Genomic DNA, 56,471 nt, shown 5'->3' with positions numbered 1-56,471 from the left:
GCGGATCAGGCGATTGTGGCAGCGGTCACTCAGCTCATTGTGGAGTATTGCTCCACGCGGAGGGCTTGACAGTCATTCACGAAAGGCCGCTATCGACCCAGGCTGTGTGAAAACGCCAGTGATTGTCTAACCTTTTGATCGTCGAGATCTGATCGGGAGCGATCATGAAGCGATTCATTGAAGGTGAGACTCGGACGCAGGTGACGCTGCTGCCGGAGTGCCTGGACGATTACGTAGCTGAAGAAAATCCAGTCCGAGTGGTCGACGTTTCCGTCGATGAACTCGACCTCGGTGCACGTGGGGTTGAAGGTGTTGATCCTGCTGCAACGGGTCGTCCGGCCTACCATCCAGCGATCAGCTTTGTGGGGACAGTTCAATTTATGTGGACACCATTTTTAGCCTCACAAGCGGATCGTCATGCGCCAACGAACCACCGCCCATCCAACCACTAAAATCATTCACTTCGCTCGCAGGGTCTGCTCGATGATTTCGACAAATGCCTTGACCAGCGGGCTGCGCTCGCGTTTGCGCGTCAATACCAGTAAGGGGGCGGTGGCCCCGGGTTCGGCCAAGGGCCGATAGGTCACACCGCGCTTGACCAGGGTCTGGGTGCACTGGGGCACCACGGCGACGCCACGGCCTGCGGCGACCAGGGCGATGATCGAGGTGATCTGCTTGCCCTTCGGCGCGGGCACGGGTGTCAGCGCCTGGCGCCGATATAGCGCCTCGATGATCTCGTTCAATCCGGAACCGTAGTCGGTCGGGAAGGCGATCAACGGGTAGGCGCTCAGCTCGGCAAGTGTCACCTGTTCTTGCCGGGCGAGCGGGCTGTCACTGGCAATGGCCGCGACCAGCGGCTCGTTGTCCAGGCAGATGGCTTGAATCTCGGCATCTTCGGCGGGCGGCTGCATACGACTCATGCCGATATCCAGACGTCCCTCGATGAGCTGCGACCATTGGGTGCTGGACGCGCCTTCTTCCACGGTCAATTGCACATCCGGATACGCCGAGCAGAAGGCCTGAATGGTCTGGCTGAAGATGTCCGACAGCGCAATCGAACTGGCGTAGCCCACCGCCAGATGACCAGCGGAACCCGCCGCCAGCTTGCTGGTAATGCTCGCCGTCAGATCGACTTGCTCCAGTACAGCCCGGGCGTAGGGCAGAAAGTGCCGACCCTCGGAGGTGAGCGTGACGTTGCGGGTGCTGCGATCGAACAGGCGAAAGCCCAGTTCCGCCTCCAGTGCCGAAATCTGCCGCGTCAGTGGCGGCTGGGCAATGTGCAGGCGTGCCGCGGCACGGCCAAAGTGCAACTCGTCGCTGACGATCAGGAAGTAGCGCAGACGGCGGAGGTCAATCATCGTCATCCTTGAGGTATCAATCGGTCAGAAATAGGTATTGGATCAATTCGACGGCCTATCTTATAAAATTGTTAAAAAATATTACAAATAATCTTGGGAATCATCGCGTGAGTTGTCCTCGAGTTGCTTTGTTTCTGGCTGGGTGCGCCGCTTTTATCAACCTTTATGCCACTCAAGGGCTGCTCAACGAGTTGGCCTCGGCGTTTCACATTTCCGCCAGGCAAGCGAGCTGGAGCATCACCGTCACCACCCTGGCCGTGGCAATCACCGCCCCCTTTGTCGGCCGGTTGACTGCGCGGGTCGAGCAGCACCGGGTCATCGCCGTGGCCGCGATATCGCTGGCACTGCCTGCGGTGATGGCGGCCTGCTCGGGCAGTTTCAGCGAGCTGCTGCTCTGGCGAGCGGTGCAAGGCATGCTGATTCCGGTGGTGTTTGCCACCAGCGTTGCCTACATCGGCGTGCGCTGGAGCGGCGGGGCCGTGACGGAAATGACCAGCCTATATATCGCCGGCACGGTTCTGGGCGGCTTTAGCGGACGCTTTTTGACCGGCCTGGTGACCGAGTTCGATGATTGGCGCCTGGCGCTGGCAGTGCTGGCCGGCTTGAATCTGATCATCGGTCTGGGGATTTTCCTGCTGTTGCCGCGCAACCTTCGGTCCCCCGTACAAACGCCTGCCGATCGCCAGGCAATGCGCAGCGAATTGCTAAGCAGGCCGTTGCTGGCCACCTGCGCCGTGGGTTTCTGCGTGCTGTTCGCCCAGGTCGCGATGTTTACCTATGTCGGCTTACACCTGAGTCGGGCGCCGTTTGCGCTGGGCACCGCTGCGCTCGGTTCGATTTATGCGGTGTTCCTGCTGGCACTGGTGGTGGTGCCGATCGCCGGGCGCATGAGCAAGGCCCGGCCTCGCAGTGAATTGGTGAGGGTGGCGGCATGGCTGGGCGTCAGCGGCTCGGTGCTGACCCTGTGGTCATCGTTGTGGCTGATCGTTGTCGGTCTGGCACTCAGTTGCACCGGCGTGTTCCTCGCCCAGTCCGCGGCCAATGCCTTTATCACCGCCCATGCCCGGCAAGACAAGGCCGGCGCCGTGGGCGTGTATCTGACCTGCTACTACCTGGGCGGCAGCTTCGGCGCGTTTGTGCCTGGCGTGCTGTGGGAGCAATGGGGCTGGCCTGGCTGTATCGCGTTGATCGCGGTTTTTCAGTTGCTGCCGCTGCTGATCGTGCGGGGTGGTTGGAAGTATTCCGCATTGCCATCATCGCCGCTCCCGCGCCCGTGAATGTGCCTGAAATCATCATCCAACAAGGAAAAAAGTGAGATGACCGTGAGTAACCTGCTGACGCTGCAAAGCCAGTTGTTGAACGTGATAGAGCCGGTACTGGAGCTGATGCCGGCCGGGGTTCTGAAGCAAGCGTTGGTGGATGCGTTTCGCAGCCAGGAATCGGAACTGCTGGACATCGAAAGTACGTTCCAGACGCTCACCTCGCGCCGCCATGCTGCGCCGCAGTTGCGCAAGTTCTTTGGCAGTTGGTCGAAAACCAACAACTCGGCCGCCAGTGTGTCCGGCCTGGCCAACCGCATCACGCTGCTGGCGCGCTCCGAGCAGTGGGGCGAAGCCGCGCAACGGCTCTACCGGGTCTGCGGCAGCCTGCAACGGATCACCGACGAGGACCTCGGCGCACTGAGCAATACGCTGCATTCAGAGCTTTTTTACAACATGGCAACGCCGATATGCGGTGACGATCAGTGGCTGTTGAAAGACAACTGCCTGCCGTCGGCGCAGGCCTTCAAGGACTGGACGGACGCGCGACGCCTGCGTGACCGCGACCTGTTGCAGGGGCTGTTGGTCACCCTGGTTCACGAGGTCTACACCCACGGTGAAGTGGAGTTCATCCATCCGCTGTTCAAGCAATGGTTCGAACGCGACATGGGCGTGCCGCCCGCGAAGGTACGGGCCACTGTTGCCTGGGTCACCGTGCACACCGGTGGCACCGAAAGCAATCACTTCGCCCACGCTGTTGCAGCGGTCGAGGAGTTCGTCGATGTCATGGGCATCGCGGTGGTCAAGTCCGCCGCCCAGGAAATCTTCGGCCAATACCTGCAGCGCAAGGCTGCGGTGATGCGTGAGTGCGGCGAATACCTGGGCTGACAGACAACGACCTGAACAGCGCTTAGGAAAGTATCAATAACGACGGATTCGGTATTGGTCTGTACTTCAGGTTTTTATCAAGATACTGAAGCTCCGGATCCGGCGTGGATTTGATGTGCCTGGGGTTGGAGATTAACAAACTATGGAAGATTGTAAGGAAAGCCGTATGCAGCTCATTGTTTTTTGTCCGCCGAAAATTCTTCTCCAGCACTCTGCCGCGAGCTGGTCTGCCGCGCTTGGCCTGGGAGGCATGCTGTTGAGCTGCGCCTCGCGATCTCAAGAGATTGCGGCGCATCTGGGCCATACCGTCCGCTACCAGCTCTTCGACAACTTTAACGACAGCGCGCTGGTCGAGATCGACGTCTATGAGCTTGCACGGGAGCTCCATGCGCCGCTGTGCGTGGCGCTGGCCGAGATCGATGTGCTGCGGGTGGCGCGCCTCAATGATCGGCTCGGGATTACGCTGGGTGCCGAGGATCGCGCCTTGTTTTACCGGGACAAGTTCCTGATGAAGCAACGCGCCAGGGACTGCGGGTTTGCCATCGCCGAAATGGCATCGATCAGCAATGCCACGGAAGCGGTTCGCTTCAGCGAGCGCTTCGGTTTCCCGGTGGTCATCAAGCCTCGCGATGGTCGCGGCTCGAACGGCGTGGAGGTGCTCGACGACGCGCAGCAGCTGCGGGAATGGCTGGCCGGGCGCACTTCAAGCACGTTTCACAACCTGATGATCGAGAGCTATGTGCGTGGCAGCCATTACATCGTCAATGGCCTGTACATCGATGGCCGTCCGATCCTGGTTTCACCAGTTCGGGTCATGACCTCGGCGCTGGATTTCCTCGGCGGAAAATCACATGACCTGCACATGCTCGACGCCGACAACCCAATGCGCGACAGGCTGGTTCGCTATGCGCGTTCGCTGGTCGAAGATGTGCTGCCATCCGATCCGACCATGCTGTTTCATCTCGAACTTTTCGTGGATGGAAATGACGAGATCGTCCTCTGCGAAATCGCCTCGCGGTTGGGCGGGGTGTTCTTCAATCAGGAGCTGATACACGCCTGGGGCATTGATCCGCGGATGAGCTTCCTGCGCGCGCTGCATGATCCGTTCTACCGCCCTGAGCCAATGGCCGCGCCGCTGCGGATGGTCGGGCATATCAGCATCCCGCCGCGGGTCGGTCTGCTGCGTGAAGTCCCGCAAACCTGCCCGCTCGACGGTGTTCTGGAGTACCGAATTTCCGCCAGGAAGATGACCTCCTATGGCGGCATGGAATTCACCAACTCGGAAATCCTCAACGCCATCGTGGCAGGCCAGGATGAGGCCGAGTTGCGCGACAAGCTGCATCAGGTCGAAGCCTGGTTTCACGAGAGTTGCGACTGGTCGGGCAGCGAAATCGCCGCCGCGGTATAGACCTTACCGCACACCCTTTCGACATTAATTGAGCTGACCTTCCTGAGCTGGACGGAATCGTCACGCCTGCAGAAAAGTGGATATCCAATGAAGACTGTGTTCGAAAGCCTTATCCCGATTCCCGTGGCGGCCCTAGGCGCATGGCTCGGTTACATGACCGGGCTTCCGCTTGGTGAGCTGATCGGCGCGATCTGCCTGGTCACGGCGCTCAGCAAAATGGGTGTGCGCATGCGCATGCCGTATCCGTTCGTGGCCACCGTGCAGTTGCTGCTCGGGGTCAGTGTCGGTTCCATCGTCACCGCCTCGATGATGCGTGAGCTGACGGATTTCAGCATTCTGGTCGGTCTGCTCATCTGCATGACCACGCAGATTTTCGTCGGCTACAACTGGCTGCGGCGCATGGAGCGCTGGGGGCATATAGAAAGCCTGCTCGGCTCCATTCCCGGCGCAATGGCGGCGGTGATGACGGTCTCGGGAGAGGAGGGGCCGGCCTCCGGGCGCATCGCGTTCGTGCACATTGTCCGTTTGCTCGCGCTGTTGCTGGTGGTGACGATCATTGCCGGTGGGCACGCCGAAAGCGCGGCGCCGATGCTGGGCTCGTTTGATGATTACCTTGGCGTGATCCCTCCGGCGATCGCGGCTGTGGTCGTCGGTTATCTGCTGGAGCGCTTCGATGTTCCCGCGCCTTACATGTTGACCGGGCTGATTTGCACCGCCGCGGTCAACGTCGGTTTTCCTCAAGCCCATCTGCATGTTCCCGATCCGCTGGCGATCGTTGCGCTGATCCTGCTCGGCGGCCTGATCGGCATTCGCCTCAAGGACATCACGTTCAAGGATTTCGTGCGCTACATCCGCGCCGGTCTGGTGGTCACCGCCCTGACGTTCTGCACGACACTGCTGGTTGCCTTCGCGTTCAGCAAGCTGACCGGCAAGCCGTTCCTTTCGCTGTTCATGTCGTGGGTTCCTGGCGGTGTTGAGGTGATGACTGCAGCGGCTTTGCTGCTCAAGCTCGATCCTGCCTTCGTGATGCTCAATCACGTGGTGCGGATGTCGATCATCCATATTTCGCCGGCGTTCCTGCCCAAACGGCTGCTGCAGGAAAACCCTCAGCCTGAACAGTAATTGCTGCAAAAAACTTCGAATGACAAGGATTTGATCTCGATGAGTATTGCTATTCACGACCCAACGCTGCGTGACGGAAATCATGCTGTCTCCCATTCGCTGAGCCTGGAGGATATTGCCTCCTACTGCCGCGCTGTCGATGGCTGCGGCCTCAGCGTTGTAGAAGTCGGCCACGGAAATGGCCTGGGTGCGTCCTCCCTGCAACTCGGACTTGCGCGCTACAAAGACAGCGAGATGCTCGAAACGGCGCGAGCCAACCTGACGCATTCCAGACTCGGCATCCACATGATTCCCGGGTTTGCCAGGCTGAGCGACATCGATACCGCACTGCAGATCGGCGTCGACGTGCTGCGCATCGCGTCCCATTGCACCGAGGCCAACCTGACCGAGAGCTACATCGATCATGCGCGGTCCAAGGGCGCGTACGTCCAGGGCGTACTGATGATGACCCACATGGCCAGCCCCGAGACGCTGCTCGAAGAAGCAATGAAGCAGCAGGGCTATGGCGCCAATGCCCTGGTTCTGATGGATTCGGCGGGGCACTTTGACCCGGACAGCACCCGCGAAAAGATCGGCCTGCTGGTCAGGGAGCTCGCCATTCCCGTGGGTTTCCATGGCCACAACAATCTTGGCTTGGCGGTCGCCAACTCGCTGGCTGCTGCCCAGGCCGGGGCGACCATCATTGACGGCTGCATGCGCGGATTCGGCGCGGGTGCCGGCAATACCCAGCTGGAGGTGCTGTGCGCGGTGCTCGAGCGCTACACGTTCGAGACCGGGGTGAAGGTCTTTGACCTTTGCCGCGCCGTCGAGAGCCTTGAGGATTTCGCGCCGGTCAGGACTCCCACGGTGGTGAAGACTGCCAATCTGATCAGCGGCCTCTACGGCGTTTGCAGCGGGTTCGAGAAGCACGTCGCGCGCGCGGCGGCGGAATTTCGCGTCGAGCCGCGAAAAATCTATGAAGAGCTTGCGCGATGCAACGCCGTGGCCGGCCAGGAAGACCTGATCATCTCGGTGGCCAGCCGCCTTTCTCAACCCGTCGTCGCCTGACTCTGGAGCTGAAAAAATGACTTTGAAAACCGCCATCATCGGCAGTGGCAATATCGGCTGCGACATCCTGTGCAAGGTGCTCGCCCATCCGGATCTGGATTGCACGCTGGTTGCCGGTCGCTCCCTGCACTCATCCGGCCTTGCGTTCGCCCGTGAGCGCGGGGTCGCCACCACCGCGGACGGCATCGACGGCCTTTTTGCCCGGATCAACGAATTTGATCTGGTGTTCGATGCCACCTCGGCGGCCGACCATGAAGCCCACGCACCGCGCCTGATCGAGGCCGGGAAAGCGATCATCAACCTGACCCCGGCCTCTCTGGGCGCGTTGTGCGTGCCATCCCTCAACGGCGTGGAGCTGACCGAGGCGAGCAATATCAACATGATCACCTGTGGTGGCCAGGCTTCCATCCCGCTTGCGGCCGCGATCGCCCGGGCTAATCCGGGCGCGCACTACATCGAAGTGGTGTCCTCGATCAGCGCCGAAAGCGCCGGCCCGGCCACTCGGCGAAACCTGAGCAACTACATCACTACCACCGAGAATGCGCTGAGCCATTTCACCGGCTGCAAGGACGTCAAGGCGATCCTCAACATCAATCCGGCCAAGCCGAATGTCTTTATGCAGACCGCGGTTTCGGCGCTGATAGAGACGGTTGATCTGGCCGCCACCCGCCGTGAAGTGGAACGTGCCGTGACCCAGGTGCAGTCTGCCGTGCCTGGGTATCAGGTGATCGTCGATCTGCATTACAGCGAGGGACGCTTGTTCACCATGGTGCGCGTTGAAGGGGCAGGGGACTTTCTCGATCCAAGCGCCGGCAACCTCGACATCATCACTGCGACCGCAACCCACATGGCCGCGCTCATGGCCCGAGGCCGCGTGATCAAACGCGCAGCCTGACTCAGCGTAACGGAGAGACTTTTATGCCTACTCTTTCGCCAGATCTCGAATTTGCACGGTTTTGCCCGATCCTGGGTGTCGTTCAGAAGGTCAGGGAAACGCTGCATCCAGTGATCGATCTCGGTGTCGGTGTGCCGGGTTTTCTTCCGGCGCCGCATATTGTCGAGGCGGCCGTCAAGGCTGCCTGCGAACACACCGGCGGGTATGGCTCGAGCCGCGGAGATGAAGCGCTGCTGGCGGCGTATCTGGGTTACCTGCACGGACAGGGGTTCACCCACTATCGCGAGCAGAATCTGGTGGCCGGCCTCGGCGCCAAGCACCTGTTGTTCAGTGTGCTACGCGCGATCATCCGCCCCGGCGACGAGATCCTCGTGTCCACCCCTTGCTGGCCGACCTATTTCGACATTGCCGATCTGGTCGGAGCTGGCGTGGTCAACGTCACCTGCTCGGCGCAAACCGATTTCAAGATGACGGCGCAAGCCCTTGAAGATGCCTTGTCCGACAACGTGCGGGTGGTCATGCTGAACTCGCCGGGCAACCCTACCGGCGCCGTGTATTCCGCCGAGGAATTCGCGGCGTTGGCAGAGGTGCTGCGTAAAAAGGATGTCTGGATCATTTCGGATGACGTCTATCAGCGATTCGTCTACGACATAGATAGCTGCCCCAGTCTGCTTTCGGTCGCACCGGATCTGAGCGACCGCATCATCAAGATCGACAGCGTATCCAAGCTCTATGGGATGCCGGGCTGGCGGGTCGGGCTGTTGGCGGCCAATGAACGGATTGCCGCGGCAGTCACCACGCTCAATTCTAACTCGATCTCGAACATCCCACCGATCCCGGCGGCTGCGGCAGCGGCGGCCTTCAGCGGTGACCAGACGTTCTCCTACGCAGCAAGAAACCGCTTGTACAACCAGCGCCAGGCATTGCTCGCCGACTTGCAGGGGGCGCCACACCTGAGGTTCTGCCAACCAGCGGGGGCGTTTTATCTGCTCATGGATATCAGCCAGACCCTGGGCAAATCCCTGCATGGCAGATTGATCGCCGATGACGAGGCATTTTGCGCCTTGCTGCTGGAGGAATATGGCGTCGCGCTGATTCCCGGCAGCTTTTTTGGCGCACCGGGTCATGCGCGATTGTCGTACTCCGGCGATGCCGAGCAGGTCAGGGCCGGGGCCGCGCGCTTGAGAGAGTTCCTGTCTGCCATTTCGTGACTACCGGTCTGGCAGGGGCGAGGTTTGGCGACGCTGAAGTGTCCTGATTCGGCTAACCGCGAGCTGTTCTGCGTTCCTCTGGAACGGGGAGTGGCTGGCTACGCCACGTCTGCTGCCGGGCAGAAACACACGTAAGGGAAGCGGTTTAATATAAGGAAATACCTTGATGAAAAATGCCTTTGCAATCGTCGGCTGCGGCGCGACGGCTATCGCATTCCTGCAACGTCACCTGGATCGCGTCGCTGCATGCAATACACCGGCCGGGACCATTTACCTCTTCGAAAAACGCGAAGACTTCGGGCGCGGCGCGGCTTATGAGGCTGATCTGCAGAGCAACATCCTCAATACCAAGACCGGTTTCATTACGCCCTATCCGCATCTCCCTGGTCATTTCCAGCGCTGGTTGGAGGACCATCCCGGGGCGTGGCGGCATGCCTTTCCCGAGTTTCGTCCGACCCCGGAGAGCTTTGCTCCGCGGGCTTTGTTCGGCGTTTACCTGCAGGACCAGATCAAGAAGATCGTATTGCGTGGCGCCTCGCTCGGCTGCCTATTGGTGCTGATGAATGCCGAGGTCTGCGCTATCGATCTGATTGACGGAATGGAGACCGTACGAACGCGATGCGGGCTGAGTATCGCCACGCACAAGGTCTTGCTGTTCTGCGGGCCGTTGGCCAAGAAAGTTGATCCCGACAAGTACGACGAGCGCGTCCTGGCGACACCCTATCCGGTTGCGCGCCTGCTGAAGACAATTTCCCCGGACGAGCGGGTGGCCGTAATCGGTGCGCGGTTGAGCGCCATCGACACGGTGATCGCGCTGATCGAAGGCGGGCATCGCGAGTTGATTCGCATGCATTCGCGTAGCGGCTATTTCCCCGTGGTTCGCGGAACCCAGGAGCGCGTCGAGCTCAAGCACCTGACCCGCGAGGGTGTTCGCGCGCTGGTCGCGCAAAACGGGCCGTTGCAGATCAGTGATCTGGTCGCACTATTTCGCAAGGAGCTGGCCGCCCATGACCCGGCCTCGACAAGTGCCGTGATCCCTCTGCCGGCACCGCCGGCCGACGTCATCAGCTTCATCGAGAACGAGATCAATGTCTCGCAAGCTCCGCGTATCTGGCAGGCCATCCTCTATGCAACCAACGGCTTCATCGAACACCTTTGGCAGGCGCTGGACGACACTGCACAAGCCAGGTTCATGAGAGAGTATTTCAGCTTCTTCATGGCTTACCGCGTCTCCATCCCGGCGGAAAACGCGCGCAAGATCCTCGGTTACCTGCGAAGCGGCCAGCTGGAGTTCGTCCCCGGTGCGTTCGCCGCGCCCGAGCCAGTTGATGTGCCAGGACTGAGCATTCGCGGGGCTGGCTGGGAGCATGTCTATGATCGGGTGATCTACGCAACTGGCTTTCCTCGAGATGCAAACCTCATTGAGTCGACCTTGCTGGGCTCGCTGATCAAGAACGGCACGGCCACCTGTCATCCGATGGGTGGCATCTGCGTCGACCCGGATACCTACCGCATTCAGGGCCGGACGGGCTCGGCACGGCAGATTTATGCGGTCGGCGAGCTAACTGTGGGGCAGTTCTTCTTCACCTCTGCGCTGGAAATCAACGGGCGACACGCCTTCTGTTGCGCGGACGCGATGCAATGGCGCGAAGAAACGCACAGGGTTGAGCGCGTGGAAGAGCATGTCTGAAAAACAGGGGCGCGGCAGTCGTGAGCTTGGCCACGACTGCCGCGCTGGCCTTGATGCATCCCCTCAGAGAAACATCCCCATCCTCGGCAGTCGCCCTGCGGTAAGTAACGGTTTCATCCATGACGCGCTCCTACATCGAACGGAACCTATACCTGAATTGGAAAGATCCGTCGGTAAAGGAACTCGAGGGGCTGTCTAGGTTTTATATGAGGAATGAAACGGTCAAAACTATTGCCTCAACCATGGATGGACGGGGTGCTATAGCAGGCTATTTTCAAAAAACACTCAAGGCCAGGCTGATCAATGCGCCGAGTTCGACCAAGAATGAGGACGGTAAGCGCGACCCGGAAATGCATCAGACCAAGAAAGGCCAGCAGTACTGATCAGGGTTGCCATAAGATGCCCATACGTAACAATGGGTTACAGATCTGCGAATGAAATCCTACCCTTATCTCCGCATAATTCGTACTTGAAACTTAGTCTTCGACAATACAGGGCGCGGCTTATTAAGCCAGTAAAAATTATCGGATTTTTATCAGTAGCACACGCTGGTGCGGCCAAGAAAGCAGAGAGGGTCAAGAGAGTGGCGAGCGGGATAGTTCTATATGGAAAGCTTCGTACATATGAGTCAATAAATTCCTGTTTCTAGATCGGGTGGTCACGGCGAGTATAATTACCTCGCGCGGCACAGCGGCACCAAAAATTTGTCTTGAGGAGTCTTGCGTTGTGCTGAATTTTGAAACCTTCCTTATGTTAATCGGATTGAAACTGCTTTATATCTATCATGCCAAATTCATTTAATTGGAGTGAGTTCTAATGATTGGGCGTCGCATCTCGTGGCTGGCTGTATGTTTTGCTTTCTGTTCTGGTGCTGCGCTGGCGCAAGCTCGTGCGCCTGTGGTTGAGATGATGGGATGGGGGCAGATCTTTGAGGCATTCAATACCAATGGTACGATTGTTGTAACGGATGAACGCGGCGGCGAAAGCAAGACCTTTGTTTACAACAAGGAACGGTCGGGGCAGCGCTTCACCCCAGCCTCGACTTTCAAGATTCCTCATACATTGTTTGCATTGGACTCGAAGGCAGTCGTGGATGAGTTTCAGGTATTCAAGTGGGACGGGGAGATTAACGAGATCCCTACACATAACCAAGACCAAACATTACGTTCGGCCATGCGATATTCCGCATTGTGGGTCTATCGTGGCTTTGCAAAGCAGATTGGGGAACGTAAGGCCGGTGAGTATCTGAACAACATAAATTACGGCAACCAAAGTACTAGCGTTAAAGCTCGCGATTATTGGGTTAATGGTGGCCTCGAGGTTTCAGCTGTAGAACAAGTTGAATTTCTGCGCAAGCTGTATCGGAATGAGCTTCCTTTTAAGCGAGAGCATCAGCTTCTGACAAAAGATATTATGGTTGTTGGTGCGGGCCACGAATGGGTTATGCGCGCTAAAACCGGCTTGGGGAAACAAGTAGGCTGGTGGGTCGGCTGGGTCGAGTTGCCTACCGGCCCGGTCTTTTTTGCTCTTAACATTGACACCCCCGGCCGGATGGCTGACGCTCATAAGCGAGAGGCGATCGGCCGTGAAGTGTTAAAGACTGTCGGCGCACTTCCTGCTGCTTGATATACCACGCGTCTTGTCTTGCTGATGTTGGATGACATCAGCAAGACAATCGTGATGTAGTTTTTTTTGGTAAGGACATACTTTTATGCTTCGGCCCACAAGCAGAAAGATTCTAGTTGCTTTCTCTATCTCCGCCACAATGATCAGCGCTACATATGCGGCGGTGAATGATGTCGTTCGTTATGCTGTCGCCAACTCGTCCGTCCCTGTTGCTGCTGCGGTTGAGGTACCTGCTTCGGCTTCCATAGTCTATCTATCTGGAAAACTTCCACCCATACAAGACTCCAGTCAACCGCTCGACAGTCCTCTTGCTTATGGTGGAGACACCAAAGGACAGACGGTCGCGGTGCTGCGAGCGATAGAGCTAGCCTTGTCGAACATTGGTTTGGGGCTTGGTGATGTAGTGAAGATGCAGGTATTTCTAGTGGGCGATCCTGCTTTGGATAATAGAATGGATCTGAAAGGCTTTGCGGATGGCTACGCACAATTCTTTGGTACTGATGTACAACCTAACCTGCCTGCCCGCACCACGCTGCAAGTGGCCGGTTTGGCTAACCGTGGTATGCGCGTTGAAATCGATGTCGTGGCAGTGCGCCGGAACGAATAAACTTCGATGAAGCTCCGAGCAGTCATCAATTGAGTTTTCTAAAGAACTTATATGCGTTAATGAGGTGATAGCCCGCCTTGACCTGAGCGAACTATGGCGAGGCCGACTAGTGTCACGCGCCTGGGCCGAGAGTTTGATGTAGGTCAGTGACCTCGTCAGTGGAGCGAGTTCCGACGTGCAGTTGGTGTCGAATGCTACTGCCATCCTGCCCTTGGAGTTGATCCATTACAGTCAGTCATTTTACCCGCCGGAGCATAGGCTCAGCAGCTTGCAACACTGCAACACTGTTAATTTCCATTTGCTATGCCTTGCATAAGCAACCGCAGGCCCTGTGGTTCAGGCCGGCAGGCGGAATTGCTTGCGCAAGCTCTTATCAAAAATACCTGCGGGAGCAAAGCGGCGCAGTATGCTGATTTGTCGCGCTGCCTTGCCGGCAGTATAGCGATGCTGAGGGCGGGCATCGCTCGCCGCTTTCACTACTACAGCCGCCACGACTTCTGGAAGATCGGCTTTCGGCATCACATCGCCTAGCAGTGCCTTGAACCCGGCTCGAGCCTCGTCGTACTCCTTCAATTGCGAGTCCGGCTCAATACCGTTTTGATCGAAGACGGTACGCACGAATGCCGGCTCGATGACCGACACTCGGATGTTGAAGGCACGAAGCTCGTGATCAAGAGATTCCGAATAGCCCTCTAGAGCGTGCTTGACCGCTGAATAATGAGCGGAGTAGGGCGCGGGTACCAATCCCAGAATCGATCCGATATTGATGATGCGCCCTTGGCCACGTTGCCGCATCGAAGGAAGTACCGCATTCGTCATACGGATTACGCCGAACAGATTGACATCGAACAGTGCCTGCACCTGGGGGATCGAGAACTCCTCAGCGCCACCAAGCAGGCCGACACCGGCATTATTGACCAAAAGGTCGATCCGCCCGGTCTGAGCGAGTACGGTTGAAACAAGGGCACTGACAGAGTCACCATCTGTCACATCGCAAGTGAGCATGGACACCTGCGCTGGACTGTCGCCGTCCTTGCGGCTCGTGCCAAACACCGTATATCCCGCCCGTACGAGAGCCTCGGCAGTTGCGCGACCAATACCAGATGATGCACCGGTCACTATCGCGGTTCTTTCGGAAGATGTACTCATTTGATACTCCAATGCTCAAAAGGCCATATGCAAACGATTTTGTTAAGTGATGGTTGGAGTCATATAAGCTTAATGATCGCTTTACCTTTGGCTCTTCCTCGTTCGACATAGGTCAATGCCTCAGCCGTTGACTCGAAAGGGAAGACTCGGTCAATCACAGGTTTAATAACTCCCGACTCGACAAGCTTAGTGATTTTCTCTAATTGAGCACCGCTCGCGCGCATGAACACGAACGCATATCTGATGTCCTTTTTGCGGGCTTTTCTGCGTATGCCGCTGCTCAACAGACGCATTACCCAACCCAGTCCCCAGAACAGCTTTTGTTCTTTTGCGAACTCTGCCGTCGGTGGCCCAGAGATGGAGATAAGCTGGCCACCAGGCTTTAGAATGCTGAGTGATTTTTCCAGCTCGACAGGGCCGAGGCTGTTCAATACAACATCGTAGTCGCACAAGGCGTTTTCGAAGTTTTGCTGCTTGTAGTCGATGACGACGTCTGCTCCCAACGCCTTAACCCAATCCACGTTACTTGTGCTGGTCGTCGTCGCAACGAAAGCGCCCAGATGTTTTGCAAGCTGGATGGCAACTGTGCCGACTCCACCGGAGCCCGCGTGGATAAAGACTTTTTGCCCCTTCTTCAACCGTGCTGTTTCAACCAGCACCTGCCAGGCAGTCAGCGCAACCAAGGGGAGGGAAGCAGCTTCTTCCATGGTGGTATTTTTGGGTTTCAGTGCGAGGGCACTTTCCTCAATCGCGATCAGCTCGGCAAAGCCTCCGATGCACGCTTGGGGCGGGCGGGCATAGACCTCATCACCGGGCTTGAAGTTGCGCACGCCTGACCCCACGCGAACGACGACGCCGGCTAAGTCGTTACCCATAATCAGCGGGAATGTGTACGGCAGGATCAGTTTGAATTCACCTTTGCTGATCTTCGAATCCAGCAGGTTGACGCTGCTGGCATGCACCTCAACCAGGACGTCGTTGATTCCCGGTTCCGGTTCCGGAACCTCGCCAATACGTCCATGACTCTTGCCGTAACGATCGATCAGGAAGGCTTTCATGATTCAGTTCTCATGGTTTCAATGGGATGGCAGCATGCGCAACCCAGCGTGCTGCTGTAAGGCGAGCCAAAGGTGTTCAGGCATTCAAAAATGCCGTCGCTCTAGTCACGAAATCAGTGTGATATTGGAAGATCCCGCCATGACCGGCGAATGATTCAACATCACGAGCGGCATCTCATCTTTGGGCCCCACGCCCCTGTAAGCGAATGCGGTTCCTTCAACGGTGATCCATTGGTTCGCGACCTTGACGAACTGCGCCGACGATGAGGGGTGAAGTTTTGTGACTTCTGCGATCATGTGCGCTCCGTGCCCTTATGGGGTCGGATAGGTGAAAACAAGAGTGCAGCGGGCGCTTTTGCATTGAGATATGCGCATCAGCGTCTGCTGCATGACAATCACGCCTCGGCTTGATAGCGCTCCGCGACTGCGGATTGGCGGATCTCTGAAAGCAAACCTTGGCGGGCAGCCTGCAGAGCATCCCAACGAGCGGCGTCTTGTAACGGCGGAATGGTCACCGGCTCGCGACGATCAAAACCGACCAGCGCGGCATCGACCAGATCGCCCACGTCCATGATTTCGCTCAAAGTATTGATGTCGATGCCCGCGCGTTCCCAGATTTCCGTGCGGGTGGCTGCTGGCAGAACAGCTTGCACGTAGACGCCTTTGAGCGAGAGCTCAAGACTCAGCCCTTGCGATAGAAATAGAACAAAGGCCTTGGTCGCGCCGTAGACGGTCATCCCGAATTCCGGTGCCAGTCCTACGACCGAGCCAATATTGATGATCGCGCCATTACCGGCTTGTGCGAGCCGTGGGGCAATTGCGCTGGCAAGTCGTACCAGAGCTGTGGTGTTGAGCGCGACAAGGTTGGCAACGCTGTCTGTGGATTGCTCGATGAAATTGCCGGATTGGGCGGCGCCCGCATTATTCACGAGGATGCCGATGCTGGCGTCATCGCGCAGGCGAGCTTCGATGGTCGTCAAATCACTGATTTGAGTCAGGTCAGCCTGAATAACGTCAATGGCAACGCCGTGTTTCTCACGCAGACGGGAGGAAAGTGCGTCTAGCCGGTTTTTGTCGCGGGCAACTAGCACTAGGTTGTGCCCGCGCTGGGCAAAGCGCTCGGCGTAAGTCGCGCCGATGCCTGTCGAGGCGCCGGTAATGAGTACGGTTTCAGGGATGCTCATAAATATATGCTCTTGAATGGATGTCGATAAGCGATTCAGTCTCTGTGACTGTTCAGCCCTGCGCGGAGCTGGACTCGGCAAGCGTCGGGTAGTCGATGTAGCCCGCTGCATCGCCGCCATACAGAGTGGTAGGGTCGAATGTGGATAAAGCGGCATCGGTCTTGAGTCGCTCTACCAAATCAGGGTTGCCAATAAACGGACGTCCGAAGGCGATGAGGTCGGCCTTGTCTTCGATCAGTGTCGAGGTAGCTAGATTCAGGTCGTAGCCATTGTTGGCGATGTAGGTGTTTTTGAAGCGTAGACGCAAGGAGCCGAAGTCGAAGGGCGCAACCTCGCGCGGCCCGCCGGTAGCGCCTTCGACCACATGCAGGTAAACCAGGTCCAGGGCGTTGAGTTGATCGACGAGGTAGTCGAATTGAGCTTGCGGGTCGGTGCTGGAAACACCATTAGCGGGGGAGACTGGAGATAAACGGATACCTGTTCGCTCAGCACCGATTTCGCTCACGACGGCCGCTGTGACTTCCAGCAGAAGACGAGCACGATTTTCAACCGAGCCACCGTAGGCATCCGTGCGCACATTCGCACCGTCCTTGAGGAACTGGTCAAGCAAATAGCCGTTAGCACCATGGATTTCTACGCCATCAAAACCTGCAGCAATCGCGTTTAATGCGGCTCGGCGAAAGTCTTTAACGATTCCAGATAGTTCGCTGATTTCGAGGGCTCTAGGTTCCGAAACATCTACGAAACTGTTGTTGACGAAAACCTTCGTCGCTGGGCGAAGCGCAGAGGGTGCTACCGGTGCGGCGCCATTTTCCTGAAGGTCGATGTGGGACACGCGTCCGACATGCCACAGCTGCAGGAAAATACGTCCGCCCTTCGCATGAACGGCTTCTGTGACTGTACGCCATCCCTCTATCTGCGCTTGCGTATAAATCCCAGGCGTATCTTGATAACCCTGTCCTTGCTGTGAGATCTGGGTAGCCTCGGAAATCAGCAGGCCTGCGGACGCTCTCTGACTGTAATAGATCGCAGCAAGCTCGCTCGGAACAAAGCCTGCCCCAGCGCGGTTTCGCGTCAATGGCGCCATTACAATTCTGTTGGAAAGCGTCAGTGAGCCGAGCGTGTAGGGTTCAAACAAGGTCTTGTCGTTCATATCGATTCCATACTCGTTGATCAATGATGGCGATCTGCGCCGTAGCGGCAAAGGCTTGCGGCAATGGATTTATGATGTCAGTCATAATCAAAGGCGTCAACAATTTTGATTATGATCGACATCAGAGTATAGTGAGGCAATTGTTTAGGAGGCATAGGGGCGCGAAATGAAGATCACCAAGACGCAATCACTCGCCAACCGGGCTCATATTGTGGATACGGCTTCAGAGCTGTTTCGTGAGCGTGGCTACGATGGTGTGGGTGTGGCGGAGCTGATGGCCACTGCCGGTTTTACCCAGGGAGGCTTCTATAAGCACTTCGGTTCCAAGGCAGACTTGATGGCCGAGGCGGCTGAAAATAGCCTTTCGCAATCCCTAGCCAGTACCTGCGACCTCGATGTTGCGGGGTTCGTAAATATGTACGTGTCGCGGGATCACCGAGACGGCAGGGGCGGCGGATGCACTATGGCAGCGCTGTGTGGCGACGCTGCCCGCCAGTCAGATGAGTTAAAGGCGACCTTTGCCAGTGGCGTAGAAAACACGCTCGCAGCACTCGAGGAAAAGTACCAGGCGGGTCTGGATGCGACGAAGCAAGACGTTCGAGCAAAAATGATCGACCTGCTAGCGCATGCAATCGGTGCGATCATGTTGTCGCGCGCCTGCCCGGATGATTCATCCCTCGCGGATGAAATACTGGAGGTTTGCCACGCAGAGATAATAGCGTCGTTGGCGTTGTCGCCAGTTAGCGAACGGCTGGGGATGTAGTGGTCAACTAATCCCGGACACGGTTTTGAGTTTTTCTTCAGTTTTCGCCGGGGCCAACCCATCGTTAAATTGATGGGGTCGGATCCAGTTGTAGTGATGCATCAGGTACTGGCTGATGTCTCGCTGAGCTTGCTGGCCGGTCATGTAGCCAGTGGTCGGTATCCATTCTGTTTTCAAACTGCGAAACACCCGTTCCATCGGCGCATTATCCCAGCAATTTCCTCGGCGACTCATGCTCTGGCGCATACGGTAGCGCCACAGTCGTTGGCGAAATTGGCGGCTGGCGTACTGGGCGAATTCAACCGGTCGTCGCAACACCTTTAATCGAGGTGTTTATGGGACGACCTGCAGGCTGGATGCAGAAGTTGACGGGGCGAGGAGCGATGCGTTCGCCAGGTGCGCCGTCACTTCGCAACGAAATTGAGCGGCTGTTCTGGAAACAGATCGCGACCGGGATCACAAGCGAAAAGGCAGCGGAGGCCACTGGCGTATCATCAGCGGTAGGCACACGCTGGTTCCGTCATCGTGGCGGGATGCCATTGTTCATGTCTAACCAAATATCCGGCAGGTATTTATCGTTCGCAGAGCGAGAAGAGATTGGGTTGCTCCGGGCGAAAAGTGTTGGCGTGTGATCCCGGCTGCTTGCTGACCAGCTCCAGTTCGCGCATCAGGCCGCGTACCTTGAACCGCCCGATTTGCTCACCCTCTTCTTGCATCATCACGGTGATGCTGCGGCTGCCCGGCGCACTTCGCCCCCGGGTGAACAACTCGTTCACTCGACTACGCAGCCTGAGCCGCTCAACGTCAGGGGTTAGCCGTCTGAGACGATGTGCGTAGTAACTCGAGCGGGCGACTTCGAACACCTCGCACAAGCAATCAACTGGCTCATGGACGCTTAACTGATTGATCAGCGCGTACGCTCGAGATCTTCCGACATCAAGAGCGCGGTAGCCTTTTTTAGTATCGATTTCTCGCGCTCAAGGCGAGCGATCCGAGCTTCCAGCTCCTGGATTTTTTGCTGCTCTGGAGTTAGCGCCTTGCTCTGTGGGGTGATGCCTGTGCGCTCCTGCTGAAGCTGGTCGACCCAACGGCGCAGAACCGATTCGCCAACGCCGAGCGAGCGGCTGGCCTCGATGAAGCTGTAGTTTTGCTTGAGCACGAGGTCGGCAGCCTCGCGTTTGAATTCAGCGGAAAAGGTACGGCGTTGCTTGGTCATCTGACACCTCGATCTGGCGGGTATTCTCGCCTAAATGGGTGTCCGGAATCATTAGACCACTACAAAGAATGCCAAGAGCAAACCTATAAGGCACTGAGCTTGCTCGATTTTAATAAGGATGGAGAGTACACGCTTCTCCCAAAAGTCGCGCTCTACGCCATAGGCTCAAACCTTAATGACTTGAATGTGGGCATCCTGAGTTGCCTAAAGGCTAGCTGCTACTCCTCGGCGGAAGCGCTAGCCAGGTGCTCGCTAGAAAACGCCATCAACTTGATATTGATCGTAAACGACGTCACGACTAACCGCAGCCGCTCTCTATTGATTCATTACCTTAGCCAGACAAAAAAACGTGCTGATCATTGGGTGACATACGCCAAAAACGATTCTGATCCTAAAGGTTTGGAACGAGCGGAGGCGTTTGTAGAGCAGGTTGCGATGATGAAGCATATGTTCAAGCCGTTGGACAGCAGCAGAAAAGTGCCCGGATGGCCGGACGCAAAAAATCGCTTCATTTCCGTCGGAATGGAGCGCTTGTACCATATTCTATTTGCGCCTGCCTCTGATTCAATCCACGGATTCTCAGAGGATGTATTCAATCAAACACTCATAGAGTTGGCTCAAGATGATGCGGTGACTAAGGATGCGGCTCATACGGCAACGAGGGCAGAGAAAATCTCGTTCGCCTACTACCTTGCAGCGAACTCAGTCGCAATTTTCTGCGAGGCAGCAGGTCAGCTCGCATCCCGCGTCAAGCGTCCAGATGTCGAGGAAATGATCTCCGTATATGCCGAAAAAATGCTCGGAGTAATCTCTGAGCATGAGTCAGTGACTGACTTTTATTTTGAAAGTCGTCCCGATCTGCCATTCACCGGTAGCGATACTTGCAACATGCCGTCCTAACACCGTAGCAACAGTTACCGCCAGAATGAAATTCTGTTCTTCGCTATGCGCTGGATGATCTCGAATCTATGGCGTACTGGACTCTCTATCTGTCCAAACCAAACATTTGAAAAGGTAGACTGAATAGCAGGTCAGGAGCATCCACGCTGGACTGCGGCTGGCCTGGCTGGATGATAGCGGTATGATGGCCCACAATGAGATCACGCTGACTGGATGGTTTAGGCCCGACAGATTGTCTAGCGTCAGGAACGATTCATTCCAAGGAAATGGTGAGGCGATGGCAAAGCTGGTGTGTATCGACTGCTTGGTAGACAGCTACCTGCAAGAAAAATATGAACACAACGACGTCGAGGAATGTGACTACTGCGGCCGGGAGCGGCCAGTGGTTGATTTCGACGAGCTGTTGTCCGAATGCCAGGACGCTATCTGGTCTTCATTCGCTTACGCTGAACAACCTGGATCGGTCATCCACCACGGCTATCCGCCGGTAGGGCACTCACTGTATGACGTGGTAGAAACGGTCTTAGGCGCCGAAGATACGTCACTGCTTGAGGATCTGGATGCTGAGATTCGTGAAGGCTGGAGTGAGGAGGGCGAGGATGATGATCCATTCTTTATCGAAGAGACGTTTGCATCCGCTCAAATGACATCCGATTGGGTAAAAATGCAGCAGAGCCTCCAGTTTGAATCCCGGCTGGTCAATCCCTTCGTGGGTGTAGTGTTAGAGCGGATCTTCAGCGGGATCGACAAGCTTCACACCGCGACCGGGTCTCAATCGGCCATCACGATTGCCGGGGCTGGCCAACCTCTCAAATCTTTTCAGCGCGCACGTAGTTTTCAGAGTGAAGAGGGTATGACCCTTGCGCTCAAGCATCCGGAAAAGCACCTAGGCCCTACGCCCAGAGGCAAGGGTTCCGCTGGGCGGATGAACGCTGCTGGTATCTCCGTCTTCTACGGAGCGACCGATGATGAAACTGCCATGGCGGAAGTACGTCCGCCTGTAGGAAGCTGGGTGGTTACCGCGACTTTCGAGATTGTTCGCCCGTTGAGGCTTCTAAATCTGAGCGACTTGGGCGGAATCTGTCCGGATGCTTCCCTCAGTTATTTTGATCCTGTACGCAGTGAACAAGCACAGCGATGTGCATTCCTTCGAGAGTTGCAGCAACAAATGCTGATGCCCGTTATGCCAGAAAGCGCTGATCAGGGGTATCTCATCACACAGGCGATCGCTGACTTTCTCGCCACCAGCGAGTCGCTCAACCTGGACGGCATCCTCTTTCCGTCGGTACAGGGAGCACAAGGCGCATCGCCGGGCCACAATGTGATTCTCTTCCACAAAGCCAGCGGCGTTGAAAAGACCGAGGATCATGAGGCAATGGATCATGCAGATTTATGGGAGCTGGATGAAGATCGTTGGAGCTTCTACCCACAGATCTGGGAAGCCGGCCCATCGCCGCATGACTCCCTGCCCAGCTCGATGAGCCAAGCTCCGATCCCGGATCCGTGTCTGCGACTCAACCGCGAACGGATAATGATTCACAAGATCCAGGGTGTCAGGTTCAGCTACGAGACTGATCGCGTTAATTACGTGCCATGGACAGAAGGGCCCCGTTACTACGGGCCACGATGAGCCACAACCCCGGACGCTTTTCGTCACTGCGCCCGGCGGGCTGACCAAAGCCATCTAGGTTTTGGTCGGTTGAAAAGCTGGTCAGTTTGCCACCTTGCAAGTGATCCTCTAAATCCCCTGATGTCTCAGGTTTCAAGCGGTAGCAACCCTAGCTAGGCTGTATATCCTTACTAGGCCACTGTCAGAACGACGTGGAGGTCATCAAGATCGAGCAACCTGCCGGCGACACCTTGTGCAAGTTCGGAACGCCCACTGAGTATGGCGGCACCATGGTCTGGCTCAGCGAAGCCACAAACAAAAAATCGGTCACGCTGGATCTTCGCTCTGAGAAGGGCGCCGAGCTCGTAGCAAAGTCGGATGGCCAGGCCTCACGACCATACCCATAGTCATTCGCAGAATCGCAATCCCTCCTAGCGCGTGTGGATGAGCATTCCCGCCTATGTGCACCCTCTGTATGCTTGCATCCACGAATAATTGGCAATGCTGACCGGCGCTTGGCTGGTGTTTTTTAGGGTTGCTCTCGGGGGGATTCACATTGCAACAGGACGGTTCGCGAGTTTCAGTGATGCTGCTGGGGCATGATGAGGTGCTTCCAGACCATGTTTCCGGTGTGGCTTTAGGGGGCGTCACCGCAGGGGCGCTCACACTGGATGACTGGCTCAGGTATCAAAACAACGAATCGGTGACCGTTGCGATACAAGGAACCGTTGAGCATGGGTCAGGTTTCGTCGGAAACGTTGCAGTTCCGGTGGGCCATAGAATGAGCGCTCGGTTACAGCTTGACCCCAAAGTGAGAAACGAGAGCATCTGCCTTGTCGATGGTGGTTGGGCACCCCTTATCTACAGTCTTGCAGGCACCAACATCTTCGTTGACAGAAATATCGTATCGGAGATCAAGGCCTGTTTCGACAACGGTAAGAGGAAGTCGGGATCCGAGCCCCTGAGCGATTTTCTAGAGATGTTGGGCGACAAGTCCTGTGGTTGCTATTTAAACCCGCTGCCGTTTGCGCTGGAGGGGAACACCCAAGAGCTTCCGACCGCTGAAGCAGTCAGAGATCAGCTGGCGATCGCGGTGGCAACCCTAAAACAGGCGCTTCCCCATATCAGGGTATGGCCTGAGCAGCCCTTTACCCTTAAAGACATCCAGGTGTTGTTGGACGGCTATCGTGAGGACTTTTCCAATGGCATCCGGTTTCTGCAAAAGGTAGCGCCTTCGCTCATGGCTACCACCGGTCGAAGCCGGCGTCGCGCTGCATGGGAGTCAATCATCAAGGCGGTGCAGGATCTCGGGCTGTCCTCCCAGCACCTGTGCGTGGCTGTCGCACTCAGCGCTCTGACCGCGTCTCAAGGGCTCAATCCTGCGAAGAAGGTTCTGAAGCCCGCAGCGGTGTATGGCCCCGCTGAAGCATATAACGCGATGTGGGATATTTTCCTACTGACGCTGTTGCGCAAATTCCAGGAGGAGCCGCCAGCGTGGCGATCAGCGCTGCTCACCCGAGATAAGAACCTGGCGGTTCTCTGGATGGGCATGACGATCCACACCTTTGGTCTTCCGAATGGAGGAAAGCCCTGCATCGTGTTCGATGAGAGGCTGTTCAAGTGCGACGCTGAGGAGTTGGCCTTCCTGCAAAACCTGCTCGGGGCAGAAAATATCCAGTATGAGAACCGGTGACCAACCAGTGGGGCTCCGATGGAAACTAAGGCCAGTGTCCCGTCACATAGTCCCAGGGTTGCCAGCGCTTGGTGCCCCGGACTTTCTGGGCGGACAAGATCAGCCTTTGCCTGAACAGCCCTGGGCTCACCATCATAGACGCCAGACAACCTAGAGACTCTTCACCGATCGCCAGCAGGATGGCCGAATCACTTAATGGGGCTACTACTGAGTATGTCGGGCCAATGTATGCGCCGGTACGCCCACCACCCTCCAACGTCATTAATATCGTTGAGCCATTCATTTTGTCGTAATAACCTCACGTGGAAGACTCGGGACTGACCTGACGGCATGGCAAGACTATTCGGGGCAGGGCAGCCATGGCCTATCCAACGGATTCCAGAGGTGCGGATAAGTTTTCCGAGTGCTCTATTCTGAATGAACGCTTTCACGGCTTTCTAACCGAGTTTTTGAAGCCTGCCCGGTAGGCGTCAATCGGTGTGTGGGTGATCACCGGAAATCCCTTTATTCTCCAGGGCGGGCGCTTGCTGGGCGGCGCGCAAAGCAATTCCGCCGAAGGACACGCTGGCATCCACATAGCGCAACGCGGACTTTATGTCTTTCCAGCCTACATAACTCATCAATCCCTTAATGTCCCACCCATTAGCCGACGCCCAGGTCGCAAAACCTCGCCGCATCGAGTGACTGCTGTACAACTGCGCAGGCAATCCTGCCTCATTGAAAATGCGGCGCAGCACCGGGATGAGGCTATGCGGCTGCATGCCTTTGCCTGACAGATTGCCCCAACGATCAATCCTCTGGAACACCGGGCCTTTCGCGATCCCGGATACTGTTATCCAGTTGATATAGGCCTCCACGGGGCAGAGCATGGCGAGCGCCGGCGTCTGGAAGGTCGTTCCTTCATGCTGGCGGTCACCTTTGGTGTAGGGCAGGAAAAAGGTAATGCCTTCTCCGCTTATAGCTTTCGTGTTCTCCACCGTCAGCCTGGCCAACTCATCGCCTCGAAAGCCACGCCAGAACCCGATCAAGATGATCGCAACTGAGCGACGGTGGCGCACCAGTGATTTGTAATCTCCACGTTTAAGCGCAACTGCAGCTTCCCCTTCAAGCCATGTGACCGCTTGCTCCAGATGCCTCAGTAGTAGCGGGGCAGCCTGTTTGACCTGTGCTGGGTGCACGACCCTGATGCCTTTGATCATCTGGCGAACATCAGGCGTCTTGGTCGGATCAGGGAAACCCTGAGTGAGATGCCATTGCGCTAGGGCTGCAAGACGTTGCTTCAGCGTATTGATAGAGAGCTTGTCGGCGTACTCCGCCAGGTAGCGAACGACACTCACGCCGGTCGTGGGCAGGTACCCGCCCCAAGTCACCTCGAAGTGCTCAATCGCCGCCCGGTAGCTTTTTCGGGTGTTCTCCCGGGTGCCGGCGCTGAGGTACCGATCTGCTTTTTCCATCGTACTTTGCCTTCGAAATCAGAGCGTATCTGCCTGCAGACGCCGCTGGGAGGTTTTCCGGACGTCACAAAGGGTGAAGAAGCCATAAAGCACTATTATGAGCTTCTAGTAAACCAAGATCAAAAGGCGTAAAATTTCTAAAAAATGTTATGTACCTACATGACATGTAACACAGTACGAAATCGTAGGAGATCCCCATGGCCCGAGGCGGAATCAATAAAGCTGTTGTGCAAAGAGCACGTCAGGCGCTGCTGGCCAGGGGGGCCAACCCCAGCATCGACGCAGTACGCGTAGAGCTCGGAAATACGGGCTCCAAGACAACGATTTCTCGGTACCTTAAAGAGCTTGAGCCCTCCAATCCAGAGCCCGTGGCATCACGTGAACGTATAAGCGACACGCTCAACGGCATGGTGCAAACGCTGCTGGATCAGCTTATGGAGGAGGGCCAGGAAGTAATCTCCCAGGCGACCGAAGCTTTTGACTTGCAGCGGGCCGCGCTGGAAAACCAGATCATCGAGCTCAGATCGGATCTGGCTACCGCTCAACGTAATTCGGCCACCCAACAGGCCGCGATGGAGACGCAGAGCGCTGAACTTGCAACCACCCAGTCCTCGCTTCAGGCTGAGCTGACCCGCAACGCAGGCCTCAGTCAGCGCTGTACCGACCTAGAGTCTCTGGTTGCGGAAAAGGACAAGCACATCCATTCGCTGGAAGAAAAGCACGTTCAGGCCCGTGGGGCGCTTGAGCACTATCGGGAGGCGGCGAAGGAGCAGCGAGATCAGGATCAACGCAAGCACGAGTCTCAACTGCATGAGATGCAAGTTGAGCAGCGCAAGCTGAGGGAGACCATTGCCGTAAAACAGGACGACCTGACCCGACTGAATCGCGACAATGAACGCCTGCTCGGTGAAGCCAGACAGCAAACCAAAGCTCTGCATACTCAGGAAGCTTTGGTTCAGTCTCTCAACACCCAAGTTGAGGCACTGCGCCAGGGTGAGGCCAAGTCCGCTGGGGTGGCCGAGCACCTCATGGGGCAGATCTCAGCTCTGCGTGAAGAGGTTAAGGGACTCCACAAGGCCGCCGCGTTAGGCGATCTGCGTGAGCAAGAAACCGTGGCGCAGGTAGCGTCCCTTCAGAAAGAGAATGAGCAACTGCGACAGGCTGCGATTGGTGAGCCAGGCCCGGAGGAGGGTAACTATGCCTCCTCAGGTGTACAGGATCAGCAAATTGCGGGGCCCGCCAAGCCTTCGAAACGCCCTAGGAGATGAAGCATGGATCAGATCACACGAAATCCGCGTAGCCATGATGAAGGCACGTCAGCTTGGAGATTCGCTCATCAGCGTCTATCCCAAATGCTAATGGAAAAGGTTGAGTCATTCGCCCCCCTGGCTCCGATTATGAAGCTGGATGCTGCCTGCACCAGATACCAATGGCCGTCCGCCCCATCGGCAGATAGAAAGGCCGTAAGAGCCTGAGAGAACATGCCCCTCTTATCGGTTTGAAAGGTGCCCCGGGCATCTAGCGACCTATAGTGCCGGAATGCATCCTCTGAGTAGGCACCAATACATAGAGATCGTCATGTCCTTCACTAAGGCGCATCAGGCAGCAATGGCGCAGCAGCGCAACAGGGGGCGATGCCTCCATCACGAAAATGGGGCCCGCTGCGACGCTATCATCTCTGCGCATTCCATCCAGAAGGGCGGCCAGCTCAGTCTGATCGAGGAACAGGGGCACGTTTACCGGCTCTCCGCAGATCTCACCACGTTGAGAGCTACCGGGGGCAAGCCTCAACTGAAGAAAGCGGGGATCAAGAAGGTTTCTACCTTCCGTGGCATGTGCAAGCACCACGACAACAGACTGTTCGCGCCTATCGATGACAGGCCACTGACATTCGATCATGAACAGGTTGCCCTCTACGCCTACCGCAGCGTTTGTCGTGAGTACTTTGTCAAAGAGAATGCCGCACGCTCCCTGGCAGCTATAATCGACCACCCAGATTTGCCTGAAGCCAACCGCCAATTACTACAGGATGCTGCTCAAGGTCAGGCGTTTGGTTTTCAGCATCTCCACTGGCACAAAGTCATCTACGATGCGGCACTCGCCCAGAGGAATTTTGCTGAATTCCGATTCATTGTCTTTTGGTCAAGCTCTCCTTGCTCGATACAAGCCACAGGCCTGCTTTTCCCAGATTATGATTTTCTTGGGCGCAAGATCCAGGATCTGGGGCCAGAGGCTGAAGCGCTCGATTTACTGACATTTTTTACGGCCCCCACTGATCAAGGGTGGGCGTATGTTCTCGCCTGGCACGAGTCAAGCGACCAGACCTGTCAGTTGGTGCGTCAGTCGCTACAAGAAGGCTTCCGCTGCGGTGCAAAGCTTGAAGATATGCTGCTGCGAATTTCACTGGCCTGTGAGAATCATGCTGTCCGTATCTCTTGGTGGAATGGATTGAACCCGTCGGCCCAGAGTGCAGGGCTTGCCGCATTGGCAGTGGGGGCTGATCCAAGAGTAGGCGTACCATCTGACTACCTTGCCCGTGGCTGTGAAGGGCTGGCCGATTGGACATTTGATTCTGTCCAAGACGGATCGAGCGATTTACACACTTATAGATAGGACGTACATGCCTCTACGCCTAATCTGCGGAAGACTGGTACCTGCGGTTCAATCTGAACTTGCCCAGTGAGTCTGGACACTCGTCGGAAGAGATTAATTTCGAGACCACGTGTAGAGGCAATATGGCATCCTTGGCGCCATCTTTACCGATGTAATCGCACCCCTGAATTATTACGGAGTATCAACATGCAACGGACGCCTAACGAGCTCCTCAGCCGGCTATTTGAGTATGCAGAGGAAAGCCTCAAGGAGCTTGATCCGTCGCGTTTTCAGCTAACGAGCTCTGTTAATGACGTGTATCCACCGGCGGGCCTTCTAGGTCTCCCTGGGTTGCACTTTGATCTCCAATTCCCAGGCGACAATGTCTGGCTGCAGATCGAACGGCTCGAAGAATCACGTGCTCCAGCACCAGTTGATGGCGGCTACAGCTCCCTCATCAAAGTCAGTGACAATCCCGCCAAGCCCCCAGCGCTCTCCGAGCAGGCACTCCTCCAGCTTATCCGGGAGCAGCAGGACAAAGATCCGGAGGGCGATATCGGCGCAGTGGAATCCGAGGTGCGCACGCAAGCTTCGGCTGCGCTTACGACATACCTTATCCAGTGGCACGAATGGGCTGAGCTTGAGAAGCCCCGTCGCAAGACCATCAGCCTCTATGGCGACATGTTTGCATTGATGCAGCAGATGGAGACGGGAAAATCTGCCCGGGAGTTGGTATGGGGCATCGGCGTCAGCGCTTGGACGCTAACAATCAACGATGCGCAGCAGGGATTCAATTATCCTTTGTTGACCCAGGCGCTCGACATCTCTTTGAACGAGGAGAGCATGGCGGTGGAAGTCCGCCCGCGTGCTACAGAGCCGATGATCGAGTTCGATGCTCTGATTAACGCCAATATCCCTGGCGCCAGCGAGTGCGAACGAGCTATTCGCGATCACCTGGGCAGGCATGCCGACTCCCCTTTGAACCCATTCTTGCCATCAACCTTTTCTGATGTACTCAAGCTCTCGGCCAGAAGCCTAGACAGCAAAGGCAAATATCTGGAAGTGATGGGAGACGGCGCCCAGGGCTTCCCGGAACCAGGTGACACTCTGCAGGTAAGCGATGCATGGGTCGTGTTTGCGCGCCCCAAACCCAGCAACTGGTTGATCAACGACCTTCGCAAGATCCGAGAGAAACTTAAGGACTGTCTAGAGCTGCCTGCCGGCCCGCTTGCGTTGGTGACCCCGGCATCGACGATTGCAATCGATTACCAGCACGTCAACTTCCGCGGGCTGTCCAGCCGAAGTATGGATGGATCGAGGGCTGAGCCCAAGGAACTGTATTTTCCCCTCCCATACAACGACGAGCAGGTCACTATCGTTCAACGTCTGGAGCACGCACCAGGCGTGGCGGTTCAGGGCCCTCCCGGTACCGGCAAAACCCATACGATCGCCAACATCATCTGCCACTACCTGGCGACTGGCAAACGTGTGCTTGTCACCTCACGTGGCGAGCAGGCCCTGAAGGTACTCCAGTCGAAAATACCGGCTGAGGTTCGGCCACTGACGGTTGCGCTGCTGACCAGTGACCGCGAGGGGATCCGGCAATTCCAAGGCTCGATTGAGGCTATCCAACACCAAGTTTCGCAAATCAATCCATCACTTGCTCGGGGAGAGATTGATCGCCTGCACCAGTCCATTGATCTTGCTCATACCGAGCTGGTGAGGCTTGATCGCCGCGTCAATGAGATTGCCCTGAATCAGCTTTCCGATATCCAGGTAGGCGATGCCAAGTATCGTGCGGAAGAGCTTGCTGAGCTTCTGATGAAGGGCGGCGACCAATACGCCTGGTTTGACGACGAACTTTCATTGTCTCTCGAACACTCACTGCCTTTCGACGATGAGTTCGGTAGAAGCTTAAGACAGGCCCGTCGCGACCTCGGGCATGACCTTGTCTACGTCAACTACAGTCTGCCTGAGTTGGAGCAATTACCGGCAGCGGCGGATATCGGCAAGCTCCATGGCTCACTCTGCCAGCTAAAGTCGCTCGAATATGCCCTGGGTCAGGGTGATCTCATGCCCCTGAAATCCGACAGTGAAGCCGTTGTCGCTGCCGCCAGGAAGCTGGATCTGGAACTGGATCAGTGCGAAGAAAAGCTTGTGGTGTTGCACGACGGCGGGGACTGCGAAACTCCTTGGTCGCTGGAGCTGCGATTCAAGGCGGCAGGTGGACGCTACGACAGTGAGATTTCAGTCCTTGTAGGCATGCTTCCAGCCGCGCAGGCGTTGATGCAACGCCGCAAGGTCATGCTGGAAAACTCTGTTGAATTCCCAGAGGAAGCCTTGGATTGCGAGAAAACGTCCGAGGCCGTGGATAGAGCTACCGAAACAGGAAAGCCGTTTGGTCTGATGAGCTTCGGAGCATCCCAAGCCAAGACACACATCAGCCATGTCCGGATCAATGGCTCGGCTCCGAAGTCTGCCGAGCACTGGAAGACCGTCCAGGACTACCTGAAGCTTTACGTGGACGTGCGATCCTTCACTGCGCGTTGGAACCCGCTGGCCGAGACCCTGGGGATCCCGCGACTTCAAGCGGGAATGGCCCATCTGCGGCAACTGGAGCTGACCGTTAGTACAGTTAAGGCGGCTCTCGAGCTCACCTCACGGTACGTCGACAAGGTACAGCCGCTCTGCGAGGAGGTCTTCGCAGACGCGCCGGATAACATGCATCGGCTGACAATTGCCGAGATTCGTGGCCTGCGGCAACACCTCACTCAAAACCTTGCGCGATTAGATCTCAGTATGGCGGGCGCCTCGCTCGCGATTCTGCAGGCCAAAGTCGCGGGCGAGGGCCCTATCGCCTGCCGGCTTCGTACATTTGTTCTGGAGTGCCTGGGCAGCCCGGATCAGGATACGCATCGGATCGTATCCCAGTATGTCGACCTGCTGACAGAACTGCAGCGGATCAGAGAACTCGGTGGCCTCCTGAATCATGTCAGGGAGGGCGCGCATCGGGTGATGACAGCTGGAGCGGAAAAGCTCTCCGATCGGTTGTTGACTGTCCCCGTTGAGAACGGTGCTGAAGACCTGGCTTTCCCAAGTAGTTGGAAGGAGGCGTGGCAGCATGCGCAGATACGCTCTCACCTGCAGAGCATCGAAGCGCGTCATGAACTCGTCGAGCTAAACGGCAAGCGGGTAAAACTCGAGGCTGGCCTGGCGCGTATGTATCGGGAAGTGGTGAGCCGAGCGGCTTGGCTGTCCACTAAGGCCAATGCCAGCCCGATGGTACTGCAAGCGTTAGCCGGCTACTCGACAGCGATACGCAAGATAGGGCAGGGGACAGGGCCGAACGCGGAGCGTTATCGCCGCGATGCTCAACAGTGCATGCAGGATGCTGCCGGCGCCGTGCCATGCTGGATCATGAGTCACGCCAAGATTTCTGAGTCCATGCCGGCGGAAATAGGCGCCTTCGACCTGGTGATTGTGGATGAGGCGAGCCAGTCAGACTTATGGGCTTTGCCGGCTATCGTCAGGGCCAAAAAGGTACTGGTAGTAGGGGATGACAAGCAGGTTTCTCCCGATGGCGGTTTCAAATCCGGCAAGAGGATCGGCGAGCTTCGTAACCGGTTCCTGAATGACCAGCCCTATGGCGCCGACATGACGCCGGATAAATCTCTTTACGATTTGGCATCGCGAGTCTTCGCTGGTCACATGGTTATGCTGCGTGAGCATTTCCGCTGCGTCCCTCCCATCATTTCCTATTCCAACCAGTTCTACGGCGGTGCGATCCAGCCCCTTCGAATCCCTCGACCATCCGAGCGCCTCGATCCACCGCTGGTGGACATCTACGTCAAAGACGGAGTGAGGAACAAGAAGGGCTGCAACAAGCTTGAGGCCGAAGCCATCGTTGAAGAAATCCAGGCACTTATCAAGGACGACAAGTATGCGGGTCGCTCGATTGGTGTGGTGACGCTGCTAGGGGGCATGGAACAAGCCAAATTCATCGATTCGCTAGTACGTGAACGATGCCCGGCCGTGGAGCTCCACGCACGCGAATTTGCGTGTGGTGACGCCAGCACCTTCCAGGGGAGCGAGCGCGACATCATCTTCATTTCCATGGTCGCAGATCCGGAGAACTGCCATCCGCTTTCAGGCAATGCTGCTGAACAGCGGTTCAACGTAGCCGCTAGCCGTGCGCGTGACAGGATGTACCTGATTCGCTCGGTCACTCTTGATCACCTCTCCCAGAAAGATGTTCGTCGTACACTCCTCGAGTACTTCAGCAAACCGCTAACTGAGCAGGAGGTCGATCAGGATGGCCTCATCAAGCTGTGCGAGTCTGGGTTCGAGCAGCAGGTATTCAGCAGATTGGTTGAGCGGGGATACCGCGTCATCCCGCAGGTGAAGAGTGGGGCATTCAGGCTCGACATGGTCGTAGAAGGCGCCAACGATAATCGTCTGGCCATCGAGTGTGATGGGGACGCTTTCCATGGCCCCGATCGCTGGGAGGCAGACATGAATCGCCAACGTATCCTCGAGCGTGCAGGCTGGACGTTCTGGCGGTGCTTTGCTTCGTCCTGGAGCATGCATAAGGAGGAAATCTTCGGAGAGCTTCTGCAGCGCCTAGCTGAGCTCGGGATCGAACCGACTAATGCCTTGGAAAAGCTCCCGGCTGTAGTAGAGCTACGGGAATGGTCATCCGCGGTTAGCACATCCATGGATGAAGATGACGAGGACATCGGTGAGTTGGCAGCACCAACGACTGCCGGTGAGGAGCAGCAAGCACTACCTATCTGAGAATTGACTGACCGCGCACAGGATCGATTTGTGCGCGGCAGTCCCAAGCTGGCTGCATCGACGGAGCAGTTGGCGATGCAGATAAGGCGTCGTGGTAGGCGAGGGCAGGGTGGGCAATCCCGATGCTATCGGCCAACGATTTTACGGGTCTGAAATTAATTATCTTTGGCTCAACGTCTCGATGCTCGCTGCAGGCCTCGGGGCTGATCTTCTCTGATTTTGATTTTCAAGGCCGCCAGCTACAGGACTTGGGCCCCGAAACCAGAGACCTGGATCTCCTAGTTCTCTTCACAGCCCCTCCGAATATGGTTGGGCATTCGTTCTCGCATGGCATGAATCAAGCGATTTAAGCTACCAGCGATTCATCTACTCCTTGGCGGAATCAGGGCGCGGCGGGGCAAAGATTGAGGACATGCTGCTCCGGTTTTCGCTCGCGTGTTGCGAGAACCATGCGATTCGAATCTCCTGGTGGGACTCGCTACCTACGGTTGCGAAAAATCATGCTTTAAATTTCATGGCGGATCCCACCTTGGGAATACGAGCGGACTACCTCGGCGGGTACCCTGGTTACTCTCCGTCGTAGCGGCGGGATCGGCTGAGCGAACTCACCAATATCTCGTTTGCTGGTCTCTGGCGCGCAATACATGGCGATGAAGGTTATCAGGCTCAGCGTAGGCATCATGTGACCGTGCCAAACCGAAAGCTTGGCACGGTCGTTTTAGCCTTCAGGCCCTGTTGACTGCTCACACATCGTCGAGGGCTGGTGGTGGCTACTCGCTCACCGTTATCTGGCTTCTGCCCGGCCAAGGGGTTTCCACCGCGGTTACGCCCTCAGGGGTGGGAACAAGTGACCATATGCGTGCTTCGATCCCATCATTCTGCAGTTTGCGCATGAAGTAACGGGCCTGAAGGGCGTCGTGGGTGGCGATGACCACCTGGAAATCATGATCAATGATGTAGTCGCGAAGCACATCAAAGACAGACGCGGCGTGCACCAGGTCGTGATGCTGTGTGGGGTCGTCAAGGAGAAGTCCGCGCCACGGAGACCACTGATGCTCCAACGCCATTGATAGCAGAAACGTCAGTTGCAGATCCGTCAGTTGGGCTTCACTGGCTATCGAGGGTACTGGGGCTAACCCCCCGTGGAGCGGCACAGACACCTCAGCACGTGGCTTTTGATAGGAGCTTCGGAAACTCAGGTTCGTCCCGGTGAACCTTTGTTCTCTGACCACGCGCTTGAGCAGTGCCTGCCACCGAGGCATAACCGCCTGGACGTGTTTCTGGACGTTCGCGATTTCGGAGGAAAGGAACTGATTAAGCGACTCCATCGCTGCAGATAGCTGCGACAGACGCTGCATGCCCGTCCGCTTCGACTCCACTTGTTGATGAAGGTGAGTCGAAAAGTCATCTTCCGACCGCTCGCCGCGCCGCCGATCCAGAAGGCCCTGTGCGAGACGGGCCTGCTCTATTTTGCTCCAGGCGCCGATCTCTATTTTGATGGTCTGAAGTGCCTCTGAGTGCCTGGTAAGCTCTGTGCTGGTGGACTGCAGCTGAGTCTCATGACTGCTCGCAACCTCGACAGTGGGATCGCCGGTGAATGAGAGCTGACGCCAGGACGCTCTAATCGTAGCCAATCGAGCTTGGGCCTCGGATAGCTGAGTCTCCAGATCATCTGCCGTATTCGTGGCATCTGTCAGCTGAGCCTGCTGACGATCCAGGGCGGACTGCTCGGCAGTCACCTTAGCGCCTAGCTCGACTAGCTGATTGGCATTCTGGTTCTGCGCGGTGGACAGCTCTGCCAAGGATTGCGCTGGCGGGGCGTCGGCGGTGATCGCTGCCAACGCCGCAGTGGCTTGCTCCAGCCTGGTGCTGGCTTCCGACCGGGCCTGCCGCGCGGCGTCTACTGCACGAACAGCTGCGTCGTATGCGTTCCTGGATTGCTCAAAAATCTCTGAGGTTGCTGGCGATGCGAGTTTGCTTTGTTTCTCGTCCAGCTGCAGCTTCGCAGCAGCATTGGCACCAACGCGAAGCCGGATGGACTCTTTCGCCAAGGGCACAGTATCGCCGCCAAGAAGAATGTTGGAGCTGATCTCGGCGATATCCGCTTTCAGGGATGCCTGCTGTGACTCCAGTTGAGTGATCCTGTTCTTGCATGCACTCAATTCTGCTTCGGCGCCCGTTACCGCTTCTGTACAGTCACGCAGAATATCAGCGGCCTTTTTCAAACGCCGTTCAGCTTCGACGACATTGGGGTCAATAGCCGCCAGCGCCTTGGCGACACGCTCATGTAATGCGACCGCGCCATGCTCTTCGCCACATAATGGGCAATCACCACGATCGCTTGGTAAGTGGGCCGCGATGGATGCAACGGCTTGGCGTATCGAGTCAGCCGCCGAGGTCAGATTTTCGTGATGGCTCTTAGCGGCCTGATCTTCTACTTCGGCGGCGGCCCTGGCGAATAGCGCAACACGAAGCTGTTCGTTGAGGATGTCCTCATGTACCTCCTCACCGCTGATGGTGCCGGTAACCTCCGCAACGTGCTGAAGGGTCAGCTCCCAGCGATCCAGGAGTTCCTGAGCTGTGAGAAGGTCGGCGTGAATCTGTAGCAGCGTCTTGCGCTGTCCATTAATCAGGTCGTGTTGGACACGGATCTGCTCATGCCCCTCATGCACTCTGCGCGCCGTAGAAGCTTCCAACTCAGTGTTGGTGAGGGCATCGTCGGCGGACTTAAGCACCTGCTGGCGTTGTTCGACCGCCTCTTTCGCCTTGGTCTCATTCACGTACCGGTTGAGCTGCTGAGCAATCGTATCGCGCTCAGTTTCTGCGGCGACCAACTCTCGTTGAAGCTGCTCAAGAGTAGCCACGGCCAACGAGCGATTTTCTTTCTTCTGATCCAGCTCCTGCGTCGCGGAGATGAATTCGGCACTGAGCTGCTCTGAACGAGCTTGTTCAGATACAAACCGGCCTATGAGGCCGTCGACCTCAGCCAATGCCTTGATCTGCTCACGAAGTCGCTCAAGCTTGATTTGCACCAATTGCTCCAACGCATCATGCACCGTTTCCAACCCATATTGGCCCAGTGGCGGTACGAGCAGGCCAGCGGGCAGTTGGTCGAAGCTTTGCGCCTGGTGCGCAATGTCCGATATCGATTCGGCAATGCTTTCCCTGCTGCGAAGCGCCCCTTGGGTCTGCGCAGCCGCCTGATCTCGGTCAAGGCTGAAGCTCTGCCATTCAGCAAACTCGGCTTCGAGCGATTCCAGCGAGGCTTTCGCGTGCTTAAGCTGCTCTGTGAGCGCTCGGCGGATGCTGCCAAGGGCAGAGCTTACCTGGCTGCCATCTTTACCAATTGGCAACCGCTCCAGCTGGGAACCAGCGACTTTGGGATCTGCCTTGACCAGCCATTCACCCTCACGCTGATCAAGCAGGTGGGTAAGCCTGAGCAGAAAGGGGATGTCTTCAGAGGCTGTCTCTGGAAAAAGAGGGCTCAGATCGCCCGATGTCTCAACGTCTCCGATGTTGGTAACTTGCGCGCTGGCTTGCAGATCACCGAAATCAAGGCTCACTCGAGCCATGGATTGAGAGTCTCGGATAATCGGGACAAGATTTCCGTCCAGGCGAGAGATCTTGCCAGTCAGTGCGAACTCGATGGCTTCAAAGATCGCCGTCTTCCCGGTGCCATTGGGGGCCAGGAGAATGGTTGCCCCGCGGCTGAGCTCAATCGTAGTTTCAGCGCCAAACCGGCGGATGTTCGAGAGCGTGATGGACTTTAAATGCTTCATTGCTCGTCCTCTTCGCCGAACGCCGAAACCTTGAGGGCTTCAGCGATCTCACTACCCGACTTTCCAGACAGCAACAGGTCTCGCCATGTATCGCGATGCGGCTCAACCCAGGCATGCGCCAGGACAAGGGCGCTGAGGGAAGCTGACAATGGATCACTAATGCTGTCTGAGCTACCAGGAATCGAAAGTGTCGCAAGGAAGCTACGGTCGAGAAAGGAACCGGCGTCTTCGTCCTCTCTGACGACTACCTTTCTGCAGAAACGGTCGTCCGTCTCGAGACGAGCAGCATCCTCAGACGCGACACCTTCAATGAGCATGAACATGTAGAGGTCAGCAGTTTGCGGCTCTGGAAGCATGTCACGGACATCCGCGGCCCACCGAAACGCCCCCTGGATTTTTGCCACATCGTAGGGAAAGGCTGCGATCAAGACCGTCCGCCAGCCCGCATTCTCCTGATTGACCCGTTTGAGCTGCATCCCTGCGGTAGCGATCTCAGCCAATGGCGGTGGCAATTCCACCGAATCGGCATAGGAAACGTCATAGCGACCTTCGGCACGGTTAGAGATGGCTTCAACCATCTCCGAGATTGTTAGCATTTCAGATTCCTTTCGTATTCGTATCGATGGCTGACTGGCGGGCGAGCAGTCGATCTTGCAATTGTTTACTAAAGTGTTGCCGCACCGTGGCTAGCGTACCGAAGCGCAATTGATTGAATACCCCTGAGCGGGTCACGAGCAGATGTGGTCGACGTTCTGCCGCCATACTGGTGGCCGTCTCTGCATCGTCAGCCATTCCGATATTCAACAGCTCTGAGGGAGGAGTGCTCACGCCTGACAGAATCACGACCGGGGCAGGGGACGGGCCGATAACGTTGATCAACGGATCGTCAGATAGCTCACGGACTTCGGGCGCTCCACTTGCGGGGCCAGACCAGTACCTGAGAGCGATGCTCAACACCTCTCCAAAATCCGGGAAGTGCTTCCAGGCAGTGCCGGTGCCACCAACCCCCACCGCAACCAGCAACAATAATTCCACCGCGGTGACCAATAGGTCTACGGTGCGAGGGCCGAGGCGAAGCGCATGCGTGGCATTTTTTCCCTCCGTTTCCGGGTACAGAAGCTGTTCCAGAAATTGACGGCGGCTCTCGGGATTATTGGTAAAGCCGTCCAACCACTCCAGCCAGATCGTTTCCATGGCATCAGCAAGGGCCGGGTCTTTTACGGCCGCAAGCTTTGCAGAGAGGCTTTGAATAAGTCGTTGCCACACCAGGTCGTCCATGGCGTTCGCGAGCGCTGCAGCTTCCGCTCGAGCAGCGCCTTGGGTCTTGAACTCATGATCCAGGGTGCACACGAGCCGCTCAGCATTTTCTATCCACGGGAGATCTCTGAGGTCACTTTCGGCGCAACCGAGGGTATGCCCAACTTCATGGCTAACGCTGGAGCGCCAGGTTGGTTCGCCCAGCATTAGGCTCTGACTACCGTGGGGCAAGTGCAGCGCCATTCGCAATATTGCGGATGGACGCGTAAGCGTTGCTCCAACAGGAGGTGCGTATGGTGCATACACCCTGAGCCTCCGGTTCCCGGGGGAGCTACCCCACAAGTGATCTACCACGCCCTGTGCTGATCGGGGGACGAGCGCACCGAGATCATGGGTGCCAGAAAAAGACCATGTCTTGCCGGCAGGCTGAATTTCATCCCCTAAGAGATATTGAGCCCATGTTTCGATATCAGGGCGAAGCTCATCTCTAAGCTCGCGGATGATCGCATGACACCCCAAGGCCGAAACGTCAGAGGTCTCTGCGGTGATTACCGAGATTAGCCGTTCGAGCGTGCGTTCTGGATTCGTGAAATGCCTGCCCAGGGATTGGACTGAGCGCTGCTCCAATGTCGCGTCATTCCCAACGCAGGCAACCGTGACAAGCTTCAGGGTGTCGATGATCTGCGTCCAATTCTCGAAGCCACACCACGTTGTGAGCCAGAGGTGAGCCCGCGTTGTCGGGCCGTCAACACGGTGAGCCAGATCTTTGGGATTGAGTCCGTCCTGGCGGCACAGCTTACACAGCTCGTCCAGATGGTTAACGGTTAGATCGTCTTTGATTTTCAGATTCGCTCCTACAAGCGTCAGCTGAAATCGACGTTCAGGCAATTAAGCGAATGTGCCGGCGCGGGCATGCTTGGCTAAGCTCGAAAACGCCGAGTCAAGAACGGAAAGGCTGTCCTTGGCCGCGTCAGCATTGGCATCAGCGGCATCAGCGGCATCAGCGGCATCAGCGGGTTCGTCCGAGGTGGGTTCGTCCGTAACAACAGGTTCAGAGGAGCCGGAAGCAGGTTTTGCGCGCTTCTTTTTACGGGCGAGTCGGAGCTTTGCAAGCTTGCCCAGATACACTTGCATATCGGGGTCTTTGGTGCAGAAGTCCGTGGTCTGACGCTTGACCTGCAGGTGCTCAAATGAATCTCGGGAATGGACAATTACGACGTCATCCCACTCTTCGATACCACCTTGCTCGGCGCCAATTTCCAGCGGAGCCCGACGCCCGTCGAGGAATTTTTCCAGCATGTCCGACAAGCGCTGAGCAATGACCAGTTTCTCGTAAAGCGACTTCTGCTCCAGCCGAAACCGTCTGATCATACTGGCATCCCTTTACTTCATTATCTTGTTGGCCAGCTCCGCTGGCAGTTCGCCACATCTTACCACTTGGCAGCTGCCGGTCGTACTGGACGTGCAGGCCGAAGCAGCGGACGCGATTACCCCACTGCACAGAAACCACATGGGGTCGTTTCATCAAGCCGAGCTATGGTTACTGAACAATGATACTCAAGCCGCTAGATTCGAGACAACGCGCGTCTGCTAAGCGACTCAAGTCAGCAGACCAAGGTCAAGACCAGCCAAGACCAGCCAAGACGACACCATTGCGCGGCTTACAGGTAAGCTCAATGCCTTGGTCATCGCGTCAGATAGAGAGGAGGGTGCTAGAGAGCAGCTCATCGACCAGCTAGCCATTCCCGCGATGAAATAGCCTCTCTGCGAGAAGCGGCTATTGAGGCCGACTCAGAACGATGCTGGACAGCTGCGACACGAGCTGAAGCAGGAACAACATGAACACAATCCATCACGGTGCGAGCGAGCAGATGATCAGCGCCAAGAGTGATATATATCGGGATGAACCACGCGTTTCTGGATTTCGGGACGCCCTCCAGCGGCTCAGGAAATATTCGATTGCTGGACATTTGCAGCTGCGAGGAAAGCATTGCTCTAGTGAACAATTTTCGAAGGGCGGGGTTGCGATGATCTTGCACGAGAGATAAACCGACGACAATCGTGCGAGGAAGGCGGCGTTATTCGCCGTGGTTAATTAATTGAGGGCATAGCAGGCGCTGATAAATCATAAACCGGCTTAGCAACCGTCCTGGGATAAGTCGGCCAGCGAAGAGGTTCAGTAATAGTTATTGGCGCGCAGCAGTGCATGGAGTCGGCTTTCTGCATGATTTCTAGGTCGAGATCGGGTTTTCGACTCAGAAAATGAGACTCGGATGCGCTGGAAACTCAATTGATCCCATTTATAATGCGTATTTTTGACCTGTTGATTTAGCGACGTGTTTGCTCGCGCAGACAATGCAATACGAAAGGCGGCCCAGCTTCTGTAAAACCCCGCATCAATAGGAAATAGTATCTGTTCTGGCAAAGGCTGATTTACGTTTATGCCCAAGCAGTCGAGATAATCTTCGAAAATTTTCGTGAAGCCCGGTGGCAAGCACTCGTCAGGATTTCCAAGGCGTTCATGCCACCCCCCTTTTTCTTAAAAAACTGACTTAACATTGCATCGTGCTTTAACGAGCCAACCACTTTGCGTTCTGGGCCTTTGCAATATAGAGCAATAGCAATATAAGTTGAAATAATTTTCCTTTTTAGTTCAGGGAGCTCCATACACTCAATCTCTTTAAGGCACCAGTCCATTTCATCTCTTGTGAATAACACCTTGCTATCGAAGGCGCGGCTCTTGTGATTCAACACTATTATTTCGGCTCCATTTAATCCAACTTCCCTTCTGTAAAATTCAAAGAATTTATTTCCTCGGCGTTGAAAATTCGAAATTCGATTACGAACGGCGCCAGTCCCAAATTTGTATGGCCGCCATTGTGGATTGATGAGCCATTCAGAGAACTCACTTGGAGTCGGTATGAAACGCTTTAATGAAGAGATTGCAACCCAGGTTTCGGGCGGTGCAGAGACATGTGTGATATATGCCTCGATATCTTCTTGATTCCAGTCTATGAGTGAGGTGCCGTTTGAAAAGCTCCAATTAAGCATCTGCATCAACGCGCTGGTTTCCAGTGTGTATAAGTCATACGCTGTACCAGGAGTCCAAGTATGAGCTACCCAGCGTAGATAACGGTCGCAATACCACAGATTGATGAAAGGCTTGGAAGCTGGATCAACCGCACTGAGCCGCTGGCGCACATGGTCGTTCCCAGGAAATTTGGAGTCTTGGTTTGGCCACCAATGGTCGTAGGGAGCGAACATAGGGAAAGGGGAAAATGGCGGCACAATCCAGGTTCTCCCAGACTAAAATGCAGTATTAGCTCACGGTCTTTCTATAGGTTTAGCAGAAGATTAAGGAGCATGGCGTGCGGCCGAGATGCAGATGATCAGGGAGCGGGGGTTCGTGATTGGACAGCGCGTACGCCAGATGAAGTGGACGCGGCAAACCCATGAATTTTACGGAAACTGGGTTTCGTGAAAAAACAAGCGTAGGTTTGTGATAACCGACAACTCATGAACATCTCTAGGGAAGGTCTGAAGTAGTCAGCGATTTTTGATGCCCTCGTTGGTAGAGGTTCAAAAAACGCTGGCTGGTCAGAAATCAGACCTTTCCTATTCTTAACTCATCGTTTCACCCTTGAGCGACGCCTTTTCAAGGCGCTTTTCCCGCATTACAGGCGCATCTCTCCCGCGACCAGCAGCCGTTTTCGCATCATCCACAGGTTCGACAGGGCAAATAGCGTGGCCTGTTGCGCGGTGTTTTTCATCAGGCCGCGAAAGCGCACTTTCGTATAGCCAAACTGACGCTTGATCACTCGGAATGGATGCTCAACCTTCGCCCGGACTTGTGCTTTCGCATATTCGATTTTGCGCCGCAGGCGCCCGATCAAACTCTTTTTCGCGTGTTTTTTATAGCTGCTGGGCCGTGCGGCAATCGACCAGATCATCTTGCGATTCTGATGCTCAGGACGCTTGTCCACACCGGTGTAACCGGCATCGCCAGACACGTATGATTCCTCGCCATGCAGCAACTGATCGACCTGCGTCACGTCCGCCACATTGGCCGCCGTGCCCACCAGGCTATGCACCAAACCCGACTCGGCATCGACGCCGATATGCGCTTTCATCCCGAAGAAATACATGTTCCCCTTCTTCGTCTGATGCATTTCGGGGTCGCGTTTACCCTCTTTATTCTTGGTCGAACTCGGCGCATGAATGATCGTCGCATCGACCACCGTACCTTGGCGCAACATCAGGCCACGGTCGCCCAGATAACCGTTGATGACCTGCAAAATCCCGCCGGCCAACTCATGTTTTTCCAACAGACGTCGGAAGTTGAGGATCGTGGTTTCATCGGGAATCCGATCCAGATGCAGCCCCGAAAACTGGCGCAGGATAGTGGTCTCGTACAGCGCTTCTTCCATCGCCGGATCGCTGTAGCCGAACCAGTTCTGCATCAGATGAACCCGCAACATCGCCATCAATGGATACGCCGGACGACCACCTTCGCCTTTCGGATAATTCGGCTCGATCAAGGCAATCAGACCCTTCCAGGGCACGACCTGATCCATCTCGATCAGGAAACGCTCGCGGCGGGTCTGCTTACGTTTGCCGGCGTACTCGGCATCGGCGAAGGACATCTGTTTCATCGGGGCTCAACCGTCGTGTTCGGATCAGGCGGCTATTTCACCAAATCTGAAAGTCTTTTTCAGAGTTTCCCTAACATGGCACCTCGTTTAACATAATATACATTATGCGAACCTAAGGATTCTCCTTGTGGGGCTCTGCTCAGTCCTTTTCACCAGGTGATCAGGTGTTGCTAGTAGCAACACGGCTTCAGAACGATGGCTTCTGTCCTTCGTCATCTGCATCGATACGAAACTTGGCACGTGCAACAACGGCCATCGCTTCGGCAATGAAAGCCGCGTCACCCGTGTCGTGAGCATCAGCCAAAAAGACAGCTACGGCCTCTGAATCAACCAGCGAGTCAGCTGGGTCATAATCATAAATTGGCTCTGTCATTGGATCACCTCGGGAGAAATCCGCTCAAGTCGCCATGCTTCCTGAAACATGGCTTTTAACGCGGCCTGATGTTGCTTGGTGAAGCTGGAGGTTCCTTTGCGCAGATAGGGATTTCGCCAATGCTCGTTGCGTAACAACTGATGGTATGAGACTTCCTGAGCGGTGATCGTGGGCCGATCCGTGCCATAAATGAAGCCCGTTTTAAGTCCAAGGTTGTAGCGGTTGGAAATGATCCAGGATGAATCTGTAATAGCCTCGACCGCTTCCGACAAGGCAGCACATGCATCGCGGAAATGGGGAGCCGAAAGCCCCGCAGCAGCGATTGACTGAACAGCTTCCGCCTTAATCAAGGTGGCCAGCGCTTTCTGCTTTTCAGTTCCCTGCATATTCATACTCTACATATTCCATTGCATTATAACTAAACTAAATAGTTCTTTAGTTTAGTTATAACAAGATACTCAGATTTTCACGGTGAAAAGCCGGTTGAACGCCGGAAGGAACGGTCTGAAATTTAGCTGCTAAATCGACAAGGTGTCGAGCCCGAACTACGGCGAATCAAGCCCGTGCTAGCATCCAATGACGCACAGCCAAAGGCAGCGATGATGAGCCAGCATATTCCGTCAGAAAGTAGTTTCGCTGAAATCATGGACGGCAAAAAGAAACGCCGCGATGCGTTAATGCTTGCTGTTAGCGGCGCGGCGCCGTCAGACCTTGAAGGTCCTTCCCAGCGCCTAAAAGAGGTGATGCGCAAGCCAGACGCGGAACAGCGCCGTCAACGCATCCCTCCTCCCCTATTTACTCTATGAATGTACCCATAGGAGTGGTCAAGTCCTCGCGCTGACGCGCTGCGGGCATGCCCGCTCCTACGGGTTCTGACTGATTGAAGCACCCTGCCCTCACATCCTCATCATCTGGATAACCAGCAAGATTTCCGATTTGCTCGACTCAGTAACCTTGGAACGGAAAATAGACGGCAGGAAAGATAGGCCAGTTTGCGTTTCTGAGGTTTTTTCCTCGGTCAATCCACCCAAAATGACCACCTCGGCGTTGCGCATCTGCACGTTTGTAGTCAATTGCCGCTTGGTCAAAGTCGGGCTTCCATTCACGCCGGTAGTGGTCTGCACGAAGTTGGAAAGCTGCTGATCAATGGTCAGATCGACAACAGCCTGGCGCACCTGAGGGGTGATGGTAAAAATCACCCCAGAGTTACGATATTCGACCGACTGGACAGCTTGGCCAGCACCTTGCGGATACGACAAGGCACCCAGCACCGGCACTTCTGCACCGACGTTTATCGTCGCTTCTTTACCTGATCGCACACGCAAACTCGGCTGACTGACCACCTTAAAACGCGAATCGGACGACAGAGCCGACAGGACGGCATTGAAGTCGCCCGTACTAATGCTGACGGAGTTATCGAGCGGATTACCGGCCAAGTTGATCGATACTTTACCCTTGAGCAACGAGGCAGCCAGGGAAAAAGCGGAACCGTCACGGTCGCCGGTTTGAACCTCATAAACTGCACTACGCAACATCACTTCGCCCATCTCGATATCAACCTGGGGCAACAACGAACGCAAGTTGGCAATTTCAGCCTTTGTACCGACAAAAACCAGCTGATCAGCATCACGATTTAACAGGCTGGCAGCCGATCCACGCGGAGCAGATCCGGTCATCGGAGTTTGACCAGGAACAGAAATCCCGCGATCAACACCAAATTTTCCCTGGAACAATGGCGCGAGCGTTTCGGACAGATAGGCCACATCGCGGTAAAGCGGTCGGTACAGAAAGTATTCACCAGGAGGCGGTGCTGGCTCTTTTTTCGGCATGACGTGATCGACGCCGTTGCGCTGCGTAACAGCGTAACCAAAGGCATCAAGAAGACGGACGAAATCGGCGCGCACCTGGACGGCGGAGCCCTGAACACGCAACGACACAGGCCGACCGTCCTCGAGCACTTCCGGCGACAGGATGTAGGGCTTACGGAAGGCATCGGCATAGAAAATTTGAGCCACTTGGCCAATCGGCAAGCCGGTCAGATCGAACTGATACGGCGCCTGCTTATCGGCGGCAATCGCGGAAAATGACAACAGGCACAATAACAAGAACCGGATCATGGATTTTTACCAGGGAGAGGAACGGAGGACGCGGCCGGAGGCTTGCCACCGCTGAAGGTGCTGACGCGCTGGCCGTCGAGTTGACCAGTCATAACGCGGCCTGAATTCTGGAAGTTGCTCGGATGCTCGTAACGGATCACGCCGTCAGTGTTCACCAGGACGACTTGTCGCTGACCATCAACGACAATTTCCCCAGCAATACGCCATTCAGTGGAAAGCACCTGAGAAGGAGCAGAAGGCACAATATTGGGCGCTGGTTGCGCGGCGCTTGCGGCTTGCTGAACGACCGTAGCGGGAGCAGCACCACGGTTGAAGAAGTGCAGGACACCCCAGACCGACCCGACACCGCCGAAAACAATCATGAACAGGAAAAACCAGACCTTTGGGTTTTTCAGGATGTTCTGTCGGTCATCCACCTGGACTTCTTTGCCGTGACCGCCTGAGTACGACGAATAGAGCGGGAAAATCTCCGGGTCATACTTTTTATTCATCACGTCAACACGGGCTTTGGCCGTCTGTTTCCAGCCTTCCCACATCTCAACTCGGTAGATTTTATTCAAACCCAGCGACTTAATTTTGGTGGTACGAAACGACAGCTCGACCACCGTTTTCAAGATGCGATGAAGGTCGGAAATGTCCTGAACCATAAGTACCAGGTCACAGGTCACACCGGTTTCAGCGTGGGCATAGTGACGATGCTCGCGGAAGAAAATCCGGTGTTCGGTGCCGATCTTCGAATCAGAACCCCAGAATCGCCAAGCTTCGTCGATGCAGATCAAATCACCGGGCTGGCAGAACGTGTCCACCGGCTGGCCGTGTGGCAAAAAATCAGCCTTGAAACGTCTTCGTTTTGGCAGTGCACCACTTCGCCGAGTTTCTCCAGGGCAATGCCCTGTTTCTCGTTGATGTATGCACGGATGGCATCGGAGTCGATACCGTCGACGTTTGTCACAACCCGGCGCCCTTTAGCGACCGCTGGGACGATAACGGAGACGACACACTCGAAGCTTTTGCCCGAGCCCATCAGCCCGGTATAGGCATTAATAGGCATCAGCCAATTACCGGAATACGGCGGATGATGAACCGAGTTACAAGCGCGGCAATGATAAGCGGAATGCCTTGCGAAGCTGCGAAGAGATCAAGGAAATACCAAGTAGCCGAACTAATACCAGTGAAGGCCGAAGTCAAAGAGCTGCCGTTAGGCAGCAATGACACCATGGCAGAAACCAGCTCGGACACAATGAAATACAAGGCCGTGAAAACGACAAACTTGATTAATACCCCTCGCACCAGGAACGCGAGCAACGTGTTAACAGCGGAAAGTAAAATAGCAAACATGGTTCACCTCACGCCGAAAGAACGATAAAGAGCGCGGCAATAACCCACGCCAAAAACGCACCGCTAAAAAGTTGAGGCCGAACGTCTTCAAACAACTTGCACTGGGCATCCTCACGACATGCGTATTGATAACCGGCAAATCGAATTGAGGCTTCGGACATTCCGCTGAATGGTTCGGAACTTGGAACGCTTTAAGCCCCGGCATCATGTTCAACAACGGCGCCAAAATTTGGGAGCCAGTTGGAGTTGCTTCTAAACCCGGCGTCGGAACACCCGGATTTGGCCCGAGATCGACGGTAACGTTAATCGTCGTCGGGTTCGTTCCCGGATTGGTCACTGGTGGGGTAACAGTCCCTGTTCCAGGTGCGGTAACTGGAACCGAACCGGTCGCCGGGTTGACCGCCTTCGACAGCAAATCCTGCACCGTTGGGTACGAGGCTGGGTTAGAGGCCTGCCATGCAGCAACGTCAGCAGCCGTTACGGGATCGGAGTAGGAATAAGGAACTCCCTGATACATCGGATCCATAGCCGCTTTCTGCCAAGCTTTGTTGATGGTGTCAGCCATCAAAGCAGGGTTTGCAGGCTTCGACAGATCAGCCGCGGGAACCGATGCCAACGCCTGAGCCGGTGAAGCATTCGGCTTGTCTTGCGACTGACCGGCATTAGGTGAGGGGCTTCCAGAAGCGGTTACACAGCCACCGTTCTTGTAATAAGCATTAGTAGGACAGGCACTCATAGAGCCCGACGTGTAACCAAAAACACTCATCGACTCACTGCCTGGCTGACCATTGATATCAGTCCAGCCGACGTTACACAAAAAGCCTGGGCCTTGTTGCACGCAGCTATTTACGTGAACGTTGGTCTTTCCATTGTTATAGAGAGGATCGCCATAGACGCAAAGTGCAACCGTGGCGGGAGAACCCGAAGCACAAGTACTTCCACCGATAGAAAGATAAGGGCCACCAATAACAGTTGGTTGAGGGGTATACGTGCCAATTGGGTCGGAATAACCATCATTTGGTTGCGAGCCAGTCACAGCGATAGAACCGTCACTGTTAAATGCCCATTTGTACAAAGAGTCCGCAGCCAGAGAGACGGCGAAAGTTACGGCACTGCCAACTAAAAGGGTTAACCAGAAAGGTGCAGTTGCACCACCGACGGCAGCAGACGCAACAATCGTAAGGGCAGTACCAATAGCTGCAACGGTTGCCCCGTATTTTGGATCGTTGGCAGCAAAACCGCGAGCAATCGACTTTTGCTGAATCACACCCGCAACGGTATTACCAACTTTCGGCGAATAGGCAGCAACGGAAGCGGCAGACGCAAAAAACGGCGTGAATACCAGAGCAAAAACGAAAATCTTGATTACCGCGAACTTTAGGAAGAAATTTTTCATAGGTCGTTATCCGCAAAGCCAGTAACTACCGCCCAGGCACACATAAGGCCGAAGACGAACATGAGCAAATACCAAGCGTCATTGGTGGTCATGGGAATCAACTCCGACGATAAAAAGGCGTTTTCGACTAGGCGTGTTCACTGTTTTCAACTTCCTGAAGGCGAAAAAAAAGGGCACGCCGAAGCAATGCCCCGTCGCTAGTTACGATCAGCGACCGCGAATCATGCCCAGAACCATCGAAGCGGCTTTGGAGGTCGCGTAAATAGTCGCCAGAACTGCACCAATAGCCAGAATGCCTGCGACAACATCAGCAGCAGTGAAAGCACCGGTAATGGTGGTCAAATCAATAGCAGCGGAGGCGGCTTGCGACGCAGTAGCAGCAACGACCCGGCAGTTAAACGGAAGCGGACAGCAGTTGTTTCAGTTTCATGGTTGTTACCCTTTCTTAATAACCGGCATCCGGCCGGTACGGCTTTCCTACCGATGACGTATGAGGTTCAAGACGGTGCCCACCGCAGATATCAGCCAAAAAAGCAGCGTTGTACCGAACGCAAACGACCAAAAGGCAAATGCCTGGGTGTAATCGAACGGCGCAGCCGGCTTGAACGGAAGCAAACTCAGAAGGCTAAGCATGACAAATGAGAACATATGGTTTCTTTAGTGGACGTCACAAAGCCGTTTGCATCTAGAAGCGTACAAACTGCCATGTTTATTTATCCGGCTTTAGATACAGGCGCTTGTGAGGAAACAGAATTGACTCGTCGTGCTTGGCGCGGATCAACATCAAAAGTTAAACGGCCATCGCGAACATCTGCGATAACATCGCACTCATAGGTTCCAGGCTGCGGGACTTGGCTTGGCAGCTCGGCATAAAAGGAAGCTTTCTGAGGATACGGAACATTTGGAAGATGAACATATGCTTCATACATGCAGTAAGGCTTTCCAGACTTAGAAGCCGTGCCAGTACGATTAACACCGGTAACCAACAAGAATTACATTCGACATAGTATTGCCCTCATTACAATGTTGGAAGTCGGGAGCTTATGCCCGGCTTGCGATAGGCCCAACTGGGCGCTGTGGTTTCAGGATTGCGCCTGAAAGTTAAAAACTGTCGGTGATTGCGTTGCCGAGTCACGGCTTGTGTCGCGAAGTCAGTCAGAATAGTTCGCATAACATCGTTAGCTATGCTTTTAATTAGTGCTTCATCAGTAACGTGATTGCGAATGTCAGACTCGACATTCCAACGCAAAACTTGAAACTGGTTCTTATCCATTAGAAACCCATCCATTCGGCAACACAGGTTGTTCCTATTTCTTGACGCTCTACAAACCAAATACGCTCAGGCTTAACGCCCTGCTCTTTCCGTGCCTCAACAGCCTTAAGCGTTTGCTCGACCTGCTGAGCAAGAACAGGATTGATAAAAGAAGTACGAACTTGCTGCTGTTCAGCCAATCGGCGCCGTTGCCCGCTTGTAAGCTGGATGCCTTGAAGACTTACAGTTCTCATGCTGCAACCCGCTGCAAGTGATTAGGCCGCTTGTACCAGGTTGGAGGGGCAATTCCTTTAACGGGATTAATCTCCCGCATTTCTCGAATGAATACGGTACTAAAGGTTTTAAGGTCGCATGCATTGCGAATATTAATACCAATACGGTTAAGGCGTGCCGCATGAACCCTGACCTGATTTTTCGTAAAGTCTAGTTCTTGCCCGGTCATCCAAAGATGGGCATACCACGCTGTCGTATTAGCTGCCTTTGTGGAATCCACAATATTCTCTAGCACAAGCTGTTGCGAAATGCTGGCAATATCCATCTTTGTCACCTTCAGGCGTTGGTCTACGCTCAAAAACTCATTGTGTAGAGTTTGATATTTGCCTTCATCAAAGAGGCCCCAGAAACATAGCTTTTCACGGCTTAGATATTCACTTTTAAGCTCTTGCTCTAAACGGACAATGCCTGTTTCTGCGGCATAGTTATAAATGTCCTGAGCATACTTAAACTCTGGGGATGCTTCCCCGAATGCTTTTTTAACTTTCGGAAGATGCTTGTCCAGTATTTCAAACGACTTGTCATAAGCCTTTCTGTACTGGAGGCGTGCGCCCTTCCCGCTTCCTGATGTTGTCCAATCAACAGATCGGCCATTTGGAAACAGTCGGCCTATCGAGTGTCCAATTCGTTGACTCGCGAGACCACGCAAATAAGCGGTCTCATTGCCCTTCCCCACCGATATGTTCGTGGTCAGGTCAATGCGATGGATGCAGCAACCATCGGCCCAGAGATGAGAGCTTTTTGCCCCTGACTCGCCTTGGCGAATCTCGAAGCGCGTGCATTCGTAAACGGGGGCAAGCCGTACTCAGCGAGAAGTTCGTTGTAAACGGTGATGCACTGCTCAACCGTTTCAAAGCCCAGAGATTGTCATGCCGATTCAGCCTGGAAGGATTGCCATCAACAGTCACCTTGCGGCCCTGGATCTGAATATGGATCCGAGAACTATGGCTACCCTCATGTTTAACAGCACGATAACGAGTGCTCATGACCTCACCAGTCAAGGTGTCAATCGCAGCGAACGCGGTATCCGAGATGACGGGAAGGTCCTCCTCGAATTCCTGCGAAACCTTGAGCCAGTCGATGAACATGCCATTACCTGTCAATATCTGTATTCCAACAGAACTGGCAGGATTATGAGACCTTGTAATTGTGAAATGCAAGCATAAATGTACCGATATATCGGTACTGTACGAGTATCCAGCGAATAGGATAGGTCACATGAACAACCACTCAGGTGACAGAGCCGTGACCATTGGTGCAAATCTTAAGCGCTACCGAGAGGCGAAGGGCTTAACGCAACAAGCGGTTTGGGAGGCTGCAGGCGTTAGTAAATCGAGTTACACGTCCTACGAGGCAGGTCGTGGAATGCCATCTGCGGACAAGGTTGTAAGCCTTGCACATGTGCTTGGAACCACGACGGACGAACTACTGCTCGACCCGTCTGAAATGTTGGTTTCCCAAGACATGGTTCTATCCTGAAGCGATTTGAGGCACTGCCGCCAGAGATTCGGCATCAGGCAAAAATTGCCCTAAAAGGTGTGCTTTTCGGATACGAACAGGAAGCCTTGAGGTAGAAAAAGCCAGTCATTCATGGATGCTGGAAATACGGGATTCCGTACTAAAGTGGGGGTGTAACAGCACCCCCACCCGCTTCAACCAAAACCAATTCCAAAAAGTGCCGACACCAGGTCAAAGGAGTGAAACGTGAGTTCGGATAGAAATCTGTCATGTCCGCATTGCATGAACAATGTCCCATGGGGAGCCCGCGTATGCCGAGGCTGCCACGCAGAGATTAGCTACGGCACGCCTCCTTTTATCGCTATAACGCTGACAGTGCTTTCGGTCGTAGCGGGCTTCTTGGTAGGAAAGCTGTTTCATGACCTGCTCTCCATCACAAACAGCACAGTCTTATGGATCGTCTGCGGAGCTACCACGCTTCTAGGTTGGTGGTTTTCCTTCAAAAATTGCAGACGTTTTTTTCGTGAGCGCACCTGGTTCAAGCGGATCTATAAAACGTAATGACATGGTCAATACCACGACTATTTGACGACAATCGCGGCACCTTCTAGGTAAGAAAAACCCATGGCATCGTCACAGAAGCAAGCGAAACGGGCTCAAAGAGCCAAGGAAAAAGCCAAAAAAGCGCGTGTGGTCAGAAACAATATTTCCCGCTACGAGGACTCGCAGACGGTGGAAACAATAGAGACGACAGAAGCAAGCGTGGCCTTGTTCAAGAAGATGAAAGCGGCCCAAGAAAAAAGCCGGGTAGACATGCTTGTGACCCTGATGCAGGACGAATTTGTAAGCTCCGCAGAAACTGCCCTGGACGCGACTGACATCCAGAGAATCCTTCTCGCGATGTACCACAGATGGAACAACAGCGCTGATCAAATGGTACCGGGGTGGCTGGACGATCCGGAGTTCAAAGAAGACTACGCACAAGCAGCGAAAATCGCTGACAAGGAAGAATATGTAACCGCTTGGGATGAAGAATCAGCGGAATCATGAAACCGTGTTGCGTCACGCAACAGAGCAAAAGCAGTAATTAGGGCGCGAAGTACCAGGTGCGTGATTCTGGGAACGCGACCCGCGAAGGGAACCCCAGTGGTCTAGCGATCGCTGGGGTTTTTCTTTGCCTGAAGATCGGCCGGCGTTGCCGGGTATCGGCGCGGAAAGATCGAGTTTTCACCGTGAAAAATCATGGCGCCTAATGCCCTTCGGGCAGTCGAGGTTTGACCTGGATTTCTACGTCCAGGCCGGCAGCTACAAGCAACTGGACGAGCTGCTCAAGGGTGAAACGATCTATTTTGCCCTGGACTAACTCAGTTAGCCGCGGCTTGGTAATGCCAAGAAAAGCAGCCGCCTCTTCCTTGCCCGAGCAGCTTTTGACGCGAGTCTGCAAAACCATCAGCAGCTCCGACTTGAGCTTCATGACGGTCGCTTCACCTGGTGAATCGCATATTGCGTCCCAGACACTGGCGTAGCTTTCTTGCTCTGTCATCAATTCCACCTGGGCGCAGAAACAGCATTTAACCGAAGGTTATAGGGTCAATTTTCGCGGACGCGAAAATGAAAAACCAGCAGCAACCTACCCTTACTTACGTAATCACTTACTTACGTCACCCCTTACGTAAGTAAGTCATGAGCCTCGCATAATGGACGTTATGGATAAATTCAGCGCCGGGGCTTCGCCATTATCCCGGCGCTAAATTCGTCGATCTCGACGGCATAGCTACCATAACGTCATCGATATTATGCGAACCTAAGGATTCTCCTTGTGGGGCTCTGCTCAGTCCTTTTCACCAGGTGATCAGGTGTTGCTAGTAGCAACACGGCTTCAGAACGATGGCTTCTGTCCTTCGTCATCTGCATCGATACGAAACTTGGCACGTGCAACAACGGCCATCGCTTCGGCAATGAAAGCCGCGTCACCCGTGTCGTGAGCATCAGCCAAAAAGACAGCTACGGCCTCTGAATCAACCAGCGAGTCAGCTGGGTCATAATCATAAATTGGCTCTGTCATTGGATCACCTCGGGAGAAATCCGCTCAAGTCGCCATGCTTCCTGAAACATGGCTTTTAACGCGGCCTGATGTTGCTTGGTGAAGCTGGAGGTTCCTTTGCGCAGATAGGGATTTCGCCAATGCTCGTTGCGTAACAACTGATGGTATGAGACTTCCTGAGCGGTGATCGTGGGCCGATCCGTGCCATAAATGAAGCCCGTTTTAAGTCCAAGGTTGTAGCGGTTGGAAATGATCCAGGATGAATCTGTAATAGCCTCGACCGCTTCCGACAAGGCAGCACATGCATCGCGGAAATGGGGAGCCGAAAGCCCCGCAGCAGCGATTGACTGAACAGCTTCCGCCTTAATCAAGGTGGCCAGCGCTTTCTGCTTTTCAGTTCCCTGCATATTCATACTCTACATATTCCATTGCATTATAACTAAACTAAATAGTTCTTTAGTTTAGTTATAACAAGATACTCAGATTTTCACGGTGAAAAGCCGGTTGAACGCCGGAAGGAACGGTCTGAAATTTAGCTGCTAAATCGACAAGGTGTCGAGCCCGAACTACGGCGAATCAAGCCCGTGCTAGCATCCAATGACGCACAGCCAAAGGCAGCGATGATGAGCCAGCATATTCCGTCAGAAAGTAGTTTCGCTGAAATCATGGACGGCAAAAAGAAACGCCGCGATGCGTTAATGCTTGCTGTTAGCGGCGCGGCGCCGTCAGACCTTGAAGGTCCTTCCCAGCGCCTAAAAGAGGTGATGCGCAAGCCAGACGCGGAACAGCGCCGTCAACGCATCCCTCCTCCCTATTTACTCTATGAATGTACCCATAGGAGTGGTCAAGTCCTCGCGCTGACGCGCTGCGGGCATGCCCGCTCCTACGGGTTCTGACTGATTGAAGCACCCTGCCCTCACATCCTCATCATCTGGATAACCAGCAAGATTTCCGATTTGCTCGACTCAGTAACCTTGGAACGGAAAATAGACGGCAGGAAAGATAGGCCAGTTTGCGTTTCTGAGGTTTTTCCTCGGTCAATCCACCCAAAATGACCACCTCGGCGTTGCGCATCTGCACGTTTGTAGTCAATTGCCGCTTGGTCAAAGTCGGGCTTCCATTCACGCCGGTAGTGGTCTGCACGAAGTTGGAAAGCTGATCAATGGTCAGATCGACAACAGCCTGGCGCACCTGAGGGGTGATGGTAAAAATCACCCCAGAGTTACGATATTCGACCGACTGGACAGCTTGGCCAGCACCTTGCGGATACGACAAGGCACCCAGCACCGGCACTTCTGCACCGACGTTTATCGTCGCTTCTTTACCTGATCGCACACGCAAACTCGGCTGACTGACACCTTAAAACGCGAATCGGACGACAGAGCCGACAGGACGGCATTGAAGTCGCCCGTACTAATGCTGACGGAGTTATCGAGCGGATTACCGGCCAAGTTGATCGATACTTTACCCTTGAGCAACGAGGCAGCCAGGGAAAAAGCGGAACCGTCACGGTCGCCGGTTTGAACCTCATAAACTGCACTACGCAACATCACTTCGCCCATCTCGATATCAACCTGGGGCAACAACGAACGCAAGTTGGCAATTTCAGCCTTTGTACCGACAAAAACCAGCTGATCAGCATCACGATTTAACAGGCTGGCAGCCGATCCACGCGGAGCAGATCCGGTCATCGGAGTTTGACCAGGAACAGAAATCCCGCGATCAACACCAAATTTTCCCTGGAACAATGGCGCGAGCGTTTCGGACAGATAGGCCACATCGCGGTAAAGCGGTCGGTACAGAAAGTATTCACCAGGAGGCGGTGCTGGCTCTTTTTTCGGCATGACGTGATCGACGCCGTTGCGCTGCGTAACAGCGTAACCAAAAGGCATCAAGAAGACGGACGAAATCGCGCGCACCTGGACGGCGGAGCCCTGAACACGCAACGACACAGGCCGACCGTCCTCGAGCACTTCCGGCGACAGGATGTAGGGCTTACGGAAGGCATCGGCATAGAAAATTTGAGCCACTTGGCCAATCGGCAAGCCGGTCAGATCGAACTGATACGGCGCCTGCTTATCGGCGGCAATCGCGGAAAATGACAACAGGCACAATAACAAGAACCGGATCATGGATTTTTTACCAGGGAGAGGAACGGAGGACGCGGCCGGAGGCTTGCCACCGCTGAAGGTGCTGACGCGCTGGCCGTCGAGTTGACCAGTCATAACGCGGCCTGAATTCTGGAAGTTGCTCGGATGCTCGTAACGGATCACGCCGTCAGTGTTCACCAGGACGACTTGTCGCTGACCATCAACGACAATTTCCCCAGCATACGCCATTCAGTGGAAAGCACCTGAGAAGGAGCAGAAGGCACAATATTGGGCGCTGGTTGCGCGGCGCTTGCGGCTTGCTGAACGACCGTAGCGGGAGCAGCACCACGGTTGAAGAAGTGCAGGACACCCCAGACCGACCCGACACCGCCGAAAACAATCATGAACAGGAAAAACCAGACCTTTGGGTTTTTCAGGATGTTCTGTCGGTCATCCACCTGGACTTCTTTGCCGTGACCGCCTGAGTACGACGAATAGAGCGGGAAAATCTCCGGGTCATACTTTTTTTCATCACGTCAACACGGGCTTTGGCCGTCTGTTTCCAGCCTTCCCACATCTCAACTCGGTAGATTTTATTCAAACCCAGCGACTTAATTTTGGTGGTACGAAACGACAGCTCGACCACCGTTTTCAAGATGCGATGAAGGTCGGAAATGTCCTGAACCATAAGTACCAGGTCACAGGTCACACCGGTTTCAGCGTGGGCATAGTGACGATGCTCGCGGAAGAAAATCCGGTGTTCGGTGCCGATCTTCGAATCAGAACCCCAGAATCGCCAAGCTTCGTCGATGCAGATCAAATCACCGGGCTGGCAGAACGTGTCCACCGGCTGGCCGTGTGGCAAAAAATCAGCCTTGAAAACGTCTTCGTTTTGGCAGCACCACTTCGCCGAGTTTCTCCAGGGCAATGCCCTGTTTCTCGTTGATGTATGCACGGATGGCATCGGAGTCGATACCGTCGACGTTTGTCACAACCCGGCGCCCTTTAGCGACCGCTGGGACGATAACGGAGACGACACACTCGAAGCTTTTGCCCGAGCCCATCAGCCCGGTATAGGCATTAATAGGCATCAGCCAATTACCGGAATACGGCGGATGATGAACCGAGTTACAAGCGCGGCAATGATAAGCGGAATGCCTTGCGAAGCTGCGAAGAGATCAAGGAAATACCAAGTAGCCGAACTAATACCAGTGAAGGCCGAAGTCAAAGAGCTGCCGTTAGGCAGCAATGACACCATGGCAGAAACCAGCTCGGACACAATGAAATACAAGGCCGTGAAAACGACAAACTTGATTAATACCCCTCGCACCAGGAACGCGAGCAACGTGTTAACAGCGGAAAGTAAAATAGCAAACATGGTTCACCTCACGCCGAAAGAACGATAAAGAGCGCGGCAATAACCCACGCCAAAAACGCACCGCTAAAAAGTTGAGGCCGAACGTCTTCAAACAACTTGCACTGGGCATCCATCACGACATGCGTATTGATAACCGGCAAATCGAATTGAGGCTTCGGACATTCCGCTGAATGGTTCGGAACTTGGAACGCTTTAAGCCCATCATGTTCAACAACGGCGCCAAAATTTGGGAGCCAGTTGGAGTTGCTTCTAAACCCGGCGTCGGAACACCCGGATTTGGCCCGAGATCGACGGTAACGTTAATCGTCGTCGGGTTCGTTCCCGGATTGGTCACTGGTGGGGTAACAGTCCCTGTTCCAGGTGCGGT

55 protein-coding genes and 3 pseudogenes (1 of these 58 running past the window's edge) are annotated in these 56,471 nt (G+C 55.1%); 25 read left to right on the top strand and 33 right to left on the bottom strand.

The annotated features are described in order from the left end of the window. A protein-coding gene (locus tag BLL42_RS00295) for a LysR substrate-binding domain-containing protein (RefSeq protein WP_071550174.1) crosses the window boundary here: on the top strand, window positions 1–69 show its 3' end. It extends 786 nt beyond the left edge of the window; the window shows 69 of its 855 coding nt (coding positions 787–855); the start codon falls outside the window, past its left edge; the stop codon is at window positions 67–69. A 95-nt stretch (window positions 70–164) separates the two neighbouring features. Beyond that, window positions 165–356: pseudogene (locus BLL42_RS00290) on the top strand (IS5/IS1182 family transposase); the annotation flags it as partial. Window positions 357–458: 102 nt separating this feature from the next. On the opposite strand, the gene BLL42_RS00285 reads toward BLL42_RS00290, so the two are convergent. Then, the gene (locus BLL42_RS00285; RefSeq protein ID WP_071550173.1) at window positions 459–1,358 is read right to left on the bottom strand and encodes a LysR family transcriptional regulator; all 900 of its coding nucleotides are present in this window, start codon (window positions 1,356–1,358) and stop codon (window positions 459–461) included. A 107-nt stretch (window positions 1,359–1,465) separates the two neighbouring features. Here BLL42_RS00285 and BLL42_RS00280 point away from each other — a divergent pair, with 107 nt between their 5' ends. From BLL42_RS00280 to BLL42_RS00230, 11 genes are all read left to right on the top strand, one after another. After that, window positions 1,466–2,635: an MFS transporter gene (locus BLL42_RS00280; protein WP_236721952.1), complete on the top strand. Its 1,170-nt coding sequence runs from the start codon at window positions 1,466–1,468 to the stop codon at window positions 2,633–2,635. Between the two features lie 45 nt (window positions 2,636–2,680). Continuing rightward, on the top strand, window positions 2,681–3,505 hold the full coding sequence (locus BLL42_RS00275) for a hypothetical protein (protein WP_236722010.1): 825 nt from the start codon (window positions 2,681–2,683) through the stop codon (window positions 3,503–3,505). A 166-nt stretch (window positions 3,506–3,671) separates the two neighbouring features. Beyond that, on the top strand, window positions 3,672–4,913 hold the full coding sequence (locus tag BLL42_RS00270) for an ATP-grasp domain-containing protein (protein WP_071550171.1): 1,242 nt from the start codon (window positions 3,672–3,674) through the stop codon (window positions 4,911–4,913). An 87-nt stretch (window positions 4,914–5,000) separates the two neighbouring features. Continuing rightward, window positions 5,001–6,035: an AbrB family transcriptional regulator gene (locus BLL42_RS00265; protein ID WP_071550170.1), complete on the top strand. Its 1,035-nt coding sequence runs from the start codon at window positions 5,001–5,003 to the stop codon at window positions 6,033–6,035. A 39-nt stretch (window positions 6,036–6,074) separates the two neighbouring features. Then, on the top strand, window positions 6,075–7,082 hold the full coding sequence (gene dmpG, locus BLL42_RS00260) for a 4-hydroxy-2-oxovalerate aldolase (RefSeq protein WP_071555654.1): 1,008 nt from the start codon (window positions 6,075–6,077) through the stop codon (window positions 7,080–7,082). Between the two features lie 16 nt (window positions 7,083–7,098). Then, window positions 7,099–7,977, top strand: coding sequence for an acetaldehyde dehydrogenase (acetylating) (locus BLL42_RS00255; protein ID WP_071550169.1), 879 nt, complete (start codon window positions 7,099–7,101; stop codon window positions 7,975–7,977). A gap of 23 nt (window positions 7,978–8,000) precedes the next feature. Then, window positions 8,001–9,188, top strand: coding sequence for a pyridoxal phosphate-dependent aminotransferase (locus BLL42_RS00250; protein ID WP_071550168.1), 1,188 nt, complete (start codon window positions 8,001–8,003; stop codon window positions 9,186–9,188). Between the two features lie 166 nt (window positions 9,189–9,354). After that, complete coding sequence (locus BLL42_RS00245) at window positions 9,355–10,878, top strand: FAD/NAD(P)-binding protein (protein ID WP_071550167.1); 1,524 nt, start codon at window positions 9,355–9,357, stop codon at window positions 10,876–10,878. 119 nt (window positions 10,879–10,997) lie between these two features. Continuing rightward, window positions 10,998–11,261, top strand: coding sequence for a hypothetical protein (locus BLL42_RS00240; protein WP_071550166.1), 264 nt, complete (start codon window positions 10,998–11,000; stop codon window positions 11,259–11,261). A gap of 433 nt (window positions 11,262–11,694) precedes the next feature. Beyond that, window positions 11,695–12,504, top strand: coding sequence for a class D beta-lactamase (gene blaOXA, locus BLL42_RS00235; protein ID WP_071550165.1), 810 nt, complete (start codon window positions 11,695–11,697; stop codon window positions 12,502–12,504). 85 nt (window positions 12,505–12,589) lie between these two features. Next, window positions 12,590–13,111 (top strand): RidA family protein, encoded by a 522-nt coding sequence (locus BLL42_RS00230; protein WP_071550164.1) that lies wholly within the window; start codon window positions 12,590–12,592, stop codon window positions 13,109–13,111. Between the two features lie 336 nt (window positions 13,112–13,447). On the opposite strand, the gene BLL42_RS00225 is transcribed toward BLL42_RS00230, so the two are convergent. The 5 genes from BLL42_RS00225 to BLL42_RS00205 form a co-directional block, all read right to left on the bottom strand. Then, window positions 13,448–14,260: an oxidoreductase gene (locus BLL42_RS00225; protein ID WP_071550163.1), complete on the bottom strand. Its 813-nt coding sequence runs from the start codon at window positions 14,258–14,260 to the stop codon at window positions 13,448–13,450. Between the two features lie 59 nt (window positions 14,261–14,319). Continuing rightward, window positions 14,320–15,318: an NADP-dependent oxidoreductase gene (locus tag BLL42_RS00220; RefSeq protein ID WP_071550162.1), complete on the bottom strand. Its 999-nt coding sequence runs from the start codon at window positions 15,316–15,318 to the stop codon at window positions 14,320–14,322. A gap of 105 nt (window positions 15,319–15,423) precedes the next feature. Beyond that, a complete protein-coding gene (locus BLL42_RS00215) occupies window positions 15,424–15,615 on the bottom strand; it encodes a hypothetical protein (protein WP_071550161.1) in 192 nt (63 codons plus the stop codon). A 98-nt stretch (window positions 15,616–15,713) separates the two neighbouring features. Continuing rightward, entirely contained in the window at window positions 15,714–16,502 is a 789-nt protein-coding gene (locus BLL42_RS00210) for an SDR family NAD(P)-dependent oxidoreductase (RefSeq protein ID WP_071550160.1), read from the bottom strand. 52 nt (window positions 16,503–16,554) lie between these two features. Then, window positions 16,555–17,655 carry an alkene reductase gene (locus tag BLL42_RS00205; RefSeq protein ID WP_071550159.1) on the bottom strand — a complete coding sequence of 367 codons (1,101 nt, stop codon included), beginning with the start codon at window positions 17,653–17,655 and terminating at the stop codon, window positions 16,555–16,557. Window positions 17,656–17,821: 166 nt separating this feature from the next. Between BLL42_RS00205 and BLL42_RS00200 the strand changes: the two genes are divergently transcribed. Next, the gene (locus BLL42_RS00200) at window positions 17,822–18,418 is read left to right on the top strand and encodes a TetR/AcrR family transcriptional regulator (RefSeq protein WP_071550158.1); all 597 of its coding nucleotides are present in this window, start codon (window positions 17,822–17,824) and stop codon (window positions 18,416–18,418) included. A 3-nt stretch (window positions 18,419–18,421) separates the two neighbouring features. Here the strand turns inward: BLL42_RS00200 and BLL42_RS30935 are convergent. Beyond that, window positions 18,422–19,634 (bottom strand): annotated as a pseudogene (locus BLL42_RS30935) (transposase). A gap of 99 nt (window positions 19,635–19,733) precedes the next feature. On the opposite strand from BLL42_RS30935, the gene BLL42_RS00175 reads away from it, so the two are divergent. From BLL42_RS00175 to BLL42_RS00160, 4 genes are all read left to right on the top strand, one after another. Beyond that, the gene (locus tag BLL42_RS00175; protein ID WP_071550155.1) at window positions 19,734–20,534 is read left to right on the top strand and encodes a DUF5677 domain-containing protein; all 801 of its coding nucleotides are present in this window, start codon (window positions 19,734–19,736) and stop codon (window positions 20,532–20,534) included. A gap of 181 nt (window positions 20,535–20,715) precedes the next feature. Further along, the gene (locus BLL42_RS00170; protein WP_236721951.1) at window positions 20,716–22,164 is read left to right on the top strand and encodes an RES family NAD+ phosphorylase; all 1,449 of its coding nucleotides are present in this window, start codon (window positions 20,716–20,718) and stop codon (window positions 22,162–22,164) included. 191 nt (window positions 22,165–22,355) lie between these two features. Continuing rightward, window positions 22,356–22,550 carry a CoA transferase gene (locus BLL42_RS30930; RefSeq protein WP_201788747.1) on the top strand — a complete coding sequence of 65 codons (195 nt, stop codon included), beginning with the start codon at window positions 22,356–22,358 and terminating at the stop codon, window positions 22,548–22,550. Window positions 22,551–22,729: 179 nt separating this feature from the next. Then, window positions 22,730–23,836, top strand: coding sequence for a hypothetical protein (locus BLL42_RS00160; protein WP_071550154.1), 1,107 nt, complete (start codon window positions 22,730–22,732; stop codon window positions 23,834–23,836). A 470-nt stretch (window positions 23,837–24,306) separates the two neighbouring features. Here the strand turns inward: BLL42_RS00160 and BLL42_RS00155 are convergent, their stop codons facing one another. Continuing rightward, entirely contained in the window at window positions 24,307–25,290 is a 984-nt protein-coding gene (locus BLL42_RS00155) for a tyrosine-type recombinase/integrase (RefSeq protein ID WP_071550153.1), read from the bottom strand. Window positions 25,291–25,487: 197 nt separating this feature from the next. On the opposite strand from BLL42_RS00155, the gene BLL42_RS00150 reads away from it, so the two are divergent. From BLL42_RS00150 to BLL42_RS00140, 3 genes are all read left to right on the top strand, one after another. Further along, the gene (locus tag BLL42_RS00150) at window positions 25,488–26,558 is read left to right on the top strand and encodes a DNA-binding protein (RefSeq protein ID WP_071550152.1); all 1,071 of its coding nucleotides are present in this window, start codon (window positions 25,488–25,490) and stop codon (window positions 26,556–26,558) included. Window positions 26,559–26,868: 310 nt separating this feature from the next. Then, window positions 26,869–27,903, top strand: a complete 1,035-nt coding sequence (locus BLL42_RS00145) for a hypothetical protein (RefSeq protein ID WP_071550151.1) — start codon at window positions 26,869–26,871, stop codon at window positions 27,901–27,903. Between the two features lie 186 nt (window positions 27,904–28,089). Continuing rightward, window positions 28,090–32,676, top strand: coding sequence for a PDDEXK-like endonuclease domain-containing protein (locus tag BLL42_RS00140; protein WP_071550150.1), 4,587 nt, complete (start codon window positions 28,090–28,092; stop codon window positions 32,674–32,676). Window positions 32,677–33,446: 770 nt separating this feature from the next. Here the strand turns inward: BLL42_RS00140 and BLL42_RS00130 are convergent. The 7 genes and pseudogenes from BLL42_RS00130 to BLL42_RS00095 form a co-directional block, all read right to left on the bottom strand. Then, window positions 33,447–36,455, bottom strand: coding sequence for an AAA family ATPase (locus BLL42_RS00130; protein WP_071550148.1), 3,009 nt, complete (start codon window positions 36,453–36,455; stop codon window positions 33,447–33,449). Further along, the gene (locus BLL42_RS00125; RefSeq protein ID WP_071550147.1) at window positions 36,452–37,051 is read right to left on the bottom strand and encodes an ABC-three component system middle component 1; all 600 of its coding nucleotides are present in this window, start codon (window positions 37,049–37,051) and stop codon (window positions 36,452–36,454) included. Before BLL42_RS00125 ends, BLL42_RS00130 begins: the two co-directional genes overlap by 4 nt. A gap of 1 nt (window position 37,052) precedes the next feature. Beyond that, window positions 37,053–39,083: pseudogene (locus tag BLL42_RS00120) on the bottom strand (ABC-three component system protein). A 1,068-nt stretch (window positions 39,084–40,151) separates the two neighbouring features. Further along, entirely contained in the window at window positions 40,152–40,913 is a 762-nt protein-coding gene (locus BLL42_RS29420; RefSeq protein ID WP_129586917.1) for a hypothetical protein, read from the bottom strand. A 473-nt stretch (window positions 40,914–41,386) separates the two neighbouring features. After that, window positions 41,387–42,364 (bottom strand): IS5 family transposase, encoded by a 978-nt coding sequence (locus BLL42_RS00105; RefSeq protein ID WP_071550144.1) that lies wholly within the window; start codon window positions 42,362–42,364, stop codon window positions 41,387–41,389. Between the two features lie 187 nt (window positions 42,365–42,551). Then, window positions 42,552–42,737, bottom strand: coding sequence for a helix-turn-helix domain-containing protein (locus tag BLL42_RS00100; protein WP_071550136.1), 186 nt, complete (start codon window positions 42,735–42,737; stop codon window positions 42,552–42,554). After that, window positions 42,734–43,129: a hypothetical protein gene (locus BLL42_RS00095; protein WP_071550135.1), complete on the bottom strand. Its 396-nt coding sequence runs from the start codon at window positions 43,127–43,129 to the stop codon at window positions 42,734–42,736. Before BLL42_RS00095 ends, BLL42_RS00100 begins: the two co-directional genes overlap by 4 nt. A 210-nt stretch (window positions 43,130–43,339) precedes the next feature. Here BLL42_RS00095 and BLL42_RS00090 point away from each other — a divergent pair, with 210 nt between their 5' ends. Next, complete coding sequence (locus BLL42_RS00090) at window positions 43,340–43,543, top strand: hypothetical protein (protein WP_071550143.1); 204 nt, start codon at window positions 43,340–43,342, stop codon at window positions 43,541–43,543. 90 nt (window positions 43,544–43,633) lie between these two features. Here BLL42_RS00090 and BLL42_RS00085 read toward each other — a convergent pair whose 3' ends face one another. The 9 genes from BLL42_RS00085 to BLL42_RS30350 form a co-directional block, all read right to left on the bottom strand. Next, on the bottom strand, window positions 43,634–44,854 hold the full coding sequence (locus BLL42_RS00085) for a type II secretion system protein GspD (protein WP_071550142.1): 1,221 nt from the start codon (window positions 44,852–44,854) through the stop codon (window positions 43,634–43,636). Further along, entirely contained in the window at window positions 44,851–45,660 is an 810-nt protein-coding gene (locus BLL42_RS00080; protein WP_201788746.1) for a zonular occludens toxin domain-containing protein, read from the bottom strand. The genes BLL42_RS00085 and BLL42_RS00080 overlap by 4 nt, the downstream gene beginning before the upstream one ends. Further along, window positions 45,630–45,905, bottom strand: a complete 276-nt coding sequence (locus BLL42_RS30735) for a zonular occludens toxin domain-containing protein (RefSeq protein WP_201788745.1) — start codon at window positions 45,903–45,905, stop codon at window positions 45,630–45,632. Before BLL42_RS30735 ends, BLL42_RS00080 begins: the two co-directional genes overlap by 31 nt. Further along, window positions 45,905–46,192, bottom strand: coding sequence for a DUF2523 family protein (locus tag BLL42_RS00075; protein ID WP_071550131.1), 288 nt, complete (start codon window positions 46,190–46,192; stop codon window positions 45,905–45,907). The genes BLL42_RS30735 and BLL42_RS00075 overlap by 1 nt, the downstream gene beginning before the upstream one ends. Beyond that, window positions 46,164–47,588 carry a hypothetical protein gene (locus tag BLL42_RS29415; RefSeq protein WP_129586916.1) on the bottom strand — a complete coding sequence of 475 codons (1,425 nt, stop codon included), beginning with the start codon at window positions 47,586–47,588 and terminating at the stop codon, window positions 46,164–46,166. Before BLL42_RS29415 ends, BLL42_RS00075 begins: the two co-directional genes overlap by 29 nt. Before the next feature lie 713 nt (window positions 47,589–48,301). Continuing rightward, on the bottom strand, window positions 48,302–48,517 hold the full coding sequence (locus tag BLL42_RS31230; RefSeq protein ID WP_442960335.1) for a propanediol utilization protein: 216 nt from the start codon (window positions 48,515–48,517) through the stop codon (window positions 48,302–48,304). A 343-nt stretch (window positions 48,518–48,860) separates the two neighbouring features. Further along, a complete protein-coding gene (locus BLL42_RS00060) occupies window positions 48,861–49,094 on the bottom strand; it encodes a hypothetical protein (RefSeq protein ID WP_071550139.1) in 234 nt (77 codons plus the stop codon). Further along, window positions 49,091–49,783: a phage/plasmid replication domain-containing protein gene (locus BLL42_RS30355; RefSeq protein ID WP_236721950.1), complete on the bottom strand. Its 693-nt coding sequence runs from the start codon at window positions 49,781–49,783 to the stop codon at window positions 49,091–49,093. Before BLL42_RS30355 ends, BLL42_RS00060 begins: the two co-directional genes overlap by 4 nt. A 46-nt stretch (window positions 49,784–49,829) precedes the next feature. Further along, window positions 49,830–50,222, bottom strand: coding sequence for a hypothetical protein (locus tag BLL42_RS30350; protein ID WP_236721949.1), 393 nt, complete (start codon window positions 50,220–50,222; stop codon window positions 49,830–49,832). 130 nt (window positions 50,223–50,352) lie between these two features. Here BLL42_RS30350 and BLL42_RS00050 point away from each other — a divergent pair, with 130 nt between their 5' ends. Continuing rightward, a complete protein-coding gene (locus tag BLL42_RS00050) occupies window positions 50,353–50,613 on the top strand; it encodes a helix-turn-helix domain-containing protein (protein WP_236721948.1) in 261 nt (86 codons plus the stop codon). 603 nt (window positions 50,614–51,216) lie between these two features. After that, a complete protein-coding gene (locus BLL42_RS00045) occupies window positions 51,217–51,642 on the top strand; it encodes a hypothetical protein (protein WP_071550138.1) in 426 nt (141 codons plus the stop codon). 199 nt (window positions 51,643–51,841) lie between these two features. Here the strand turns inward: BLL42_RS00045 and BLL42_RS00040 are convergent, their stop codons facing one another. From BLL42_RS00040 to BLL42_RS00030, 3 genes are all read right to left on the bottom strand, one after another. Next, a complete protein-coding gene (locus BLL42_RS00040; RefSeq protein ID WP_071550137.1) occupies window positions 51,842–52,135 on the bottom strand; it encodes a helix-turn-helix domain-containing protein in 294 nt (97 codons plus the stop codon). 336 nt (window positions 52,136–52,471) lie between these two features. Further along, window positions 52,472–52,657, bottom strand: a complete 186-nt coding sequence (locus BLL42_RS00035) for a helix-turn-helix domain-containing protein (RefSeq protein WP_071550136.1) — start codon at window positions 52,655–52,657, stop codon at window positions 52,472–52,474. Next, complete coding sequence (locus BLL42_RS00030; protein ID WP_071550135.1) at window positions 52,654–53,049, bottom strand: hypothetical protein; 396 nt, start codon at window positions 53,047–53,049, stop codon at window positions 52,654–52,656. The genes BLL42_RS00035 and BLL42_RS00030 overlap by 4 nt, the downstream gene beginning before the upstream one ends. A 210-nt stretch (window positions 53,050–53,259) precedes the next feature. On the opposite strand from BLL42_RS00030, the gene BLL42_RS00025 reads away from it, so the two are divergent. Then, window positions 53,260–53,532 carry a hypothetical protein gene (locus BLL42_RS00025; RefSeq protein WP_071550134.1) on the top strand — a complete coding sequence of 91 codons (273 nt, stop codon included), beginning with the start codon at window positions 53,260–53,262 and terminating at the stop codon, window positions 53,530–53,532. A 31-nt stretch (window positions 53,533–53,563) separates the two neighbouring features. Here BLL42_RS00025 and BLL42_RS29180 read toward each other — a convergent pair whose 3' ends face one another. The 6 genes from BLL42_RS29180 to BLL42_RS00005 are packed head-to-tail and all read right to left on the bottom strand — an operon-like array spanning window position 53,564 to window position 56,104. Then, entirely contained in the window at window positions 53,564–53,971 is a 408-nt protein-coding gene (locus tag BLL42_RS29180) for a secretin GspD/PilQ domain-containing protein (protein WP_161492334.1), read from the bottom strand. Further along, window positions 53,944–54,924, bottom strand: coding sequence for a hypothetical protein (locus BLL42_RS29410; RefSeq protein WP_129586915.1), 981 nt, complete (start codon window positions 54,922–54,924; stop codon window positions 53,944–53,946). Before BLL42_RS29410 ends, BLL42_RS29180 begins: the two co-directional genes overlap by 28 nt. Next, a complete protein-coding gene (locus BLL42_RS29170) occupies window positions 54,921–55,184 on the bottom strand; it encodes a hypothetical protein (RefSeq protein WP_081427260.1) in 264 nt (87 codons plus the stop codon). Before BLL42_RS29170 ends, BLL42_RS29410 begins: the two co-directional genes overlap by 4 nt. Next, on the bottom strand, window positions 55,160–55,591 hold the full coding sequence (locus BLL42_RS00015) for a zonular occludens toxin domain-containing protein (protein ID WP_071550133.1): 432 nt from the start codon (window positions 55,589–55,591) through the stop codon (window positions 55,160–55,162). The genes BLL42_RS29170 and BLL42_RS00015 overlap by 25 nt, the downstream gene beginning before the upstream one ends. A gap of 4 nt (window positions 55,592–55,595) precedes the next feature. After that, window positions 55,596–55,817: a zonular occludens toxin domain-containing protein gene (locus tag BLL42_RS30730; RefSeq protein ID WP_071550132.1), complete on the bottom strand. Its 222-nt coding sequence runs from the start codon at window positions 55,815–55,817 to the stop codon at window positions 55,596–55,598. Further along, window positions 55,817–56,104, bottom strand: coding sequence for a DUF2523 family protein (locus BLL42_RS00005; protein ID WP_071550131.1), 288 nt, complete (start codon window positions 56,102–56,104; stop codon window positions 55,817–55,819). Before BLL42_RS00005 ends, BLL42_RS30730 begins: the two co-directional genes overlap by 1 nt. Window positions 56,105–56,471 lie beyond the last annotated feature (367 nt).

This window comes from Pseudomonas frederiksbergensis (assembly GCF_001874645.1).
Classification (GTDB): Bacteria; Pseudomonadota; Gammaproteobacteria; order Pseudomonadales; family Pseudomonadaceae; genus Aquipseudomonas; species Aquipseudomonas frederiksbergensis_B.
This window is presented reverse-complemented; position numbering and strand designations above follow the sequence as displayed.

What these genes read in the sequence shown, in the direction of transcription:
- BLL42_RS00170 (WP_236721951.1), top strand. Translation starts at nt 20,716, where the DNA reads ATGATGGCCCACAATGAGATCACGCTGACTGGATGGTTTAGGCCCGAC.
- blaOXA (WP_071550165.1), top strand. Translation starts at nt 11,695, where the DNA reads ATGATTGGGCGTCGCATCTCGTGGCTGGCTGTATGTTTTGCTTTCTGT.
- BLL42_RS00265 (WP_071550170.1), top strand. Translation starts at nt 5,001, where the DNA reads ATGAAGACTGTGTTCGAAAGCCTTATCCCGATTCCCGTGGCGGCCCTA.
- BLL42_RS00125 (WP_071550147.1), bottom strand. Translation starts at nt 37,051, where the DNA reads ATGCTAACAATCTCGGAGATGGTTGAAGCCATCTCTAACCGTGCCGAA.
- BLL42_RS00220 (WP_071550162.1), bottom strand. Translation starts at nt 15,318, where the DNA reads ATGAAAGCCTTCCTGATCGATCGTTACGGCAAGAGTCATGGACGTATT.
- BLL42_RS00145 (WP_071550151.1), top strand. Translation starts at nt 26,869, where the DNA reads ATGTCCTTCACTAAGGCGCATCAGGCAGCAATGGCGCAGCAGCGCAAC.
- BLL42_RS00100 (WP_071550136.1), bottom strand. Translation starts at nt 42,737, where the DNA reads ATGACAGAGCCAATTTATGATTATGACCCAGCTGACTCGCTGGTTGAT.
- BLL42_RS00025 (WP_071550134.1), top strand. Translation starts at nt 53,260, where the DNA reads ATGAGCCAGCATATTCCGTCAGAAAGTAGTTTCGCTGAAATCATGGAC.
- BLL42_RS00230 (WP_071550164.1), top strand. Translation starts at nt 12,590, where the DNA reads ATGCTTCGGCCCACAAGCAGAAAGATTCTAGTTGCTTTCTCTATCTCC.
- BLL42_RS00130 (WP_071550148.1), bottom strand. Translation starts at nt 36,455, where the DNA reads ATGAAGCATTTAAAGTCCATCACGCTCTCGAACATCCGCCGGTTTGGC.
- BLL42_RS00005 (WP_071550131.1), bottom strand. Translation starts at nt 56,104, where the DNA reads ATGTTTGCTATTTTACTTTCCGCTGTTAACACGTTGCTCGCGTTCCTG.
- BLL42_RS00085 (WP_071550142.1), bottom strand. Translation starts at nt 44,854, where the DNA reads ATGATCCGGTTCTTGTTATTGTGCCTGTTGTCATTTTCCGCGATTGCC.
- BLL42_RS00245 (WP_071550167.1), top strand. Translation starts at nt 9,355, where the DNA reads ATGAAAAATGCCTTTGCAATCGTCGGCTGCGGCGCGACGGCTATCGCA.
- BLL42_RS00060 (WP_071550139.1), bottom strand. Translation starts at nt 49,094, where the DNA reads ATGAGAACTGTAAGTCTTCAAGGCATCCAGCTTACAAGCGGGCAACGG.
- BLL42_RS30350 (WP_236721949.1), bottom strand. Translation starts at nt 50,222, where the DNA reads ATGTTCATCGACTGGCTCAAGGTTTCGCAGGAATTCGAGGAGGACCTT.
- BLL42_RS00035 (WP_071550136.1), bottom strand. Translation starts at nt 52,657, where the DNA reads ATGACAGAGCCAATTTATGATTATGACCCAGCTGACTCGCTGGTTGAT.
- BLL42_RS00225 (WP_071550163.1), bottom strand. Translation starts at nt 14,260, where the DNA reads ATGAGTACATCTTCCGAAAGAACCGCGATAGTGACCGGTGCATCATCT.
- BLL42_RS00045 (WP_071550138.1), top strand. Translation starts at nt 51,217, where the DNA reads ATGGCATCGTCACAGAAGCAAGCGAAACGGGCTCAAAGAGCCAAGGAA.
- BLL42_RS00075 (WP_071550131.1), bottom strand. Translation starts at nt 46,192, where the DNA reads ATGTTTGCTATTTTACTTTCCGCTGTTAACACGTTGCTCGCGTTCCTG.
- BLL42_RS00150 (WP_071550152.1), top strand. Translation starts at nt 25,488, where the DNA reads ATGGCCCGAGGCGGAATCAATAAAGCTGTTGTGCAAAGAGCACGTCAG.
- BLL42_RS00050 (WP_236721948.1), top strand. Translation starts at nt 50,353, where the DNA reads ATGAACAACCACTCAGGTGACAGAGCCGTGACCATTGGTGCAAATCTT.
- BLL42_RS00095 (WP_071550135.1), bottom strand. Translation starts at nt 43,129, where the DNA reads ATGAATATGCAGGGAACTGAAAAGCAGAAAGCGCTGGCCACCTTGATT.
- BLL42_RS00210 (WP_071550160.1), bottom strand. Translation starts at nt 16,502, where the DNA reads ATGAGCATCCCTGAAACCGTACTCATTACCGGCGCCTCGACAGGCATC.
- BLL42_RS00255 (WP_071550169.1), top strand. Translation starts at nt 7,099, where the DNA reads ATGACTTTGAAAACCGCCATCATCGGCAGTGGCAATATCGGCTGCGAC.
- BLL42_RS00105 (WP_071550144.1), bottom strand. Translation starts at nt 42,364, where the DNA reads ATGAAACAGATGTCCTTCGCCGATGCCGAGTACGCCGGCAAACGTAAG.
- BLL42_RS00160 (WP_071550154.1), top strand. Translation starts at nt 22,730, where the DNA reads ATGCTGCTGGGGCATGATGAGGTGCTTCCAGACCATGTTTCCGGTGTG.
- BLL42_RS00090 (WP_071550143.1), top strand. Translation starts at nt 43,340, where the DNA reads ATGAGCCAGCATATTCCGTCAGAAAGTAGTTTCGCTGAAATCATGGAC.
- BLL42_RS00205 (WP_071550159.1), bottom strand. Translation starts at nt 17,655, where the DNA reads ATGAACGACAAGACCTTGTTTGAACCCTACACGCTCGGCTCACTGACG.
- BLL42_RS00270 (WP_071550171.1), top strand. Translation starts at nt 3,672, where the DNA reads ATGCAGCTCATTGTTTTTTGTCCGCCGAAAATTCTTCTCCAGCACTCT.
- BLL42_RS29415 (WP_129586916.1), bottom strand. Translation starts at nt 47,588, where the DNA reads ATGAAAAATTTCTTCCTAAAGTTCGCGGTAATCAAGATTTTCGTTTTT.
- BLL42_RS00200 (WP_071550158.1), top strand. Translation starts at nt 17,822, where the DNA reads ATGAAGATCACCAAGACGCAATCACTCGCCAACCGGGCTCATATTGTG.
- BLL42_RS00030 (WP_071550135.1), bottom strand. Translation starts at nt 53,049, where the DNA reads ATGAATATGCAGGGAACTGAAAAGCAGAAAGCGCTGGCCACCTTGATT.
- BLL42_RS30735 (WP_201788745.1), bottom strand. Translation starts at nt 45,905, where the DNA reads ATGCCTATTAATGCCTATACCGGGCTGATGGGCTCGGGCAAAAGCTTC.
- BLL42_RS00240 (WP_071550166.1), top strand. Translation starts at nt 10,998, where the DNA reads ATGACGCGCTCCTACATCGAACGGAACCTATACCTGAATTGGAAAGAT.
- BLL42_RS00155 (WP_071550153.1), bottom strand. Translation starts at nt 25,290, where the DNA reads ATGGAAAAAGCAGATCGGTACCTCAGCGCCGGCACCCGGGAGAACACC.
- BLL42_RS00040 (WP_071550137.1), bottom strand. Translation starts at nt 52,135, where the DNA reads ATGACAGAGCAAGAAAGCTACGCCAGTGTCTGGGACGCAATATGCGAT.
- BLL42_RS30730 (WP_071550132.1), bottom strand. Translation starts at nt 55,817, where the DNA reads ATGCCTATTAATGCCTATACCGGGCTGATGGGCTCGGGCAAAAGCTTC.
- BLL42_RS31230 (WP_442960335.1), bottom strand. Translation starts at nt 48,517, where the DNA reads ATGTATGAAGCATATGTTCATCTTCCAAATGTTCCGTATCCTCAGAAA.
- BLL42_RS00140 (WP_071550150.1), top strand. Translation starts at nt 28,090, where the DNA reads ATGCAACGGACGCCTAACGAGCTCCTCAGCCGGCTATTTGAGTATGCA.
- dmpG (WP_071555654.1), top strand. Translation starts at nt 6,075, where the DNA reads ATGAGTATTGCTATTCACGACCCAACGCTGCGTGACGGAAATCATGCT.
- BLL42_RS00250 (WP_071550168.1), top strand. Translation starts at nt 8,001, where the DNA reads ATGCCTACTCTTTCGCCAGATCTCGAATTTGCACGGTTTTGCCCGATC.
- BLL42_RS00215 (WP_071550161.1), bottom strand. Translation starts at nt 15,615, where the DNA reads ATGATCGCAGAAGTCACAAAACTTCACCCCTCATCGTCGGCGCAGTTC.
- BLL42_RS00285 (WP_071550173.1), bottom strand. Translation starts at nt 1,358, where the DNA reads ATGATTGACCTCCGCCGTCTGCGCTACTTCCTGATCGTCAGCGACGAG.